Annotated in this window: 49 protein-coding genes; 14 read left to right on the forward strand and 35 right to left on the reverse strand. The window is 68.4% G+C overall.

The features are described 5' to 3' along the window. On the reverse strand, nt 1–733 hold a 733-nt coding region (locus TSB10GB4_RS21210), incomplete at its 3' end, for an IS110 family transposase (protein ID WP_186394071.1). Nucleotides 734–817: 84 nt separating this feature from the next. Here TSB10GB4_RS21210 and TSB10GB4_RS21215 point away from each other — a divergent pair. Then, nucleotides 818–1,558, forward strand: a complete 741-nt coding sequence (locus TSB10GB4_RS21215) for a hypothetical protein (protein WP_186397358.1) — start codon at nt 818–820, stop codon at nt 1,556–1,558. 29 nt (nt 1,559–1,587) lie between these two features. Here the strand turns inward: TSB10GB4_RS21215 and TSB10GB4_RS21220 are convergent, their stop codons facing one another. The 18 genes from TSB10GB4_RS21220 to TSB10GB4_RS21305 all read right to left on the reverse strand — a co-directional run bounded on the left by TSB10GB4_RS21220 (nt 1,588) and on the right by TSB10GB4_RS21305 (nt 20,252). Next, nucleotides 1,588–2,826, reverse strand: coding sequence for an MFS transporter (locus tag TSB10GB4_RS21220; protein WP_186397359.1), 1,239 nt, complete (start codon nt 2,824–2,826; stop codon nt 1,588–1,590). A gap of 129 nt (nt 2,827–2,955) precedes the next feature. Then, nucleotides 2,956–4,044, reverse strand: coding sequence for a metal-dependent hydrolase (locus tag TSB10GB4_RS21225; RefSeq protein WP_186397360.1), 1,089 nt, complete (start codon nt 4,042–4,044; stop codon nt 2,956–2,958). A 160-nt stretch (nt 4,045–4,204) separates the two neighbouring features. Further along, nucleotides 4,205–5,377, reverse strand: a complete 1,173-nt coding sequence (locus TSB10GB4_RS21230; protein WP_186397361.1) for a Gfo/Idh/MocA family protein — start codon at nt 5,375–5,377, stop codon at nt 4,205–4,207. Nucleotides 5,378–5,417: 40 nt separating this feature from the next. Next, nucleotides 5,418–6,473: a sugar phosphate isomerase/epimerase gene (locus tag TSB10GB4_RS21235; RefSeq protein ID WP_186397362.1), complete on the reverse strand. Its 1,056-nt coding sequence runs from the start codon at nt 6,471–6,473 to the stop codon at nt 5,418–5,420. Between the two features lie 92 nt (nt 6,474–6,565). Continuing rightward, a complete protein-coding gene (gene dhaK / locus TSB10GB4_RS21240) occupies nt 6,566–7,555 on the reverse strand; it encodes a dihydroxyacetone kinase subunit DhaK (protein WP_186397363.1) in 990 nt (329 codons plus the stop codon). 18 nt (nt 7,556–7,573) lie between these two features. Next, nucleotides 7,574–8,020, reverse strand: coding sequence for a hypothetical protein (locus TSB10GB4_RS21245; RefSeq protein ID WP_186388348.1), 447 nt, complete (start codon nt 8,018–8,020; stop codon nt 7,574–7,576). Continuing rightward, nucleotides 8,013–9,632 carry a phosphoenolpyruvate--protein phosphotransferase gene (locus tag TSB10GB4_RS21250; protein ID WP_186397364.1) on the reverse strand — a complete coding sequence of 540 codons (1,620 nt, stop codon included), beginning with the start codon at nt 9,630–9,632 and terminating at the stop codon, nt 8,013–8,015. Before TSB10GB4_RS21250 ends, TSB10GB4_RS21245 begins: the two co-directional genes overlap by 8 nt. Before the next feature lie 5 nt (nt 9,633–9,637). Then, the gene (locus TSB10GB4_RS21255; RefSeq protein ID WP_186388350.1) at nt 9,638–9,940 is read right to left on the reverse strand and encodes an HPr family phosphocarrier protein; all 303 of its coding nucleotides are present in this window, start codon (nt 9,938–9,940) and stop codon (nt 9,638–9,640) included. A 10-nt stretch (nt 9,941–9,950) separates the two neighbouring features. Then, entirely contained in the window at nt 9,951–10,340 is a 390-nt protein-coding gene (dhaM, locus tag TSB10GB4_RS21260) for a dihydroxyacetone kinase phosphoryl donor subunit DhaM (RefSeq protein WP_186397365.1), read from the reverse strand. Further along, complete coding sequence (gene dhaL, locus TSB10GB4_RS21265; protein WP_186397366.1) at nt 10,337–10,945, reverse strand: dihydroxyacetone kinase subunit DhaL; 609 nt, start codon at nt 10,943–10,945, stop codon at nt 10,337–10,339. The genes dhaM and dhaL overlap by 4 nt, the downstream gene beginning before the upstream one ends. After that, nucleotides 10,946–11,959 carry an ABC transporter ATP-binding protein gene (locus TSB10GB4_RS21270; protein ID WP_186397367.1) on the reverse strand — a complete coding sequence of 338 codons (1,014 nt, stop codon included), beginning with the start codon at nt 11,957–11,959 and terminating at the stop codon, nt 10,946–10,948. 1 nt (nt 11,960) lies between these two features. After that, nucleotides 11,961–13,076, reverse strand: coding sequence for an ABC transporter ATP-binding protein (locus tag TSB10GB4_RS21275; RefSeq protein ID WP_186397368.1), 1,116 nt, complete (start codon nt 13,074–13,076; stop codon nt 11,961–11,963). Nucleotides 13,077–13,082: 6 nt separating this feature from the next. Further along, nucleotides 13,083–13,382, reverse strand: coding sequence for a hypothetical protein (locus TSB10GB4_RS21280; protein ID WP_186397400.1), 300 nt, complete (start codon nt 13,380–13,382; stop codon nt 13,083–13,085). Continuing rightward, complete coding sequence (locus tag TSB10GB4_RS21285; protein WP_186397369.1) at nt 13,379–14,329, reverse strand: carbohydrate ABC transporter permease; 951 nt, start codon at nt 14,327–14,329, stop codon at nt 13,379–13,381. The genes TSB10GB4_RS21280 and TSB10GB4_RS21285 overlap by 4 nt, the downstream gene beginning before the upstream one ends. Beyond that, nucleotides 14,326–15,288, reverse strand: coding sequence for a carbohydrate ABC transporter permease (locus TSB10GB4_RS21290; protein ID WP_186397370.1), 963 nt, complete (start codon nt 15,286–15,288; stop codon nt 14,326–14,328). Before TSB10GB4_RS21290 ends, TSB10GB4_RS21285 begins: the two co-directional genes overlap by 4 nt. A gap of 172 nt (nt 15,289–15,460) precedes the next feature. Beyond that, nucleotides 15,461–16,741, reverse strand: coding sequence for an extracellular solute-binding protein (locus TSB10GB4_RS21295; protein ID WP_186388494.1), 1,281 nt, complete (start codon nt 16,739–16,741; stop codon nt 15,461–15,463). Between the two features lie 454 nt (nt 16,742–17,195). Continuing rightward, nucleotides 17,196–19,295: a 3-hydroxyacyl-CoA dehydrogenase NAD-binding domain-containing protein gene (locus TSB10GB4_RS21300; RefSeq protein WP_244570994.1), complete on the reverse strand. Its 2,100-nt coding sequence runs from the start codon at nt 19,293–19,295 to the stop codon at nt 17,196–17,198. Nucleotides 19,296–19,424: 129 nt separating this feature from the next. After that, nucleotides 19,425–20,252 (reverse strand): 2-keto-4-pentenoate hydratase, encoded by an 828-nt coding sequence (locus tag TSB10GB4_RS21305; protein ID WP_186397372.1) that lies wholly within the window; start codon nt 20,250–20,252, stop codon nt 19,425–19,427. 168 nt (nt 20,253–20,420) lie between these two features. On the opposite strand from TSB10GB4_RS21305, the gene TSB10GB4_RS24075 reads away from it, so the two are divergent. Continuing rightward, nucleotides 20,421–21,179: an FKBP-type peptidyl-prolyl cis-trans isomerase gene (locus TSB10GB4_RS24075; RefSeq protein WP_186397373.1), complete on the forward strand. Its 759-nt coding sequence runs from the start codon at nt 20,421–20,423 to the stop codon at nt 21,177–21,179. 46 nt (nt 21,180–21,225) lie between these two features. Here the strand turns inward: TSB10GB4_RS24075 and TSB10GB4_RS21315 are convergent, their stop codons facing one another. Then, nucleotides 21,226–21,855, reverse strand: a complete 630-nt coding sequence (locus tag TSB10GB4_RS21315) for a CDP-alcohol phosphatidyltransferase family protein (protein ID WP_186397374.1) — start codon at nt 21,853–21,855, stop codon at nt 21,226–21,228. 28 nt (nt 21,856–21,883) lie between these two features. Then, nucleotides 21,884–23,479 carry an FGGY-family carbohydrate kinase gene (locus tag TSB10GB4_RS21320; RefSeq protein WP_186397375.1) on the reverse strand — a complete coding sequence of 532 codons (1,596 nt, stop codon included), beginning with the start codon at nt 23,477–23,479 and terminating at the stop codon, nt 21,884–21,886. A 154-nt stretch (nt 23,480–23,633) separates the two neighbouring features. Between TSB10GB4_RS21320 and TSB10GB4_RS21325 the strand changes: the two genes are divergently transcribed. Then, nucleotides 23,634–24,641 carry a stealth conserved region 3 domain-containing protein gene (locus tag TSB10GB4_RS21325; protein ID WP_186397376.1) on the forward strand — a complete coding sequence of 336 codons (1,008 nt, stop codon included), beginning with the start codon at nt 23,634–23,636 and terminating at the stop codon, nt 24,639–24,641. A gap of 2 nt (nt 24,642–24,643) precedes the next feature. Here TSB10GB4_RS21325 and TSB10GB4_RS21330 read toward each other — a convergent pair whose 3' ends face one another. Together TSB10GB4_RS21330 and TSB10GB4_RS21335 are read right to left on the reverse strand one after the other, a co-directional pair. Continuing rightward, nucleotides 24,644–25,762, reverse strand: coding sequence for a glycosyltransferase family 4 protein (locus TSB10GB4_RS21330; protein WP_186397377.1), 1,119 nt, complete (start codon nt 25,760–25,762; stop codon nt 24,644–24,646). After that, on the reverse strand, nt 25,759–26,517 hold the full coding sequence (locus TSB10GB4_RS21335) for a CDP-alcohol phosphatidyltransferase family protein (protein ID WP_186397378.1): 759 nt from the start codon (nt 26,515–26,517) through the stop codon (nt 25,759–25,761). The genes TSB10GB4_RS21330 and TSB10GB4_RS21335 overlap by 4 nt, the downstream gene beginning before the upstream one ends. A gap of 112 nt (nt 26,518–26,629) precedes the next feature. Between TSB10GB4_RS21335 and TSB10GB4_RS21340 the strand changes: the two genes are divergently transcribed. Further along, on the forward strand, nt 26,630–27,385 hold the full coding sequence (locus TSB10GB4_RS21340) for an NTP transferase domain-containing protein (protein WP_186397379.1): 756 nt from the start codon (nt 26,630–26,632) through the stop codon (nt 27,383–27,385). Between the two features lie 82 nt (nt 27,386–27,467). Here TSB10GB4_RS21340 and TSB10GB4_RS21345 read toward each other — a convergent pair whose 3' ends face one another. Both TSB10GB4_RS21345 and TSB10GB4_RS21350 read right to left on the reverse strand, forming a co-directional pair. Beyond that, a complete protein-coding gene (locus TSB10GB4_RS21345) occupies nt 27,468–28,691 on the reverse strand; it encodes an LptF/LptG family permease (protein WP_208984916.1) in 1,224 nt (407 codons plus the stop codon). 3 nt (nt 28,692–28,694) lie between these two features. Then, complete coding sequence (locus TSB10GB4_RS21350) at nt 28,695–29,942, reverse strand: LptF/LptG family permease (protein WP_186397381.1); 1,248 nt, start codon at nt 29,940–29,942, stop codon at nt 28,695–28,697. Nucleotides 29,943–30,226: 284 nt separating this feature from the next. Here TSB10GB4_RS21350 and TSB10GB4_RS21355 point away from each other — a divergent pair, with 284 nt between their 5' ends. Continuing rightward, nucleotides 30,227–30,706 (forward strand): phosphatidylglycerophosphatase A, encoded by a 480-nt coding sequence (locus TSB10GB4_RS21355; RefSeq protein WP_186397382.1) that lies wholly within the window; start codon nt 30,227–30,229, stop codon nt 30,704–30,706. Between the two features lie 7 nt (nt 30,707–30,713). On the opposite strand, the gene TSB10GB4_RS21360 is transcribed toward TSB10GB4_RS21355, so the two are convergent. The 8 genes from TSB10GB4_RS21360 to aepX all read right to left on the reverse strand — a co-directional run bounded on the left by TSB10GB4_RS21360 (nt 30,714) and on the right by aepX (nt 40,169). Further along, entirely contained in the window at nt 30,714–31,487 is a 774-nt protein-coding gene (locus tag TSB10GB4_RS21360) for a phosphatidate cytidylyltransferase (protein ID WP_186397383.1), read from the reverse strand. 25 nt (nt 31,488–31,512) lie between these two features. Then, entirely contained in the window at nt 31,513–32,352 is an 840-nt protein-coding gene (locus TSB10GB4_RS21365; RefSeq protein ID WP_186397384.1) for an SDR family oxidoreductase, read from the reverse strand. Nucleotides 32,353–32,354: 2 nt separating this feature from the next. Next, complete coding sequence (locus TSB10GB4_RS21370; protein WP_186397385.1) at nt 32,355–33,467, reverse strand: inositol-3-phosphate synthase; 1,113 nt, start codon at nt 33,465–33,467, stop codon at nt 32,355–32,357. 109 nt (nt 33,468–33,576) lie between these two features. Further along, complete coding sequence (locus TSB10GB4_RS21375) at nt 33,577–34,281, reverse strand: DUF4833 domain-containing protein (RefSeq protein ID WP_186397386.1); 705 nt, start codon at nt 34,279–34,281, stop codon at nt 33,577–33,579. Between the two features lie 108 nt (nt 34,282–34,389). Next, entirely contained in the window at nt 34,390–35,637 is a 1,248-nt protein-coding gene (locus tag TSB10GB4_RS21380; RefSeq protein ID WP_186397387.1) for an aminotransferase class I/II-fold pyridoxal phosphate-dependent enzyme, read from the reverse strand. A 633-nt stretch (nt 35,638–36,270) separates the two neighbouring features. Next, nucleotides 36,271–37,389: a 2-aminoethylphosphonate--pyruvate transaminase gene (locus TSB10GB4_RS21385; RefSeq protein WP_186397388.1), complete on the reverse strand. Its 1,119-nt coding sequence runs from the start codon at nt 37,387–37,389 to the stop codon at nt 36,271–36,273. Then, nucleotides 37,386–38,525, reverse strand: a complete 1,140-nt coding sequence (gene aepY, locus TSB10GB4_RS21390; RefSeq protein WP_186397389.1) for a phosphonopyruvate decarboxylase — start codon at nt 38,523–38,525, stop codon at nt 37,386–37,388. Before aepY ends, TSB10GB4_RS21385 begins: the two co-directional genes overlap by 4 nt. Nucleotides 38,526–38,549: 24 nt before the next feature. Then, nucleotides 38,550–40,169, reverse strand: coding sequence for a phosphoenolpyruvate mutase (gene aepX, locus TSB10GB4_RS21395; protein WP_208984917.1), 1,620 nt, complete (start codon nt 40,167–40,169; stop codon nt 38,550–38,552). A gap of 281 nt (nt 40,170–40,450) precedes the next feature. Here aepX and TSB10GB4_RS21400 point away from each other — a divergent pair, with 281 nt between their 5' ends. From TSB10GB4_RS21400 to urtE, 6 genes are all read left to right on the forward strand, one after another. After that, nucleotides 40,451–41,686 carry a CaiB/BaiF CoA-transferase family protein gene (locus tag TSB10GB4_RS21400; RefSeq protein ID WP_186397390.1) on the forward strand — a complete coding sequence of 412 codons (1,236 nt, stop codon included), beginning with the start codon at nt 40,451–40,453 and terminating at the stop codon, nt 41,684–41,686. 237 nt (nt 41,687–41,923) lie between these two features. Then, nucleotides 41,924–43,222 carry an urea ABC transporter substrate-binding protein gene (gene urtA / locus TSB10GB4_RS21405; RefSeq protein WP_186397391.1) on the forward strand — a complete coding sequence of 433 codons (1,299 nt, stop codon included), beginning with the start codon at nt 41,924–41,926 and terminating at the stop codon, nt 43,220–43,222. A gap of 384 nt (nt 43,223–43,606) precedes the next feature. Then, entirely contained in the window at nt 43,607–45,271 is a 1,665-nt protein-coding gene (gene urtB / locus TSB10GB4_RS21410) for an urea ABC transporter permease subunit UrtB (RefSeq protein ID WP_244570995.1), read from the forward strand. Nucleotides 45,272–45,308: 37 nt separating this feature from the next. Next, entirely contained in the window at nt 45,309–46,493 is a 1,185-nt protein-coding gene (gene urtC / locus TSB10GB4_RS21415; protein ID WP_186397392.1) for an urea ABC transporter permease subunit UrtC, read from the forward strand. Between the two features lie 4 nt (nt 46,494–46,497). Further along, the gene (gene urtD / locus TSB10GB4_RS21420) at nt 46,498–47,244 is read left to right on the forward strand and encodes an urea ABC transporter ATP-binding protein UrtD (protein WP_186388380.1); all 747 of its coding nucleotides are present in this window, start codon (nt 46,498–46,500) and stop codon (nt 47,242–47,244) included. Between the two features lie 224 nt (nt 47,245–47,468). Then, on the forward strand, nt 47,469–48,164 hold the full coding sequence (gene urtE, locus TSB10GB4_RS21425) for an urea ABC transporter ATP-binding subunit UrtE (protein ID WP_186397393.1): 696 nt from the start codon (nt 47,469–47,471) through the stop codon (nt 48,162–48,164). Nucleotides 48,165–48,191: 27 nt separating this feature from the next. Here the strand turns inward: urtE and TSB10GB4_RS21430 are convergent, their stop codons facing one another. Further along, nucleotides 48,192–48,962 (reverse strand): SDR family oxidoreductase, encoded by a 771-nt coding sequence (locus tag TSB10GB4_RS21430; RefSeq protein ID WP_186397394.1) that lies wholly within the window; start codon nt 48,960–48,962, stop codon nt 48,192–48,194. A gap of 82 nt (nt 48,963–49,044) precedes the next feature. Then, the gene (locus TSB10GB4_RS21435) at nt 49,045–49,443 is read right to left on the reverse strand and encodes a DUF2177 family protein (protein ID WP_186397395.1); all 399 of its coding nucleotides are present in this window, start codon (nt 49,441–49,443) and stop codon (nt 49,045–49,047) included. Nucleotides 49,444–49,780: 337 nt separating this feature from the next. On the opposite strand from TSB10GB4_RS21435, the gene bfr reads away from it, so the two are divergent. From bfr to TSB10GB4_RS21450, 3 genes are all read left to right on the forward strand, one after another. Continuing rightward, entirely contained in the window at nt 49,781–50,266 is a 486-nt protein-coding gene (bfr, locus tag TSB10GB4_RS21440) for a bacterioferritin (RefSeq protein ID WP_186388384.1), read from the forward strand. Between the two features lie 153 nt (nt 50,267–50,419). Further along, nucleotides 50,420–51,574, forward strand: coding sequence for a lipase family protein (locus TSB10GB4_RS21445; protein ID WP_186397396.1), 1,155 nt, complete (start codon nt 50,420–50,422; stop codon nt 51,572–51,574). Nucleotides 51,575–51,677: 103 nt separating this feature from the next. Further along, nucleotides 51,678–52,562, forward strand: coding sequence for a 2-keto-4-pentenoate hydratase (locus tag TSB10GB4_RS21450; protein ID WP_186397397.1), 885 nt, complete (start codon nt 51,678–51,680; stop codon nt 52,560–52,562). The last annotated feature ends 649 nt before the right edge of the window (nt 52,563–53,211 follow it).

Genomic DNA, 53,211 nt, shown 5'->3' on the forward strand with positions numbered 1-53,211 from the left:
CCGCAAACCCGCGGGCCGAGGCGAACACGCGCGGATCCGGCGTCTTGATCGTCAACAAGGCCGCGCCCACCGGTCCCACCGAAGGGATCGCCTTAAGCCGCCGGGCGAGGTCGTCGTCGCGCACGAACGCTTCGAGCTCCGCCTCGACCTTTGCAAGCGCCGGCGCCAGCGCGGCATATTGCTCGCCCTGCAGCGCGAACAGCTTGCGGGCGAGCGGCGGCAGGGCGGGGTCGCTCGCCACCTGCTCCAGCAGCGTCTCGATGCGGCACAGCCCCTTGGGCGCGATCAGCCCGAACTCGGCCGCATAGCCGCGGATCGCGTTGGCAACCTGGGTGCGCGCCCGGATCAGGCTGGCGCGCACGCCCATCAGCATCAGCCGGGCCTGTTGCTCGGGGCTCTTCTCCGGCACGAAGCGCATGCCAGGACGCCCGCCCGCCTCGCACAGTCCGGCCGCGTCGGCCGCGTCGTTCTTGTTGCGCCCGACATAGGGCTTGGCGCGGTGCGGCGCGATCAGCCGGGGCTCGTGGCCCCAGCTTCGCAGCCGGCGCGCCAGGTGGTGGGCGCCGGTGCAGGCCTCGATCACCACCCGCGCCGGCGGCAAGGCCGTGAAGAACGCTTCAAGCTGGCCGCGCCGCAGTTGCCTGCGCAGCACCGTCGTGCCGGCCGCGTCAACCCCGTGAAGCTGGAAGAGATGCTTGGACGTGTCCATGCCGATGCGCGTAATCTCGTTCATTGGGCGGCTCCTTCGATGTGTTGGGACCATCATCTTGGCGCAAAACGACGCCGGATGGGGGCCGTCCACCCCAACGGAACCGCCATGCGCCAGATTGCTCTTTGCCTCGGACTTGGCCTGCTTGCCATCCTTACCCTCGCCCCGGCACATGCCGACTATGTCGTCATCGCCGCCAGCGATGCGCCGGACGCCTATAGTGCCGGCACCGAGATAGCCGACGACCAGCAGATCGACCTTCCCCAGGGTGCCCGCCTGACCCTGATCGAGCGCAGCGGCCGCATCGTGACGATCGACGGCGCCTTTTCCGGTTCGGTTCCAGGATCGGCGCAAGTGGGCCCGTCCGAAACATCCTCCACGAACTGGGACATCCTGAAGCGACTTGTCGGCTCGGCGGAAGCGAGCTCGACGGTGCTTGGAGCCGCACGCGCCGGCGCTGGCGACATCCCGCCGCCCCCTGACGTCTGGGATCTCGGCGCCGACAGTTCCGGTCCCCGATGCGTCCGCACGGGCGAACTCACGCTGTGGCGGAAACAGGCGGACGAAACCCTGCAGGTTTCCGCAAGAAGCGCGGCCGGCCGCCATGAGGGCCTTGCCTGGACGGCAGGGGACCATCGGCTTGCCCTGCCCGCAGACATGGCAGTGGAGGATGGCCGGATGGTCGTGTCGGTCGGCGGCGAGCTTCGGGATTTCGAGCTGTCGGTCATGCCGGACACGCTTGCCGGTGCCCCGGCCGGCCAGCTCCTGTCATGGCTGTCCGAACGGGACTGCCGCCGTCAGGCGCTCGCTTTGATCGCGCGCCTGCACGGGGGCGGTACGGCCGACTGAGCCGCGCCAGTGCGTCAGGCAGCGATGCCTCAGGCCGCGGCCGGCAACCGGCGCGGCCGACCGCTCTTCAACAGGATCAGCACGATCACCGCGATGTTGAGCATGTTCCAGGCAATGCCGTTGAGGAACGCCGCCTGATAGGACGCCGTCAGGTCGTAGATCCATCCCGACATCCAGCCGCCCAGCGCCATGCCGACGATGGTCGCCGTGATGACCGCGCCGACGCGGCGCCCGGCCTCGCGGGCGGGCAGGTACTCGCGCACGACGATGGCGTAGCTGGAGACGATGCCGCCCTGCGACAGGCCGAAGATCAGCGACACCATATAGAGCGAGGCCAGCCCGTCATAGGGGATGTAGAGGAACAGCGCGAGGCATTGCAGCACCGCGCCGATCAGCAATGTCCGCAGGCCGCCGATCTTGTCGGCAAGCACGCCGGAGACCAGCCGGCTGGCAATGCCGCCGGCCAGCATCAGGGACAGCATCTCCGCCCCGCGCGCGACGCCATAGCCAAGATCGACGCAATAGGCGACGATATGCACCTGCGGCATCGACATGGCGACGCAGCAGCCGAGCCCCGCAATGATCAGCAGGAACTGCAGGGCACCCGGCGACAGCGGCGTCGTGCGCACCGGCGGCGGCGGTTCGACATGCCTGGCTCCCGTGGCCATATGCGGCGCCGGGCGTCGCAACAGGAAGGCCATCGGCACCAGCACGGCCAGGCAGACGCACCCCGCAAGAATATAGGCGCCGCGCCAGCCGTATTCGGACATCGCCGCCTGCAGCACCAGCGGCCAGATCGCGCCGGCGAAGTAGTTGCCCGAAGCGGTCGCCGAGACGGCAAGCCCCCGGCGCTTGGCGAACCAGTGGGAAACGTCGGCGAGCAGCGGGCCGAAGGTCGCGGCCGATCCGAAGCCGATCATCGCCCCCTGCAGGAGCGCGAAGATCCAGATCGAGCTGGCTTGCGAGGCCAGCAGGAAACCCGAGCCGAGCAGAACGGAGGCGAGCGCCAGCGGCACCATCACCCCGAAGCGGTCGACGAAGCGGCCGATAAAGAGATTGCCGAGCGCGAAGCCGATCATGGTCGCGGTGTAGGGCAGCGAGGCGTCCGCCCGATCGACGCCGAACTCGCGCTCGACCGCCGGCAGCACCACCACCACCGACCACATGCCGGCTCCGCCGATGGTGGCGAGGAACATGGAAAGCCCGAGCCGCGCCCAGGCATAGCCACTGTCGACACCGCCCGTGTCGCGCGTCGCGATTCCCTGCATGGCGTGCATGTCCTCCCGGCTGCCGGCATGTCTCCCGCATGCAGGCTTTTTCAACCGGTTACTCCCCCGCGCCGGCCGTTTCAACGGCAATCGGCACCGCCCGGCACCTGACGTAGCGGCGCGCAGCCGTTAGCAGGACGGAGCCTGACCCGATGTTGCAGCCGTGTCCGCCGGAAGCGCCGCCTCCGCGGCCTGCGCCTCCGCCGGGCGCAGGACCGGCCGGCCCCACAGCCGCGCCAGCAGCCAGTCGCCGTCGCCCTCGCTGGACCGCCGGTGCGCCATGTCCCGCTCTGGCGGGATCGGCGCAAAGCCGTCCCCGTTCCGCTCGGCAATCGCGAAACGGAACACATAGGCCGGGGTCAGGCCCATTCGCAGGTCCGAGACGACCAGCCGCTCCTCCTGCTCCTCGATCCGCAGATAGCCGCGGCTGAACCAGTCGAGCTTGGTATAGGCGGGGTTGTCCGCAAGGCAGTTCGCCAGGATGCCGCCCCGGTCGTGCGAGTAGATCGTCGGCGGGCCGTCGGCATCGAACAGCGACAGATAGAGGTTGTGATAGCGCGCCTCCTCCATGCCGATCACCTTCCACACCACCGTGTTGAAGGGAGCGGCGATAGCGAAGATCCGATCCGGCACGATGCCCGCTTCGGCGAAGAGGCGGGCGGCACGGGCTTCCATATGCGCCTGCAGGCCAACCGTCAGCGCCAGATAGCCCGTACTGACGGCAAGGGCCACTGTATTTGCCCGCGCCAGACCGGCGGACCATTCGCGCCGGGCCAGCGCCCAGATCACGACGGCAAGCAGCGGCAGCGTGTAGAGCGGATCGATGATGAAAACCGAGCCGACGCCGACGGGATCGGGATAGATCGGCCAGAACAGCCGCGTCCCATAGACCGTCATCGCGTCAATCAACGCATGGGTGGAAAAACAAAGGTAAACCGTCAGCCAGACGAGCAGCCGCCGCTCGCGCAAGGAGCGGAACAGCCGGATCAGCACCTCGCCGAAAACCGGCGCCGCCAGCGCCTGGATGAACAGCGAATGCGTCGCCCCGCGATGCAGGACGAAGCTGTCGACGGGATCGGCAAAGGGCAGCAGGACATCGAGATCCGGTAATGTACCGAGCACACCGCCGACAAGCGCCGCCCGGCGCGGGCCGAGGGTCTTGCCGAGGCAGGCGGTCGAGACGGCGGCACCGAGCACGAACTGGGTCAGAGAATCCATGGGCGGGTCTTGTCCAGGGCAGGCACGACACGGGCGCGGCGGAGCAAGTTCCACCGCGCCCGTGTCGTGGCATCGGGGCAGAGTTGCGTTGCGCCCTCACATAGGGCCCGCGCGCGCCGCCCGCCAGTGCGAAGGAGCGCCTTGTGCGAGCCGCCTCTCCCTACAGCGACGTCCACCGGCCGTTGGCGCGCGAGGAGCGCACGCAGGCATCGATGAAGGCCATGCCGGCAAGCCCGTCCGAAATGCCAGGATAGAGCACCTCCGGCCCCGCCGGCTTGCCGGCCCGTGCCGCGCGGATCGCATGCGCGGCCTCCTGGTAGATCGTCGCGAACCCTTCCAGATAGCCTTCCGGATGGCCGGCCGGCACGCGGGTGACGCGCCCGGCTGCCGCCCCGGCACCGGCTCCGCCGCGGGTGATCAGCCGCTCGGGCTCGCCGAACGGCGTGAACCACAGGTGGTTGGGCTGCTCCTGCTCCCATTCCAGCCCTCCCTTCTCGCCATAGATGCGAAGGCGCAGGCCGTTCTCGTTGCCCGGCGCCACTTGGCTGGCCCACAACATGCCGCGTGCGCCGCCGCGGAAGCGCAGCATCACCTGGACATTGTCGTCGAGGCGCCGCCCCTCCACGAAGGTGGTGAGTTCGGCAGAGAGTTCCGCAAGCTCGAGACCGGAAACGAAGCAGGCGAGATTGTAGGCATGAGTGCCGATGTCGCCGACGCAGCCGCCGGCCCCCGAGCGATGCGGATCGGTGCGCCAGTCCGCCTGCTTCTGGCCGCTGGCCTCCAGCCGCTCCGTCAGCCAGTCCTGCGGATATTCCGCCTGCACCAACCGGATCGTGCCGAGGTCCCCGGCCGCGATCATCTCGCGCGCCTGCCGGATCATCGGATAGCCGGTGTAGTTGTGGGTGAGCACGAAGAGCGCGCCGGACGTCTGCGCAAGTGCGGCGAGCTTCTTCGCATCGGCCATCGTCGAGGTCAGCGGCTTGTCGCAGATCACGTGGATGCCGCGCTTCAGGAACTCGCGCGCTGCCGGGTAGTGCATGTGGTTCGGCGTGACGATGGCCACCGCCTCGATGCCGTCCTTCAGCCGCGCCTCGCGCTTGGCCATCTCGGCGAACGACCCATAGCTGCGATCGGGTGCCAGGCCGAGCGCGGCAGCCGACGCCTTCGCCCGTTCCGGGTCGGACGACAAGGCACCCGCCACCAGCTCGAACTGTCCGTCGAGCCGCGCCGCCATGCGGTGAACGCCGCCGATAAAGGCGCCCTCGCCGCCGCCCACCATGCCGAGGCGGATCCGTCCTCCGCCCCGTGTTTCCTGTCCTGCCTCGATCGCCATCGCTGCCTTCCTCCCGTTGCTGGCGCTCTCGCGGCGCCGGTCAGTCGATCCCCAGCATCCGCCGGTTCGCCGCCTCGTCCGCTCCGCCGGCCGCGAAGTCGTCGAACGCCTTTTCCGTCACCCGGATGATGTGGCCGGCGATGAAGGGCGCGCCTTCCGCCGCGCCGTCCTCCGGATGCTTGAGGCAGCATTCCCATTCCAGAACGGCCCATGAATCGTAGTCATAGGCTGCGAGCTTGGAGAAGATGCCGGCGAAATCGACCTGCCCGTCGCCGAGTGAGCGGAAGCGCGCGGCCCGGTTCACCCAGGACTGGTAGCCGGAATAGACGCCCTGCCGGCCGTTCGGATTGAACTCGGCGTCCTTGACGTGGAACGCCTTGATCCGCTCGTGATAGATATCGATGAAGGCGAGATAGTCGAGCTGCTGCAGCACGAAATGCGAGGGGTCGTAGTTGATGCAGCAGCGCGGATGGTTGCCGACCGCCTCCAGGAACATCTCGAAAGTCGCCCCGTCGAAAATGTCCTCGCCCGGATGGATCTCGTAGCACAGATCGACGCCGGCCTCGTCATAGGCATCCAGGATCGGGCGCCAGCGGCGGGCCAGTTCGGCGAAGGCGGTCTCGACCAGCCCCGCCGGGCGCTGCGGCCAGGGATAGACATACGGCCAGGCGAGAGCACCGGGGAAGGACACGCTGGCCGTCAGCCCGAGCCGGCGCGAGGCCTTCGCCGCCTTGCGCATCTGGTCGGTCGCCCATTCCTGCCGCGCCTTCGGATTGCCGCGTACATGCGGCGCGGCGAAGCCGTCGAAGGCCGCGTCATAGGCGGGGTTGACCGCAACGAGCTGACCTTGCAGATGGGTGGAAAGCTCGGTGATTTCGACGCCGGCCTCCCGGCAGATGCCGGCGACCTCGTCGCAATAGTCCTGACTGTCGGCCGCCTTGTCGAGATCGAACAGCCTCCCGTCCCAGGTGGGGATCTGCACCCCCTTGTAGCCGAGCGAGGCGGCCCAGCCGGCAATCTCGCTCAAGGAGTTGAACGGTGCCGTGTCACCGGCGAACTGCGCCAGGAAAATCCCCGGACCTTTCATCGTCTTCATTGCCTGTCTCCTCCCGTTTGGCAGCGTCTATCCGTTACCCGATCCTCATGATGCCCGCCCCTCGCCAGGCCCGCCAGCCTACATGCTCCAGCTTACATGCCCCAGCGCAGGGCGGCGGTGTGCACGGGCGCGTCCCATAGCGCCTTGATCTCGTCGTCCAGCACGGTGACCGTCAGCGAGCAGCCGGCCATGTCCAGCGAGGTCACATAGTTGCCGACCAGCGCACGGGAGATGGAGAGCCCGGCCGCCTCCACCTGGCGCGCCGCCGCCTCGTACATGACATAGAGCTCCATCGCCGGTGTCGCGCCGAAACCGTTGACGAAGAGCAGCACCTCGCCGCTGGCCGCCTCGCCGAGATCCTTGAGAATCGCCCCGATCATCTCGGCGGCAATGTCCTCCGCACTGGCCAGCTTGACGCGGCGGCGGCCCGGCTCGCCATGGATGCCGACGCCCATCTCCATCTCGTCGTCGCCGATCTCGAACATCGGCTTGCCGGCCGCCGGCACCGTGCAGCTCGTCAAGGCCACGCCCATCGAGCGGGTGCGGGCGTTGACCTTATCGCCCAGCGCTTTCAGGGCTGCGAGATCACGCCCCTCTTCGGCTGCCGCGCCGACGATCTTCTCCACCACCAGCGTGCCGGCGACGCCGCGCCGCCCCGTGGTGTAGAGCGAGTCCTCGACGGCGACGTCGTCGTTGGTCAGAACGGTGGCGACCTCGCCGGAGGCCATCTCGGCCGCCATCTCGAAGTTCATCACATCGCCCTCATAGTTCTTGACGATGAAGAGCGTGCCCGCGCCGGTATCGACCGCCTCGACCGCCGCCAGCATCTGGTCCGGCGTCGGCGAGGTGAACACCTGCCCCGGGCAGGCGGCATCGAGCATGCCGTGGCCGACCAGCCCGCCATGCAGCGGCTCGTGACCGGACCCGCCGCCGGAGACCAGCGCCACCTTGCCGGGCTTCAGCTCCTTGCGGCGGACGAATTTCAGGTCCTCGCCGGCAACGAGAATGTCGCCATGCGCCCGGCAGAACCCGTTGAGGCTGTCGGCGAGCACGGTGTCGACGGAATTGATCAGCTTCTTCATTGCTTCCTCCCGAAAGGACTATGGGGCCGCGGTCTCGTCACCGTCCTCCTCCAGGAGGGCGGCGAGGTCACGGATGACGTTGTCGAGCAGGACATCGAGCCGCCGGTTGCGTTCCGGGTCGCCGAGATCCGGCAGAAGCAGCGTGCGCGCCCGCAGCTTCGGGCCTCGGTCGACCAGCGACTGGCGCCGGGGATGCGCGGCCGCATAAGCCTCCAGGAAAGCCTCGCGTTCCCGCGGCGAGAAATGGCAGATCTCCAGGATCGGCTCGATATGAGCCGCCGGGATCGGCGTCGAATAGGCGGGGTTGGTGATCTGCGAGACGAAGCTCCGGTTCTTGCCCAGCGCCGCGGCGATCCGCTGGCGGGTGCCCGACGGGCGCTTGTCCAGCACCTTCTGCAGCACCGCCTTGTAGACGGCGACGAGCGGTGCGCTGTCGGGCGCCGATGTCTCGGGCGGTCTAGCCATCGTCACCCAGCCGCATCCCGGCGATCGCCGCCTTCACCCTGGCAAGCGCGGCCGGCGCGACGGACACCCGCCGCAGCCCACAAGCAAGCAGCTTCGGCAGAACGGCAAGGTCGCTGCCGGCATCGCCGCACAGGCTGACCGGCAGGCGGGCTGCCACTCCCCCGCGCAAGGTGGAGGCGACGAGCGCCAGCACTGCCGGATCGTCGGCCCGCCCGAGTTCGGCAACGTCCGGCGAATCCCTGCCGGCCGCCAGCACGTATTGCGTCAGGTCGTTGGAGCCGATGGAAAAGAACGCCGCCTCGCCGAACCGCTCGGGCGTCACGGCAACCGCCGGCACCTCGACCATGATGCCGAGCGGCGGGCGCACGGCCTCCCGTCCCTCGGCGCGAAGCTCGGCGATGCAGTCGTCCAGCAGCCGCGCCGCCTCCGTGATCTCTCCCGGCACGCTGACCATCGGCAGCATCACCTGGAGATTGCCGTGGCAGCCGGCGCGCGCCAATGCCCGCAACTGGACGCGGAACACATCCGGCCGGCGCAGCGACAGGCGGATCCCCCGGCAGCCGAGAAAGGGGTTGCTCTCCTCGACGGTGAGGCCCGGAACCGGCTTGTCGCCGCCCGCATCCAGCGTGCGGATCGTCACGCTGCGCCCATCCGCCCACGCCAGCACCTTGCGATAGGCGCGATACTGGCTTTCCTCGTCCGGCAGGCCGCCGGGACCATGGAAGAGGAACTCCGTGCGCATCAGGCCGATGCCGTCGCAATGGGAGGGATCGAGCGCGTCGACCTCCTCCGGGACGGCGACATTGATCATCACCGAGATCGACACGCCGCAGGCCGTCGCCGCCGGACGGCCGAGATAGGTTTTCGCCGCCTCCGCCTCGCGGGCAAGGACCTCCGCCCGTTCGTTGTGCTGCCGCCGCGCTGCCTCGTCCGGATTGAAGCGGACACGGCCGCTGTCCCCGTCGACCAGCGCCTCGGTGAGGCGGCTCATGTCGAAAGCCCCAAGCCCGGTCACCATCGGCACGCCGCGCGCGCGCGCCAGCATCGCCACATGGCTGGAGGGACTGCCTTCCGCCAGGGCGATGCCGCCACCGGCGGACCAGTCCGTCTCCAGGAACCGCGTCGGCGTGAGATCGGTACCCACAAGAACCGCGCCCGCCATAGAACCGGCCGCGCCCTCTTCGCCCGACAGTGCCCTGAGCAGCCGCTCCCGGATATCGGCGAGGTCGGCGGAGCGAGCGCGGAAATACTCGTCCTGCGAGGCGCGATACTCAGCGATAGCGGCATCGAGCGCGGCCGCGACGGCGGCATCGGCCGAGCTCCCGCCGGCAATCGCTTCGCGGGCGGGCGCGGTCAGTTCCTCGTCCTCCAGCATCGCCAGTTGGAACTCGAGCATCTCGGCCGCTTCCGCGTCGACCGTCTCCATCAGGCCGGCAATCTGCGCCGAGGCCGTTTCCAGCGCCTGTGACAGGCGCGCGGCTTCCGCGTCCGGATCGCCTGCGGGACGCGTCCCCGCCACGACCCTGTCGACCACCACGACCGGGCCCGCCGCAAGGCCGGGAGAGGCCGCCCTGCCGGCAAGCTCCTGTCCTGTTGCTGGCGTCCCTGTCATCTCCCTCACTCCGCCTCGCCCGCGGCTCCGGTCTCGAAGTCGTTGCGCACCAGCGCCACCAGCGCGTCAAGCGCAGCGCGGGCGTCGTCGCCGGCCGCCCGGAACTGCAGGACCGTACCCTTGGGGGCCCGTGCGGCCATCACCTTGACGATGCTCTTGGCATCGATCCAGGGGCCGTCCGGGCCGGGGCTCAGTTCGATGCGCGACTGGAAGGTCTTGGCGAGCTTGGTCAGCTTCACCGACGGCCGGGCATGCAGCCCGACTTCATGTTCCAGCAGGACCTCGGCGGTCAGCGCCACGTCACTCATGTCATCGTCCTCAAAGCGCCGACAGCTCTTCCGCGGTCCGGCGAACATCCTGCAGCGACGCGCCGCCCGAGGCCTCGGTCGCGGCGATCACCGCGCCCTCGACGATCGGCGCGTTGCACACCACCACCTTGCCGCCGCGCCCTTCCGGGAGCATCTCGACAGCCATTTCCGAATTTGTCTCGGCCCCGCCGAGGTCGACCAGAAGCGCGACACCGGCTTCCGACCAGGCCTTGTCGATGGCAGCAAGGATCGCCTCGACGCTGGTCCCCAGGCCCCCGTCGGGATCGCCGCCGCACCAGGCGAGCGGCACCTCGTCGCCGACCATCTGGCGCACCATGTCGGCGGTCCCTTCCGCCACAAGCGGCGAATGCGACACGATGACGATGCCGACATTGCTCATTTCACGTCTCCAAACTTCCCGGCGATTGTCTCGATGAGGATCTGGCTCGACCGCGCGCCCGGGTCGATGTGACCGATCGACCGCTCCCCCAGGAACGACGCACGCCCCTTGGTGGCCAGCATGTCCTTGGTCGCCGCGCAGGCTTCGCGCGCCACCTCGGCGACCTCGGCCGGAGGGCGGCCCGCAGCGAGAGCTTCCGATGCCGGCACCAGCACGTCGAGCATGGTCTTCTGTCCGGGGGTCGCCTTGCCGCGCGCCATCACCGCCTCGATGGCGGCTTTCAGCGCGGCCGCAACGCCCTCGCGTGTCGGCGGCGTGTCCAGCGACTTGCCGAGCGTCATGAACAGTGTCCCGTAGAGCGGACCGGAAGCCCCGCCGACCTTCATGACAAGCTGCATGCCCGCCGCCTTCAGCGCCTCGTCCCAGGGCTTTGCGGCAAGCGTGTCGAGCTCGTCGAGCACGGCCTGCATGCCGCGCTTCATGTTGTGGCCGTGGTCGCCGTCACCAATGGCGGCATCCAGCTCGGTCAGCTCGTCGGCATGGGCAATGACGGCCTGCGCCGTCGCCTCGAAGATGTCCCTCAGGCGGGGATCGGTGTCGCTCATCTATCTGATCCGGTTTCCGTCTTCATCGAAGTAGAGCGGCGAGACCGCCTCGACACGGATCGCCTCCTCGCCGGCAAGCCGGCTTGCGGGATCCGCCAGTGTGGTCAGCCGGAAGTCGCCGATCCTGATGTGGAGATGGTTCTGGTCGCCCAGATGCTCGACCCAGTCGAGCCGTGCGTTGGCGCTTGTCGCATCTGCGGCCGCGATCCGCAAATGCTCCGTGCGCGCGCCGAGGGTGAAGGCGGCATCCGGCGCATTCTCCGCCGGGATCACACCGACAGGCAGCACGTTGATCGCCGGTTGGCCCAGGCGGGCCGCGACATAGACATTGTCCGGATCCTCGTAGATCTGGCGCGGCGTGCCGATCTGCACCAGCCGCCCTTCCGACAGGATGCCGATCCGGTCCGCCATGGTCATCGCCTCGATCTGGTCATGGGTGACGTAGAGGATCGTCGCAGCCAGCTCGCGCTGGATGCGCTTCAGCTCCAGCCGCAGGTCCGCCCGCAGCTTGGCGTCGAGCGAGGACAGCGGCTCGTCCATCAGGAAGATCGACGGCTGGCGCACCAAGGCCCGGCCGATCGCCACGCGCTGCATCTCGCCACCCGAAAGCTGCGTCGAACGGTTGCCGAGCTTGTGGCCGATCCGCAGCATGTTCGCCACCGCCTCCACCGTGCGGCGGATCTCGTCCTCCGGCACGCGCCGGGCCGGCGAGCGCAGCGGGAAGGCGAGATTGTCGAAGACGCTGAGATGCGGATAGAGCGAATATTGCTGGAAGACGAAAGCAACGTCCCGCCCGGCCGGCGGCATACGGGTCATATCGGTGCCGTCGATATGGAGAGAGCCGCCATCCGGCGCCTCCAGCCCGGCGATCAGCCGCAGCGTCGTCGTCTTGCCGGCGCCCGTCGGCCCGAGCAGCACGACGAATTCGCCGGAGGCGATGGTCAGCGAGAGGTCATCGACGGCCAGCGTCCGGCCGAACTGCTTGGAGATCCCCGAAAGGGCAACGGTCGCCATGTCAGCCTCCCGTCCCGGTGCGGCGGGCGGCGCCCGCATCGTCGCGCGCACTCGCCAGAGCCCGGCCGCTCGCCCGGTCGAACAGCGACAGCCGCGCGGTGTCGAAAGTCAGCCCCACCGTTTCCCCGTCACGGACGACAAGGTCGGCGGCGATCCGCGCCTTCAGTTGCGCGGCACCCAGCATCACCGTGACGATCTGCGTCGTGCCGAGATACTCGCTGCCGACCACCTCGCCCCTCAGCAGCGAACCATCGTCGAAGCGGATGTGTTCCGGTCGCATGCCGAGGACGAGCGCCCCGTCGGCCACCTGTTCCCTCAGCTCCGGGATCGCCACCTCCGTCCCGCACAGCCGAACCTTGGCAGCGCCTGCGTCCTGTCCGCCTTCAACGTCCAGGAAATTCATCGGCGGCGAGCCGATGAAATCGGCGACGAACATCGTGGCGGGGCGATCGTAGATCTCCTGGGGGTGGCCGAACTGCTCGATGACGCCGTGGTTCATCACCGCGATCTTGTCGGCCATAGCCATCGCCTCCACCTGGTCGTGGGTGACATAGACCGTGGTGGCCCTGATCGAGTTGTGAAGCTCGCGCAGCTCCCGCACCATCAGGTCGCGGAACTCGCTGTCCAGCGTGCCGAGCGGCTCGTCCATCATGAAGGCCTTGGGCCGGCGCACGATGGCACGCCCGAGCGCCACCCGCTGGCGATCGCCGCCGGCGAGCCCCGAGACCGGCCGGTCGAGAATATGGTCGATGCGCAGCAGCCGCGCCGTCTCCTCCACCCGCGTCCGGATCTCCTGTCGCGGCATGCCCTGGCAGACCAGCGGAAACGCCATGTTCCGGCGCACGTTCATATGCGGATAGAGCGCGAAGAGCTGGAACACGAAGGCAATGTCGCGATGGGAAGCGCGGTTGAAGGTGACGTCCTCGCCGCCGAGAAAGATCCGTCCCGAGGTGGGCAGTTCCAGCCCGGCGATCATCCGCAGCGTCGTCGTCTTGCCACAGCCCGAGGGGCCAAGCATGACGAAGAACTCTCCGTCCTCCACGGTGAAGTCGGAGTTCTTCACCGCGGTGAAGGCGCCGAAGTTTTTCCTGAGGGCCTCGACCCTGATTTCCGCCATGGCTGACTATTCCGGAAAATGGCTGACGATGATGAACATCACGGTGCCGGTCAGGATCGTGACGAAGGAATAGGTGAAGAGCGCCAGCGCGAAGGGCTGCATCAGCATCACCACCCCGAGGCCGATCAGCACCGTCGCGAGTAACTCCCACGGCCCCCGGCGGAAGATCCGCGGACCCGACGGGCCGGCCGCCGCGGCTTCCTCCCTCTCGCGGCCCGGCGGGTGGGCGCGCTGGTGGGCGATGCGGGCCCGTGCCGCCTCCAGGCCGTCTCCGGCCGTCGTCTTCGTTGGCTGAGATCCGGTCATTTGCGCACCGCTCCGAAGGTGATGCCCCTGAGCAGATGCTTGCGCAGGAGGATGGTGAAGACGAGCACCGGCAGCAGGAACAGGGTGACGCCCGCGCCAATGGCCGGCCAGTCGAGCCCGCCCTCGCCGATGATCGTCGGGATGAAGGGCGGCGCCGTCTGCGCGGTGCCGGAGGTCAGCAGCAGCGCGAAGGCATATTCGTTCCAGGCGAAGATCAGGCAGAAGATCGCCGTGGCGGCGATGCCGGTCGCCATCTGCGGCAGCACCACCTTCACGAAGGCCTGCAGGCGCGTATAACCGTCGATCAGCGCCGCCTCCTCGTATTCGCGCGGGATCTCGTCGACGAAGCCTTTCAGCAGCCAGACGGAGAGCGACACGTTGACGGCGGTGTAGAGGATGATCATGCCGAGATGGGTGTCGGACAGGCCCAGCGTCCGGTACATCAGGAAGATCGGGATCGCGACCGCGATCGGCGGCATCATGCGCGTCGACAGGATGAAGAAAAGCAGATCATCGGCCAGCGGCACGCGGAACCGCGAGAAGGCATAGGCGGCAAGCGTCCCGAGGAAGACCGACAGGAAGGTCGAGCCGAAGCCGATGATCACCGAGTTGAGGAACCGTTCGCCGAACTTGGAGGGGCCGGCGATCACCATCTGCCGCGAGCGTACCAGTTCCTCGTACCAGGTCTGCGGCGGCGGCAGGCTCGCCATATAGTCCGGCGTCTGGCGGGTCCGCGTCGTGAACAGGTTCACATAGCCCTCCAGCGAGGGCTCGAAGACGACCTTCGGCGGATAGGAGATCGAATCCGGCGGCGTCTTGAAGCCGGTCAGGAAGATCCAGGCCAGCGGCACCATCGTCACCAGCGCGTAGACGATCACCAGCGTTCCGGCGACGGTGCGCGTCAGGCGGCTCGGCTCGACGACCGAATGGGCGGTTGAGATGCTCATCTGCTCTTCACCGTGTTGAGAGCCTTGACGTAGATGTTGGCCGCGCCGAACACCGTGACGAAGAGAATGATCGCGAAGGCCGAGGACAGTCCCGTCCGCCACTTCTCGAAGGCCTCGCGCTTGAGATTGATCGAGGCAAGTTCCGTGACCGAGCCGGGACCGCCCGAGGTCAGTTCGACGACAAGGTCGAACATCTTGAAGTTCTCGATCGACCGGAACAGCACCGCGAGCATCAGGAACGGCATCACCATCGGCAGGGTGATCGACCAGAAGGTCCGGAACGGCCCGGCCCGGTCCACCTCGGCCGCCTCGTAGATGTAGTCGGGGATCGAGCGCAGGCCGGCGAGGCAGATCAGCATCGTGTAGGGCGTCCACATCCAGGTATCGACGATGACGATGGCCCAGGGCGCCAGGTTGACGCTGCCGATCATCTGGAAGGACGAGGGATCGGCGCCGGTGAAGAAGCTGATCACGTAGTTGAACAGGCCGATCTGCGGCTGATACAGGAACGTCCAGAAATTGCCGACGACGGCCGGCGACAGCATCATCGGCAGCAGGATGACCGTCGTCCACACGCCATGGCCGCGGAAGTTCTTGTTGATGAGCCAGGCCAGCGCGAAGCCGATCAGCACCTGGAAGAACATCGTCCAGAACAGGAAATGCGCGGTGACCAGCATGTTGTGCCAGATATCCGGATCGGTCAGCACCCGCTCGTAGTTGCGCAGGCCCACCCACTCCACGGCGCGATTGATGCGGTTGGCGCGGAAGTCGGTGAAGGACAGGTAGACCGTCCAGATCAGCGGAAAGACGTTGATCGCCAGCAACAGCACGATGGTTGGTGCGATGAAGAGCCAGGCGATCGCCTTGTCCGACAGGCCGCGCACCCTGCGGGCGATGCCGTGCGGCGTGCTGCGGGCGAGCCGGTCGGCGGCACGCTGACTGATCTGCATTTGAGACATGATCGGGTTCCGCATGGTCGGCGCAGAGCGCCTGGGCTTGCAGGGGCGTTCCGGCATGGGGACGTGAACGGCGCGAGCGCCGGGCCAGGAGCCGGGGCCGGCCGCGGTCGGGCGGGGCCGTTCATCTGCCGGCCTTGCCGCCGCCAGGGCGGCGGCAAGGGGATGGGCAGGCCTAGAGCTTGCCTTCGTCCTCGAAGGTCTCGGTCCAGTCGGCGATCAGCTTGTCGAGCGCCTCCTGGGCCGTTCCCTGGTCGGCGACGATGTAGTCATGCAGGCGCTTCTGCATGGCCAGCAGCAGTTCGGCATAGGCCGGCTCCTGCCAGAAATCCTGCACGGCGCCCATCGCCTTCAGGAAGTCGGCCGCGAAGGGCTGGCTGTCCTTGAAGCCGGGATCGTTGAGCACCGAGTTGTGGGCCGAGTAGCCGCCGAGCGACCACCACTTGGCCTGCACCGCGGGCTGGGCGAACCACTTGATATACTTGAGCGCCTCGTCCTTCTTCTCCGAATAGGAGATCACCGAGATGCCCTGGCCGCCCAGCGTCGAGGCCTCGACATTCTGCTTCGGATTGACGAAGAAACCGATCTTGTCGCCGCCGACCTGCTCGTCCTTGTAGAGGCCGGGGAAGAAGGCGAACCAGTTCATCGCCATCGCCACCTGGCCGGACTTGAAGCTGTCGAGGCTCTCCTGCATGTAGCTGTCGGTGTAGCCGGGCGCCGTGCAGCACTTGTAGAGTTCCTTGTAGAACTCCAGCGCCTCAACCGCTTCGGGCGAATTCACCGCGCCTTCCATGTCATACTTGCCGGGGGTGTTCTCATACTTGAACCCCCAGGCGTAGAGCGCTCCGGTGGCCCCCATGGTGATGCCTTCGGAGCCGCGTTCGGTGAAGATGTTGACGCCGTAGCGCGTCTTGCCGTCGATCTCGCGACCCTGGAAGAACCTGGCGATCTCCATCAGCTCGCGCTGCGTCTCCGGCGGAGCGAGATCCCGCCCGTACTCCGCCTTGAACGCCTCCTGGATCTCCGGCTTGGAGAACCAGTCCTTGCGGTAGAACCACGCATTGGCGTCGCCCATCGCCGGCAGCGCCCAGTAGTTCGGTGTGCCCTTCGGCCAGGTCGAATAGGCATAGACAGTCGCCGGGGCGAAATCGTCCATGCTGATGCCTTCGGCGTCGAAGAAGTCGTTCAGCTTGACGTAGTGGCCGTTTTCCGCGCCGCCGCCGATCCACTGGCTGTCGCCGATCAGAAGATCGCACAGCTTGCCGCCCGAATTCAGCTCGTTGAGCATCCGGTCGGCGAAATTCGGCCAGGGCACGAATTCGAACTTCATGCCGATGCCGGTCTCGGCCGTGAAGTCCTTCGACAACTCGACCAGCGCATTGGCCGGGTCCCAGGCGGCCCAGCACAGGGTGATGTCTTGCGCCTGTGCCGATGTCGTGGCGAACCCGCCAAGCATCGTCCCGCACAGGACGGCAGCCCATGTCTTCCGATATCCGTTCACGTGATCCTCCCAAACTTCGCGCGGCGTTCTTGTCGGAACCGCCCCTCCAGACGGCCGCCGGCCGCGCCCCGCCTTGCGCGAGGACGCCATCCGTTGCCCGGATGTTTACCGCGATGTTTAGTAAGATCAGCATAGCTAAACAAATCAAGCGATTTCGTTGCTGCGCAGCCGCATCTCAACCTTGCAACGCAGCATGCTTCACCCGTCAAAAGGGCGTCAAAGATCCCTTTGTTTCGCAAGGATCGAACTTATCGAAACGATCTGTCTTCGTTTCGCGAAATAATGAGAGCTATGACAATAAACATTTTAATCGCATCCGGGGCCGCAGCCCGAAAAAAAGCCGGGCCTTTCCAGGGCCCGGCTTCGGCGATCTCGCGAGATTTCTGGCGGTGCAGCAAACCAGCCGCGATCAGTCCCGTCCGTTCAGGGAGGCAAAGGTCTTTCCGTCTTCCGCAAGGCGAACCAGCAGCGGCGCCGGCTCCCAGAAGAACGCGTCTTCCTCGCTGAGGCGACGCAACTCGGCGAGCACGGTGTCGAGGCCGAGCCTGTCGGCATAGTGCATCGGCCCGCCGCGCCAGCGCGGGAAGCCGTAGCCGGCCAGCATCGTCACGTCGACATCGAGCGGACGCAGCGCGATACCCTCGTCGACGATCTTCGCCGCCTCGTTGATCATCGCCGCCATGTAGCGCGAGACGATCTCCGCGTCGCTGAAGCTGCGCGGCACGATGCCCTTGGCCTCGCGCTCGGCCGCGATGATCGCCTCGACCTCCGGGTCGGGGCTGCCGCGCCGGGCGCCCGGTTCATACAGATAGTATCCCCGGCCGCTCTTCTGGCCGAACCAGCCGCGTTCGCAGATGCGGTCGGCGATCCCCACCGTCCGCTCGCGCGGATCGCGCGTCGCCGCCCGCCGCTTGCGCCCGGCCCAGGCGATGTCGAGGCCGGCAAGATCGCTGACGGCGAAGGGGCCCATCGGGAAGCCGAAGGCGACCAGCGCCGCGTCGATCTGGTAGGGGCTCGCCCCGTCCTCCACCATGTAGTCGGCGGCCTTGCGATAGGTGTTGAGCAGCCGGTTGCCGATGAAGCCGTCGCAGACGCCGGCGCGCACCGCCACCTTGCGCAGCGTCTTGGCCAGCGCGAAGCCAGTGGCGACAACATCCGCCGCCGTCTTGTCCGCCACCACCACCTCGAGCAGGCGCATGACATGGGCGGGCGAGAAAAAGTGGAAGCCGATCACGTCCTGCGGCCGCGCGGTCGCCGCCGCGATCTCGTTGACATCGAGATAGGAGGTGTTGGTGGCGAGGATCGCGCCCGCCTTGGCGATCCCGTCGAGCCGCGCGAACACGTCCTTCTTGACGTCCATGTCCTCGAACACCGCTTCGATCACCAGATCGGTCTCGGCGAGCGCGGCATAATCCGTCGCGGTGGAGAAGTCGCGCAACAGGATCTGGTCGCGCCGCGCCTCGCTCAGCTTGCCGCGCCGCACGCCGTCGTCGAGCAGCTTTGCGACGAAGCCGCGGGCGCGCTCCGCGCTCGCCTCGTCGCGTTCCACCAGCGTCACCGGGAGGCCGGCATTCAGCGCCGCGACCGCAATGCCGGAGCCCATCGTGCCGCCGCCGATGACACCGATCGAGGCGACCTCGCGCGGACTTGCCGTCTCCGCTTCCGGGATCTTGGCGACCGCCCGTTCGGCGAAGAAGGCATGGATCAAGCCGGCCCGCTGGTCGGAGGCCATCAGCTCCTTGAAGAGCGCGCGCTCGCGCGCCATTCCCTCAGTGAACGGCAGGTCGTAGGCCGCCTCGATGGCGTCGATCGCCACCATCGGCGAGATCTGCCCGCGCGCCGACGTCATCGTCTTCGCCCGCCAGTCGGCGAACAGCGCCTCGTCCTTCGCGCCCGGATCGATCTCGCCCGAGCGCCGGCCGGTGACCGCGCCTTCGACAAGGCGGCGGGCAAAGGCAAGGCCGGCCGCCAACGGGTCGTCGCCGTCGACGACGGCATCGATGATGCCGAGCTTTACCGCCTCGACCGCTGCCACATGGCGACCGCTGGTGATGAGGTCGAGTGCGGCGGCCGCGCCCGCAAGGCGCGGCAGGCGCTGCGTCCCGCCCGCGCCGGGCAGGATGCCGAGCGTGACTTCCGGCAGGCCGACCTTGGCCGAGGAAACCGCCACACGGGCATGGCAACCGAGCGCGACTTCGAGCCCGCCGCCGAGCGCGGTGCCGTGCAACGCCGCCACCACCGGCTTCCCGCAGGCCTCGATGGCCGCGATCACGTCCGGCAGGAAAGGCTCGGCCATCGGCTTGCCGAATTCGCGGATGTCCGCGCCGGCGATGAAGGTGCGCCCCGTGCCGTAGATCACGCCTGCGCGCGCCTGATCGTCACCCGCCAGCCGCGCGACGGCCGCCGCAAGGCCCGCGCGCACTGCCTGCGACAGGGCATTGACCGGCGGATTGTCGACCGCGATCACGGCAATGCCGTCCTGAACGGAATAGCGTACGGGATCGGTCACGGGGCAACTCCTTGGCATGTGGCGAGGGTCCGGAGCCCCTTCCCGAGGCCGGATTTGGGCCGCAGTTTAGGGAGCGGCCCAACTGTTTCAATCCTAAAATATCTCCGCGCGGATGGATCGATGCGCGCCTTACCGGGTGAACGAGATCGCCATGTCGGCGAGCGGCAGTCCGGCGACACGCGTCTCCCAGCTCTCGCCGGGCGCGACCGGAAAGGCGCGCGTCAGCGTCCCCGTCGTTACCACGTCGCCGGACGAGACCGTGCTCGCCAGCGCCGTATCGGGCAGCCCGTCGGCCATGGCCTTCAGCGCGCTCAGCGGTCCGCCGAGCACGTTTTCCGCGCGCCCGCTGTCGATGCACTCACCGTCGCGGTAGAGATCCAGCGTGAACGAGGAGAGCCGGTCCAGCCATTCGGCGCGGTTCGCCGCCGTAACGGCCGCGAAGGGGCGGTGGCGCAGCAGCCCGTGCAGGGCGAAGGCGGCGACCGTATCCGCCGCCTGGAACCGCCAGTCCGGATAGACCGACTGGACGATCTCGAAGCCGAGCGCCACCCCGTCGATCCGCTCCAGCAACTGCGCTTCCGACAGCCCGGCCTCGAGCGGCGCGGCGATCCGGAACACGATTTCCGGCTCGATCCGCGGCTCCACCAGATGCCCGATGGATGTCTCGGCCGCCCCTTGCGCCGGCGCCTCGGCCAGCGTCGTGTCGTAGACCGGGCCCCAGATCGGCGCGTGAACGTCGTATTCGTCCCAGATCGTGCGGTTGGTGAAGCCGATCTTCCAGCCGCGCGGGATCTCCCCGCGGGCGATGCGGGCGGCGCGGATCTCGGCCGAAACCCGATAGGCGCGCGCAAGGCCGAAGCTCTTGTCCCCGTCGGTGATCGGCGCGCAGGAGCCCGCTTCAGCGGCGATCCTCAAAAGCGCTTGCGCATGGGTCCTGTCGCCATCCGAAATCTGCAAGGTCGCTCCTCCCGGTTATCCTCGTTTGTCGGGCGACACGATGGCGTCAGGCCGCTCCCGTGGCAAGTGGGCGCAGGGCGCAGGTCCCCGCCTTCCCCCGGACGGCACTGCGCGCTATTTTCCGGCCTGATCCCGCTTCACGCTTTACCCTCACGGAAAGGTTTCCTCATGTTGCGACTGCTTCGGGCATTTCTCATGCTGCTGCCGCTGACCGTCACGGCCCAGGCCGCCGAGCTCGAGATCCGCGATATCGTGGTGGGAACCGGCGAGGAGGCCGTGCCCGGCGCCACGGTGACCGTGCACTATACCGGCTGGCTGATGGACGGCACCAAGTTCGATTCCAGCCTCGACCGGGGAGAGCCCTTCTCCTTCCCGCTCGGGGCGAGCCGCGTTATCCGCGGCTGGGACCAGGGTGTCGAGGGCATGCGCGTCGGCGGCAAGCGCGAGCTCGTCATCCCGCCGGAGCTCGGCTATGGCGCCCGCGGCGCCGGCGGCGTCATCCCGCCCAATGCGACCCTGCGCTTCGAGGTCGAACTGCTCGGCGTCGCCAAGCCCAATTTCGGCACGCTGGACAATTCCCAGCTCAAGGACAGGCTGGCGGCCGGCGCCGTGCTGGTCGATATCCGCCGCCCCGAAGAGTGGAAGGAGACCGGCGTCATCGACGGCGCCCACCTGATCACCTTCTTCGACGACAAGGGCAACGTGAACCCCGGCTTCATGGATGAACTGGCCGCCATCGCCGGCAAGGACGACCGCATTGTCCTCGTCTGCCGGACCGGCAACAGAACGGAGGTCCTTGCCCGCTTTCTGACCGAGCGGGCCGGCTATTCCAAGGTCGACAGCGTCGGCCAGGGCATCGTTGGCTGGATCGGCGACAGCAACATCGTCACCGCGGCCAAGATGCCGGAAAAATGCTGGCTCTGCTGACCTGATACCAGGTCCGCGTCAGAATTGTCCCCGTCGGACGGCCTCCTCAGACGGGTCCGGACCGATCCGCCGCCCGCAGCAGGGCGACGGCCCGCCGCATCCGCTGCACCGACGTCAGGTGCGCCAGCAGCGCGTAGATCGCAAGGCCGACGGCAATTGTCGAGGCCGGCGCGATCCCGGCAAGCGACAGACCGCCGGCGATCAGCAGCATCGCACTCAGGAAGATGATCCGCTCCAGCCGCTCGAAGAAGTCCGGCCAGGCCTCATTGCGGATCGGGATCTCGATGGCCGTGCGCGCCTTGGCATAGCTGGTCAGCACCCCGCCGGAAAAGGCGAGCAAAGCCAGCGCCCAGAGGTCGTTGACCGCGGCAAGCGCCGCGAGAACAGCGAGTTCCTGGTAGCGGTCGACCATCGCATCGAAATAGCCGCCGGACTTGGTGCACATCGACCGGCGCCGCGCCACCGCCCCGTCCAGCGCATCGAAGGCGAAGGCAAAGGCCAGCATCAGGCCGAAGAGCGCCGGATTGCCGTGCCACAGGTAGAGCGCGGAGGTCGCGCAGACCAGCACCAGCCCCGTCGCCGTGACCTGGTTGGGGGTCAGCCCCATGCGCACCAGCGGGGTCGCCATGCTCTCCCAGAGCGGGTCGATATGGCGCTTGAACAAGCCGTCGATCATGGGCGCGGTTCCGTTTTTATCAGGATAATCAGCGATATAGGGAAATCAGCTTCGGCCGGTGCCGGTCGAGCAGCGCGGCCCGCCGGTCGGCCCGCGCCACGCCCTCGCCCTCAGGGTCATAGGTCAGCGCCTCGCCCTGGGTCAGGCTTGCGGCCGCCGCCTCGACGGACGGATACCAGCCGAGACCGGCCGCGGCGATGGCCCCTGCCCCGCGCACGCCGGCAAGCCGTGGCTGGCGGACCACCACCTGCAGCTTCAGGGCATCGGCCAGCATCTGCGCGAAATGCGGATTGACCGCCCCGCCGCCAACCAGCGGCAGCGGCAGGCCGGTTCGCACGCCCTTCTGCCGCGCCACCTTGCTGAGCGCCCAGCGCATGTTGAGGGCGACGCCTTCCAGCACCGCGCGCAGCAGCGCGTTGCGGTCGTGACCGACAGAAAGTCCAGTAAAAACACCGCGTAAGCGGTCGTCATCGACCGGGACCCGCTCGCCGGCGAGCCAGGGCACGAAGAGCGGATCGTTGTCGCGCAAGGAGCCGATGTGGGAATAGAGCGCCGCCAGCGAGGCGTCGTCGTCGCGCGCCTCGCCGCTCTCCCCGCAACCGAACAGCCGCGCGGCCCAGGCGAAGGCGGCGCCAGCGCTTTCCTGCGTCGCGATCAGCAGCGGCCGATAGCCGACGCTGGAGGATATCGTAGCGTAAGAGTGGAAGATATCGATCCGTCGGGAGGGGAAGAACCCGCTCAGCCAGGCGCTGGTGCCGGCATAGGCGTGCAATTCGCCGTCGCCCGTCGCCCCCGAGCCGATGGCGGTCGCCACCACGTCGCCGGCCCCGGCGATCACCGGCAGGCCGGCGGCAAGGCCGAGCTCTGTCCCGGCCTGCGGCAGCAGGCCGCCGACGGTACAAGTGCCGTCGACGATCTCCGGCAGCCGGTCGAGCGGAATGCCGAGCCGCCCGGCGAGATCGGGCGACCAGCCCTCGCGGCCGGGCCGCGTATCCATCATCCAGGTCAGGTTGGCGCTGTCGGCGGTGGTGACGAAATGTCCAGTGGCCCGGTGCAGAAGCCAGTCCTTGACGTCGAGAAACCGCGCCGTCGCATCCCACACGTCCGGCTCGTTCCGCTTCAGCCACAGCATCTTGGCCGGCGGGTCCATGCCGTTATGCGAGGGCGCGCCGTTGGCGATGCGCGTCCAGGCGTACAACTTGTCGAGCCGATAGCCAGCGAGCGAGGGAAATCCCCCGTTCATCGCCCGCGACAGGGAGCCTGCCCGCTTGTCCAGCCAGACGATGGCGGGGCGCAAGGGGCGCCCGGACTGCTCGACCGGGATGACGCCGCACATCTGCGCGCAGAACACGAGGGCCGAGGCGCGGGCGGCAAGATCCGGGATCTCCGCCGCAAGGTCGCCAATGCCGGCGGCGAGCGCCGACCACCAGTCCTCGGGCTGCTGCTCGGCCTGGTCGGGCGCGGGAAGGCTCAAGGGATAGGGCCGGGTCGCCGTCGCCAGCGGGGACAGGCCGCGATCGAGGGCGGCGATCTTCACGCCCGACGTGCCGAAATCGGCGGCAATGATCAGCCCGCGCCCGTCCGCCCCCGGGTGCCCCACATCTGTTGCGCTGTCGCCGATCACCTGACTGCCTCGAACCTCGCGCGCAGGAATTGCTCCTTCGTCGGCAACGGGTTTATAGAGTTCGCAAGCAAATGAGAACCGGGAAACGTGTCGCCCCTCCGCCAGCCGGCGGAGAAGCGGCACGGCACCGGGGACCGCCTGTCTCGAGGGCCGGATGATCGCAGAAATGCCCGCAAGGGAGACGGGGACAGGCTCGCAAGCCGGCGAGGCCGGAACGGTGGATATCGTCTACACCTGGGTGGACGATACGTTCCCCGGCTACCGGGATCTCCTCGCCCGGCATGCCGGGACGTCGCATGACACCAACCCCAACCGGACCCGCGACAATCTCGACCTGCTGCGCTACTCGCTGCGCTCGCTCGACGCGCATGTGCCGTTCGCCCGCAAGGTCTACCTGCTGAGCTGCCGGCCGCAGGTGCCGGCCTGGCTCGACGCCGGCCATCCGGACCTCGTCGTCGTCCACCACGACGAGATCATGGCGCCGGATATCCTCCCCACCTTCAACTCCTTCGCCATCGTCAGCCACCTTGCGAAACTGCCCGGCCTGTCGTCCCGTTTCCTCTATTTCGAGGACGACATGCTGGCCTTCTCCCCGCTCGGCCTCGACCATTTCCTCAACGGGGACGGCAGGATGAAGGCGTTCCTGACCCGCAAACCCTCGCCCGTCCTCTCCGAGCTCGACCCGGCACGCGCCAGCCCCTGGAACCTTGCGATGGCAACCGCCAACGACCTGCTTGTCCACCGGTTCGGCGGCGGCCGGCGCAACTATCTGGCGCATGGGCCGCAACTGATCGACAAGGCGCTGTTCGAGGAGATGTGCGAGGTTTTCGCCGGGGCGATCGACACGACCCGCCGCAGCCGCTTCCGCGCCGGCTCCAACGTGCCGCCGGAATACCTCTATCCCCATTTCGCGGCCGCCACCGGCCATGCCGTCACCGCGGAACCGGCCGACATCCGCCGGACGATGGGCTATGCCTCGCTGGAGAACTGGTTCGTCTGGACCTGGGCACAACTGCGCCGCCTGGAATGGGAAAAACCGCTGGCGGTGACGCTGAACGACAGTTTCGGCAGCACCCCGAACCCGCGCGTCGTCGCCCATATGCGCGCCGTGCTGGAGCGCTGGTTCCCCGTCCCCTCCCGCTTCGAGAAGCCGCGCGGCTGACGTCAGGAGCCGCGCAACGCCTCGGCGTAAAGCCTTGCAAAGACGGGACCCGTGCCGCGGATGTCGGCATATTGCGCGCGGGCATCGGCCCAGGCGGCCAGGCGCTCGCGGGCCGGCCTGTCCCCGGCAAGGGAGACGATGCGCCGCGCCAGCGCGCCCGCGTCCCCCGGCGGCACCAGCAGCTCCGCCCCCTCGCCGCTCAGCACCCCGGCATAACCGGGATTGGCGGCCGCCACCGGCAGCGCGCCGGCGGCCATCGCCTCGACCAGGACGAGGCCGAAGCTCTCGCCATAGGGGGCGGGCGCGGCGAAGATATCCGCCCCGGCGACAAGCGCGCGGGCCGTGGCATCGTCGGGCCGCTCGACCAGACGGATACGCCCGCCATGGGGAGCGGCGAGCGCCGCCTCGACCAGCGGCTTCAAGTCGCCGCCCCCCGCCACCGTCAGCCGCGCGTCCGGCAGCGCCGAGGCGATGCCGGGCCAGGCGGCAAGCAGCACGTCGAGCCCCTTGCGGGCCTCGAAGCGCCCGAGAAACACGATCTCAAGGTTTTGATTCTGCTTGCTCTTTCGCGCGTTCCGCCAGGGTTCCAGATCGATGCAGGGCGGCACCACCTCGACCCGCACGTCGCGCGCGGCCGCGCCCAGATGCGCCAGCGGCGTCGGCGAGGGCACGACGACGATCCGCGAGTGCGACAGGAAATGGCCGGCGGCTGCCCGCAGCAGCCGCGCCGTCACCCCGCCGGCCTCTGTCCCTGGCAGCGTCGCGTGGAAGGTGGTCACCGTCGGCAGCCGCAATCCCCGCCAAACCTGCCAGGCGACGAAGGGCGTCCAGGGCGTGTGCAGATGGACGAGATCGGCGCCCCAATCGCGCAGATCCTCCACCAGCCGGCGCCGCTCCGGCCCGAAGGCATAGCTCACCTCGAAGCGCGTGCCGAACATCGTGACCAGCCGGGACCGGCCGCAACACTCTGTTCCCGAAGCGCAAATTCCATCCGGCGTCGGCGGCGCGACGATACGGACCTCATGCCCCTCGCCGCGCAGCCAGCGGGACAGGTCGCGCACATGCGCCTGTACCCCGCCGGGGCGGGCCATCGCGTAGGGGAGGATCTGGACGATCCTCATGCGCCGCCGCTCTCCTCGCCCGTATCCCCGCTGTCGCGCGGCCAGCCGCGGAAGGTCGCCAGCGCCGCATCCCCGACATCGAGCAGCGAATAGGCCAGCAGGAAGACGACCAGCGCCGGCAGGGTGCCGGTGAAAAAGGCCAGCATCAGAAGAACCGGCAGGGCGCCGCTCAGCCCGGATATCCCCCGCTCGACAATGTCGAACAGACCGAGCCGCGCCGGGCCCGGCGCCGCCGGCCCGGTGGGCGCGGCGGGCCTTGCGTCGCGAATTACCCTCGCATAGAGGCGCAGCCAGGCCGCAACCGCCGCCAGCGCGGTCCAGAAGAAGCCGCCGACCGTGTCCCCGGCCGCAACCCGGTCGGCGAGCAGGCCTATGCTCGTATAGAAGAAGCCCCACTGGCCCATGTCGATGACGAAGTCGAGCGCCCCGCCCCTGGCCGAACTGCGGCCCGTCGCCCGCGCCAGGGCGCCGTCCGTGCAGTCGAGGGTCTGGAACAGCGCCGCCAGCAGCGCGACCGCAACGGCGGCCGCCGCAAGGGGGAGTGTCAGCGCCGTCAGCGGCATGGCCAGCACCACCGGCACGGCCGCCAGCGTCACCGCGGTCGGAGAAATGCCCGTCGGCGCAAGCAGGGCGACCAGCCAGAAGCCCGGCGCGCGATACAAGAGCGCCGCCGCCCAGTCGGTCGCCAGCTCCTTCGCGAACTTGTCCTGGCGGTACTGGCGCCAGAGAGAACGAAACGTCAGGTCCGGGCGCATGTCACTCCGTGGTTCCTGCTGTCTGCGGCGCCGACCCTGCCGCCATCCGGCACTTGCCGATGGCCCGGCGCTCCCCTAATAGTGGACCGCCTTACCATATTCCGGTCGATCCATGCTCAACATCAAAGCTGTTTTCCTTGCCGCCGGTCGCGGTGTGCGCATGGGCGAGCGTGGCCGCCTGACGCCCAAGGGCCTGATCTCGCTTGGAGAGCAGAGTTTCCTTGAAGACGCCGTCGACACATTGGCATTGCACGGGATTTCCGACGTGCGCGTGGTGACCGGCCATCTCGCCGACCACTACCGGACGCTGGCCGCCGAGCGCCGCCCGTCGCTCGACCTGCGCCACAACGACACCTTTTCCAGCAAGGGCTCGCTGCAGAGCCTGATGGTCGGCCTGGAGGGGCTGGACGGCCCCTGCCTGGTGCTGGAATCCGACCTGGTGTTCGAGCCGCGCGCCGTTGAGGCCGCCATCGGCCGGCCGCAGACCTCCGCCCTGCTGGTGTCGGGAAAGACCGGTGCCGGCGACGAGGTGCATGTGTGGGCCGACGAGCGGGACGGCCTGCGCTGCCTGCGCGACATGTCGAAGCTGATCGACCGCTGGCACGATACCCCCTATGGCGAGCTGGTCGGCATCACCTACCTGACCGCCGACGCGGTCGGGGAATTGCGGGAGCTCGGCCCGCATCTGATCGCCAACGATCCGATGGCCGACTACGAGAGCGGCGTCGTCGCGCTGGCGCGGCGCCAGCAGGTCGCCGTTCCCAAGGTGGCGGACCTTGCCTGGGCCGAGGTCGACAACGAGGCGATGCTCGCCCGCGCCGCCGAACTGGTCTATCCCCGCATCGCGGCGGCCCGCCGGAAGGGCTGATCCCCGCGAGAATTTTTGCGACGAATTTTGCAAAATTCCGTCTCAAAATCGTGAAATTTTGAGACGGGGCGCGCAACCCCGCTCAATGCGGACGCGACAGCATCCGCTGCGCGACGACCACCCCGGCAAGCGCCAGGGCGATCGACAGCCAACTGCTGACAAAGCCCGAGAGCACGCCGATTTCCCCCATCGCCCAGGACACCTTGGTCGCGACCAGCGCAAGATATCCCGCAAGCGCCAGCACGAGGATGCGCAGCGGCGCGACGACCCGCCCGGCCCCGGCGATCGGGGCAAGGCTGGCGCCGAGCAGCGCATAGGCGCCGGGAAGGAAGAACGCCGCCCAGCGCCGCCACAGGGCGGCGTCGACATCCGGCCCCTTCAACGGATTGCCGTCGCGCGCCAGCACCTCGAGCGGGGCCTGCGGCAGGTAGAAGGCGGCGATGTCGTAATAGGTCAGCGCCTCGGGCACGATATCGAGCCGCAGCTCCAGGCTCGGATACTGGCTGATCAGATAGAGCGAGGTCTGGGCAAAGGCCGGCGGCGTGCCGTCGCTGCGCGGGACCTCCTCCGCCGGCAGCCGCGCCCACAGGTCGACATCGGTGAAGCGCCAGAAGCCCGGCCGCTCTCCCGGCTCGCCGTGGCGCGCGACGATCACGTCGCGCAGGTCGCCGGCGACGACGCCGCGATAGAGCTCGATATCGGCGAGCGCCGGCGTCGCGCTGCGGATCACCCGGGCCTTCAGCGCCGCGCCGTTGACGACGAACCAGCTCGGCTCGCCGAGCTCGCCGTCGGCGAAGCGCCGGCCGTAGCCGCCGAGCTGCAGCCCGGCCTGGGCGAAGACCGCCTCCGGCCGCCACCAGCGCTCCAGCGAGACTTGCAGCGCGCCGGTCAGAGCCGCGAACAGGCAGACCACCACCAGCGTCTGGCGCGGCGACCAGCCGGCCGCCGCGATCACCGTGGTCTCGCGGTTGAACAGGCGCATCAGCTCGGCCGCGAAGACGCCGATGAAACAGGCGACGGGAAAGAGGCGCGTGGCGATGTCGACGGCGCGGAAGCCGAGATAGGTCGCGACCACAGCCACGCGGGAGCGCCCGAGCTCGTCGGCCCGCGCCAGCACGCCGTCGAGCGTCTGCGCCAGATCGATGGCGAAGGCGACGATCAGGAACATCGTCATCACCAGCGCCGCCGCCTTCAGATGGGTGAAGAGGATCCGCCGGCCGATCAGGCCGAGCACCGGCGTGCGCCGCCGCGGCACGCGCGGGCCACCGGCAAGGAACGCAAGAGCGGTTCCGGGCGCGCGCATCATCGCTCAGGCCCGCGAGCTGACGGGGCGCAGCAGCGCCGCCGCGCGGGTGCGGATGCCGGCGAGCGCCAGCAGCAGCACCGCCGCCGCCGCAAGGCCGCCGACCGAGGCGAGCGCCAGCGGCGCCTCCGCCGCCAGCCGGCCGAGCACGCCGCGCAGGACGATGTCGAAGGCGAGCAGCGCGCCGCAGGCGAGCGGCAGCGACAGATAGCCGAAGACGCCGCGCCCGGCGAAGACGCAGGCGAGCAGCGCCAGCAGCGGCGCGACGAAGACGGCGATGGCGCGCGACAGCCGTTCGCCGGCGATCTTCAGCGCCTCACGCCCGGTCTCGCCCATGGCGCGGCCGGCCTGCAGCGCCTCGAACACCGTCCATTCGCCCGCCACGTCGCCGCGCAGGGCGTGGTTGAGGATGTTGTCGAGACGGACCGGCAGCGACACGTTCTCGACCTTGACCTGCGGCAGCGCCGGGATGTTGGCGACGTCCGGCCGGCCGACGGCAAAAAGGTTCGGCCCGCGCCCCTGGCGCAGCATGCCGGCGCCCTCGCGCGCCTCCACCCGCACGAAGTCATAGGCGATCACCCGGCCGAGCCCGAGACTGTAATTTCCCTCAGCGTCCGGCCCGTCGAGGTTCCAGTCCGCCGCCTGGGTCACCCGCCAGCGCCCCTCCTCGCCCGGCTGATGCACGAAGAGGCTCTCATGCGGCGGGCTGACCGAGCTGTCGGAAAGGGCCGCGAAGGTCTTGCCGCGGATGGTCTCGATCAAGGTGCCCTCGCTCGGCCCGGTGATGCGGGCGAACAGCAGATCGCTCTTGAGATGAAAGATCACGGTGCGGGTGGCATGGCGGGCCAGCGGATCGATGACGCCGGAGACGACAAGGCTCGCCGCGAAGGCCAGCGCGCCCAAGGCGAGCGCGACGCGCACCGGCAGGACCCAGGAGACGCCGGCCGCCGACAGGGCGACCAGCTCGCGCTCCTCGCGCGCCGCGACAAAGGCGAAATAGCCGCCGATGACGCAGGCCAGCGCCAGCGCGAAGTCGAAGATCTCCGGCGCGGTCAGGACGAGGACGGCGAGCGCGGAGAGCAGGTCGCCGCCATTGCCGAGCACCTCTTCCAGGATGCCGGTCAGCTTCTCGGCGAGGAACACCACCTCGATGATGGCGACGACGAGCAGCACCCGGCCGAGCACGCGCGCGAACAGCGACCGCGCGGCAATGGAGGCAAGCGGTCTCACCTTGACCCGCACCCCGTCCGGCATGTCGCCCCGTTCCGCATGTCGCCCTGCATCGCTCTCCGTCGTGTTTCATGCTAGTCACCCGAATCTGAAGTTCGTCACATTTGGCAGCAAGCTCTGTACGAACTTCAGATTCAAAAGGGTGACTGGTAAGTTTATGTTTCTAGTGTGGTTTTCGAATTTGAAATACGCTCCGACGGTTGCCGCAAAACGAGGCGTATTTCAAATTCACCACACTATAGCCCGGCCTGCCGCGCGGCATCCCGCCCGGTGGTTCCGATTCCGATCCTCATCATAGGCCGGCCGCAATGTCCCGTCTTGTCCATAAGCCGAGCCAGCGGCTCGGTTATGTCCTGGCCCTGTCCTTCGGCGCCGGCCTGTCGCCGGTCTGGCCGGGCACGGTGGGCGCCGCCGTCGGTCTCGTCCTGGCCGCCGGCCTTGCGGTCCTCTCCGTGTCGCTGCAGCTTGCCGGCCTTGCCCTGCTGCTCGTTGTCGGCATCTGGGCCTCGGGCGTCGTCGCCGAAGCGACCGGCACCGACGATCCGCAGATCGTGGTGATCGACGAGAGCTTCGGCGCCGCCGCCGTGGTGCTGGCGCTGCCGGCCGAGCCGCTGTGGTGGATCGCCGGCTTCGTCGCCTTCCGCGCCTTCGACATTCTCAAGCCGTTCCCGGTCAACTGGGTCCAGGACCATGTCAAGGGCGGCGCCGGGATCATGCTCGATGATGCCGCCGCCGCGCTCTACGCGATCCTCGTCCTTGCGCCCATCGCCTGGGTCCTCGCCGGCTGAAGCCGCGTTACGGCGCAAGCCGCAGCAGCAGAACCAGCGCGGGACCGGCGATCAGCCAGGCATCGACGATGTCGAGCAGCCCGCCCTGGCGCGGCAGCACCTGCGGATAGTCCTTGACGCCCGAAGCGCGCTTCAGCCGCGAGCCGGCAAGATCGCCCACCACCGCCGCAACCGCGATGACGGCGGCCGCCGCCAGCGACAGGGCAAGCGACCAGCCGAGCAGCAAGGGCCCGGCGAGCGCCGCCGTCAGCGCCAGCATCGCCGCGCCGACGGCAAGCCCCTCCACCGTCTTGCGCGGGCTGAGCCGCGGGAAGGCCGGCCGGCGGCCGAACAGCTTGCCGCCGAACAGGGCATAGCTGTCATAGGTCTCGACCAGCAGGAAGGCGAGCACCAGCACGCCGGCATTGGCCGGCTCGACGCCGACGGCAACGAACAGCGCCAGCGGCAGGCCGGGAAACAGCAGAACCTCGGCGGCAAGGCGCAGCGAACCGGCATTGCCGCCGGCGCGAAGATGCCGCTGCCAGGCAACGCTCACCGCCTCATAGGCAACGCGCGTCGCCAGGGCGGCCAGCGCCAGGGAGAGCACCAGGCCGCCGGCGACGAAGGGGCCGAGCCCGCCGCCGACGATCACCAGCTCCGTGCCATAGACCGGCCAGAGCGGGCGCGCCTGCGGCGCCGTCGCCGGTACCAGGCTGCCGAGCGCGAGCAGCACCCCGCCAACGGCAAGGCAGGCGAGAACGGCGAGCGCGGCAATGTCGAGCGGAACGAGGGTCGGCATCATGGACGAGGGCATCATCGCGCCGCGCTCAGTCCCGGTGGGAGCGGGCAAGGCGCGCCTGCCAGAGCCGCAAGGCCGGCGAGAGCAGGCTGTGGCCATGGGCGAGAAGACGCATCTGCAAGCCCGGGGCGACGGTGAAACGGCCCTTCTCGGCGGCGAGGATGATCTTTTCCGCCACCCGCTCGGCCGGCCAGAGGCCGCCGCCGGCGGTGATCGCCCGCGTCGCCGCCGGCTTGGTCTCGTTCTCCATGGCTAGCTGCGGCGTGTCGGTGTCGGGCGGATAGGCGAGCGTTACCGAAATGCCGTCGCCGGCGAGCTCCACCCGCAGCACCTCGGCAAGGCCGCGCATGGCGAATTTCGACGGCGCATAGGCGCCGTAGCCGTAGATGCCGAAGAAGGCGGCTCCGGAAGAGACGAAGACCATGCGCCCGCCGCCGGCATCGGCCATGGCCGGCGCAAGCGCATGGGCGACATGCAGCGCGCCGAGATAGTTGGTGCGCATCTGCATCAGGTGGTCGTCGAGCGGCTGCTGCAGGAACCGGCCGGGCCGGGCGACGCCGGCATTCATCACCGCCCAGCGCGGCACGCCAAGCTCGGCGGTGATGCCGGCAATGGCCTCGCGCGCCTGGTCCGCCTCGCCGACATCCGCAGCGCGCAGGGCGATGCGCGCCCGCGGCACCGCGGCGGCGATCTCCCGGCGAACAGTCTCCAGCCGCTCGGCCCCGCGCGAGACCAGGCCGAGATCGAAGCCCTTGCGCGCCAGCGACAGGGCCATGGCGCGGCCGATGCCGCTGCTGCCGCCGGTGATCAGGGCGACAGGACGCCCGGCGGCGCCGAGCAGCCCTGCGCCCGTCGCCGCGCCGGTCATGGTCAGGCCGCCTCGCCGTCGGCGAAGGCGAGCAGACGGTCGTAGCCTTCCGCGTCCTCGATCTGCAGCGGCGGATGCTTGAACAGGAAGGCGCTCGCCTCCTCGATCGGGCCGGCAAGGCCGCGGTCGCGGGCGATCCTGGCACAGCGGATGGCGATCAGCGCCATCGCCGCGGCATTGGGGGAATCCTCCACCTCCAGCCGCATCTCGACATGGGTGCGCACACCGCCGAACAGCCGGCCCTCGAGCCGCACATAGGCGACCTTGCGGTCGTTGAGCCAGGGCACATAGTCCGAGGGGCCGATGCGGATCTCGCTGTCGGAGAGCCGCGCGTTCATCGCCGTCTGCACCGCCTCGGTCTTGGACTCCCGCTTCATCGCCAGGCGGTCCATGTCCATCATGTTGAGGAAGTCGGTGTTGCCGCCGACATTGAGCTGATAGGTGCGGTCGACCTTGACGCCGCGCATGTCGGCGAGCCGCGCCAGCGCCCGGTGGGTGATCGTCGCGCCGAACTGCGCCTTGAAGTCGTCGCCGACGATCGGCACGCCGGCCTCGCGGAAGCGGGCGGCCCAGACCGGATCGGAGGCGATGAAGACCGGGATGCCGTTGACGAAGGCGCAGCCGGCTTCCAGCGCGCATTCGGCGTAGAACTGCGTCGCCTCGATCGAGCCGACGGGCAGGAAGTTCATGATCACCTCGGCCTTCGCCTCGCGCAGGGCCGCGACGATGCCGGCCTTGTCGAGCGCCGGTGCGCTGGAGACGACGAAGCTGCGGTCGGGCGCCTGGTTGCGCATGAAGGCGGAGACGCCGTCGATATCCGGCCCGCGCAGCACCGGCGCGGTCATGCCGGCAAGGTCCTTGTGGAAGATCTCGGTGCAGTTCGGCAGGGCAACGGCCGCCTCGCCGACGGTGCGCCCGACCTTGCGGGCGTCGACCTCGAAGGCGAGGACGATCTCGACATCCTCCGGCCGGTAGCCGCCAAGCACCGGGAAGGCGACGCCCACGGCCTCGTCGCCGAGCGCCCGGCAATAGGCCACGCCCTGGATCAGCGAGCTTGCGCAATTGCCGGCACCGACAATGGCGGTGCGAATCGATCTGGCGGAAGAAGCGCTCATACTGTCTGGTTACCCCCGAACCCTGCCCGTCCGGCCTTGCCGCCGGCTCGATGGCTGTCGCGCGCCATGGCGCAATCCCTGCCTACCGGGTGTCCCGGCGCGGCAAGCGTTACTCTATCTCGATGCGTTCCACCAGCGGCTTGCCGGTCTCCGCGTCATGCCCCATCACCAGCACCTCGCGCACGCTCGGCACCAGCCCGCTCTCGTCGACATCGACATAGGCATAGGCCATGCGCATGGTCCGTCCGCCCGCCGGCAGCAGCAGCTCCGCCCGCCCCGGCTCGACCAGGCGCAAGGTCGCCGGCCGCTCCGGATAGGACACGACATAGACGTGGAAGACATCGGGATCGCCGGTCGCACGGGTCCGCACGCCGAAGGCGAAACTGTCCTCGATCATCTTCAGCGGCAATTGCTCGCCGGTGGTGTTGAAGCGGCGCCAATAGGCCTGAACGGGCCTGCGCGGATCGAGCCGGCCGTCCTGCGTGAAGCGGGCGGCATAGACCACCGTGTTGGCGTTGCTCGACCGCTGCAGGTAGAAGACCTGCCCCGGATCGCCCGGCACCGGAAATTCCGGGCGGACCACCGGGAGGCTCGCCACCTCGGTGACCACGGAGCCGCGCGGCTTCTGGCCGGTACCCGGCGTGATGCGGGTTCCCTCCATGGCCGCGGCGGGGGGCGGCACGACAAGGGTTGCCAAAAGGAGGGTTGCCAGAAGGAGGGTTGCCAGAAGGAGGACCGGCAGGCGCGGCAGGCGCCCCGCCAGGACCGCCCGCGGTCGGCCGGGCTGGATGCCGGCCCTGTCATCCGCTGTCATGGTGATGCCAACTCCGTTCGGTGCGCGCCCCGTGCCCCGAATGCCCCGGTTGCCCCCGCCTGACGAAACGTCAGGCCGAAGCCTCGGGCTGAACCCTCAGGTCGACCTTCAGGCTCCGACGACCGCCTGCTGCTGCGCCAACAGACCGGCCCCCGCAGATCCGGTCCCGTGGGCCACTTCCGCCGCGATGGCGATGGCCTTGTCCATCTGCTCGCGCGTGTGCTCGGCCGACAGGAAGAAGCGGATGCGCGGCTGGTCCTTCGGCACGCCGATCTGGACGATCGGCGGCGCGTAGATGCCATGCTCCAGCAGCGTCTGCGAGGCGATCATCGTCTGCATCGGGCTGGAGAACAGGATCGGCACGACGCCGCGGCCGATGGCCGGCCCGGTGTTCAGCCCCATCGAGCGGGCGTGATCGCGGAAATATTCCGAGTTGTCGTGCAGCCGGGCAACGCGCTGCGGCTCGGCCTTGAGCTGGTTGAGCGCACCATGGGCGCTGCCCAGCGTCGCCGGCGACAGGCCGACGCTGTAGACGAAGCCCGGCAGGGTGAAGCGCAGCCAGTCGATCACCCCCTGCTCGGCGCAGATGAAACCGCCGGAGGAGACGAAGGACTTCGACAGCGTGCCGACCGTCAGCTCGATACGGCGCGGGTCGATGTCGAAATGCTCGCACAAGCCGCGCCCGGTCGCCCCGAGAACGCCGTAGGAATGCGCCTCGTCGACCATCAGCCAGGCATCGTGCGCTTCCTTCAGCGCCACCAGCCGCGGCAGGTCGGGAATGTCGCCATCCATCGAGTAGAGGCCTTCGACGACGATGAGCACGTTGCGATACTGGCCGCGCAGCTCTTCCAACTGCCGCTCCAGATCGTCGAGATCATTGTGGTTGAAGACCCGGTGATCGTAGCGCCCGTTCTTGGCGCCGACGAAGATCGAGTTGTGGGCCAGCTCGTCGATCAGCACCAGATCGCGCGGCCCCATCAGGAAATTGATCAGGGAGACGTTGACCAGATAGCCGCTGACCAGCGACATCACGTCGCCGACGCCGAGGAAATCCGCCAGCTCGCGCTCGAACACCCGGTGGCCGACCCGTTCGCCGCCGACAAGCCGCGAGGCGCCGACGCCGGTGCCGAGCCGATGCAGCTCGGTGCTCGCCGCCCCGATCACGTCCGGATGGGTGCTGAGGCCGAGATAATCGTAATGGGCGAAGCTGACGAAGGGAATGCCGTTGCGCTCGCAGATCTCGCGCTGCTGGTCGACGGGCAGAAAGTACGGATTGTGCTGCTCGATGATCGCCTTGCCAGCCAAACGGAAACGGCGTTCAGCGACGACGGAAAAGCTCGGCCGGTCAGGCTTCATTCTTGTTTACCCCCAAGCCCGACGCGGGTCAGCGACCGTTCGGGTTGAAAAATTCATCAACGAGCCACCGCCCGCAACACAGCGACGCACCCGCAAGAACGACAGGCAGGCAGTGGCAGGCCGGGCGTCCACATCTCCGGTCTGTCACATCGTCATCGGCTTTCCGACACTGGCGGTTCACAGGTGGGACCTGCCCGCTTTCGTCCCGCAAGCCCCTTGCAGGGAACGGCCCACCGCCAAAGCCCCCCGCTTGGACGGTTTTCGCTAAATAGCCGAAAGGTGGGAAACTGTCGAGTAAGCCGACAAAGTGACACACCCGGCCGGACCCCGTCCCGGCGCCCGCCGTGATGCCGTCCCGCGCCGTCGGCGACAGGGTGCCGGCCGCGGGCAGCGCCGCGGCGGCGCCGGGCGCCTTGGCCGCGCCTGCCTCGGCGATCGACCCGCGCTCCGCTGCGCAAACCGTCCAATTCGCGGAAATTCGCAAGAAACGCGGCGTCGCTCGCCGGCCGGAAGCCGGCGGCGGCCGGTGGCCGGGGCAGCAACACGGGCCCCGCGGGCGGACGCCGGCGCCGGCGCCGGCCGGCGCGACGCCCCTGCTCGGAGCCGTTCCGGGAGCGGTCCGGCCAGCCCGGATCAGCGGATCAATTTCTGTTTCAAATCTGTCACAACACCTTCCACGGCCGCGAGAAAGCGCTCGATGAGGGAAGAATCGATGGCACCGATGGTGCCGACCCGGAAGGTTCCGAGCGCCTTCATCTTGCCCGCGTAGATGGCAAAGCCGCGCGCTTCCAACGCATCGTAGAAGCTGGAAAAGTCGTACCAAGCCTCGCGCGGCTCCAGGAAGGAGACGATCACCGGCGCCTGCAAGGCCGGGTCCAGCGCCGGGACAAAGCCGAGCCGGGCCATGCCGGCGATCAGCGTGTCGCGGTTGGCGGTGTAGCGGGCAAGCCGGGCGGCCGGGCCGCCCTCCTCGGCGAGCTCCTGCAAGGCCTCGTGGAGGGCCGCGACCACATGGGTCGGCGGGGTGAAACGCCACTGGCCGTCGCCGGCCAGCGCCCGCGCCTGGTCTTCGAGGTCGAGCGCCAGCGAGACCGAGACGCCGCGGCGGGCGGCAAGCTCGTCCGACCGGCAGACCACGAAGGCAAGGCCGGGAACGCCCTGCAGGCACTTGTTGGAACTGGCCGCCAGCGCCGAAAGGCCCCAGGCCTGCATGTCGACGGCAAGCGCGCCGAAGCTGCTCATCGCATCGACCAGCAGCCGCCGGCCGGCGGCCCTCGCCACGGCGGCGATCTCTTGAAGCGGGTTGAGGAGGCCCGAGGTCGTCTCGCAATGGACGATGGCGACAGCGGCAATGCCGGGGTCCGCGGCGAGCCTTTCGGCCAGCACGGCGGGGTCATGCGCCTGCGTCTCCACCACCTCCACCACCTCGAACGGACGGCCGAGCCGGCGGCAGATCTCCGCCATGCGCCGGCCATAGGCGCCGTTGACCAGGAGCAGCAGCCGCTCGTCCGGCCTCAGCAGGCTGCCGAGCATCGCCTCGACCGCGAAGGTGCCGCTGCCCTGAACGGGCACGCAGACATGATCGCCCGGCCTGCCGCCGGAAAGATCGCGGATCTGTGCCAAGACCTCGCCGGCAAGCCGGGTGAAGGCGGGATCGCGCGAGCCCCAGTCGCGCAGCATCGCCGCCTTGACCCTCTCGCTGGTGGTCAGCGGGCCGGGGGTGAGCAGGACGGGGCCGGCAGACGCGCTCATGCGGCACCGGTGAGATGAGCGCGGAAGCGCCGGGCGACCTCGCGCGGGGCGATTGTCGGGCGGCCGAGCCCCGAAACCTCTTCGGCGGCGACCCTGACATGCAGGAAGCGCGGTCCCGGCACGGCGAGCGCCGCATCGAGCGCCGCTCCCGCCTCGCCAAGGCCGCTGGCGCGGGCGGCGAAGCGATAGCCGCAGGCGGCGGCGATGGCGGCAAAGTCGACATGGGCGGAGACGGTCGCCTGGCCGCCGGTCGACAGGTGCCGGCCGTTGTCGAGCAGCACATGGGTGAGACGCACTGGGGCCTCGGCCCCGATGGTCGCCATGTTGCCGAGCTTCATCAAGGCCGCGCCGTCGCCGTCGAGCACGGCGATCTCGCGCTCGCAGTTGAGCGCCGCGCCAAGGCCGATGGCGCTGGCCCCGCCCATCGAGCCGACGCAGTAAAGATGCCCGGCATGGTCCTGCAGGGTGAAGAGCTCACGGCCGGTATGGCCGGTGGTGGCGATGAGGCCGGCGCTTTCGGGCAGCTTCTCACGCAGCAAGGCCAGCACATCCATGCGGCGCGGCAGGCTCGCGCCGCCGAACTCGACCGGAGCAACGCGAGGCGCCGGCTCGGCCCGGACCTCGTCGAGCGGGCGCGGCGCGATCGCGCCCTTGGGCTGCACCAAGCCGACCGGCTGGCCGGTCGCGCGCATATGGGCGAGCGCGCGCGCCAGCACCGGCTCGATATCGGCGGCCGCAAGCGGGAACGGCTCGCCATGGACGCCGGCCAGCGCCAGCAGGCGCGGCGTGATCTGCCCCATCAGCTCGTGCTGCGGCTCGTCCTTGACCCCCGGCTCGCCGCGCCAGGTGGCGATCACCAGCGTCGGAATGGCGAAGGGGTGGTTGAGCGAGGTCAGCGGATTGACCGCGTTGCCGAGCCCGGAATTCTGGAACATCACCGCCGTCTCGCGGCCCGCGCACCAGGCGCCGGCGGCGATCGCCACCGCCTCGCCCTCGCTGGTCGCCCCGACATAGCGCGCCGTCCGGTCCGAGATCACCGCATTCATCAAGGGCGTCAGGAAGCTGCAGGGCACGCCGGTGAAGAAGTCGATGCCCTGGCGCTTGGCCGCGTCGAGAAAGTCGCCCGCCTCGATCATCGCCCGCCCCTCCGCGCGCGCCGGTCACACCGCATCGCGGGCCTGCGCCAGATCGAGGAGATCGTTGACGTTGCGCCAGAAGCCGCTGACATAGACGACGCCGATGCGCTCGCCGGCCGCCGCCATGCGCGTCAGCACCGCGCCGAGATCGGCGCTGTCGAGGCTCCCCTCGCCCGCCATCTCGTCCAGCGTGCGGCGCAGGCGTGCAGCGCCCGCGGCACTCGCCCGCATGAGGCCGACCCATTCGCCGTCGCCGCCCTCAGTCACGAAGCCGGTGAGCAGCGGCGCCTCGGCCTCCGGGTCGAGATCGTCGGAAAAGGGCAGGCTGCAGGCGACCGCGTCGCGGCCCGAGCGTCCGCCATTGCGCGGGTCGACGGCCAGCACGATGTCCTCCTCCCGGTCCTCCAGCATCGCCAGGAAGAACGGCCGGTAGAGGATATCGCCATAGGAGACGATGGTGTCGCCCTCGCCGAGCGCCAGCGACAGGGACTGCGCCTCGCCGCTGGTCTCGAAATCGGCATTGACCACCGGCACGATGCCCGGCGCCTCGACCGCCTCGGCCTTGTAGCCGACGACGACGCGGATATCGGCAACGCCGTGGCGCGTCAGCGCCGCCACCTGGCGGCCGAGCAGCGAGGTGCCGCGCACCGGCAGCATGCATTTCGGCCGCTCCAGCGTCAGGTCGCCGAGCTCCTCGCCGCGCGTTGCGGCGAGCACGATGGCGCGCTTCGGCGCGGAGGCGGAGAGATAGCGCTTTTCCGCCGCCTCCAGCTCGCTGGCGCCGGCGAGCGAAAACACGTCGCCGAGCGGCGCCACGTCGCTTTCCACCTCCAGCAGGGTCTGCTGGGCGCGCAGGGTCGCGCAGGTCTCGCGCATGGCGCGGATCGAGGCGCGCAGGTTGTGGTTGGCCCAGATGATCATCGAGGCGCCGGCCTCGCGCAGCTTCTCGGTCGGCGTGCGGTAATATTTCGTCGGGATCAGGATCACCGGCGCCCGGTCGCCGAACGCGCGGCAGAAGGCGAGGATCTCGTCGGCGGTGCTCTTCTTGGAATGGATGACGATGGCATCCGCCCCCGCATCCGCATAGGCATGGGCGCGCTTCAAGGCCTCGTCCAGTCCGCGCCCGGCGATCAAGGCCTCGACCCGGGCGACGATCTGGAAGTCCGGATGGCTCTGGGTGTCCTTGCCGGCCTTGATCTTGCCGCAGAACTCGTCGATGTCGGCGAGCGGCTGGTTCTCGCCCAGGAACGAGTTGGTCTTGGGGAAGATCTTGTCCTCGATGCACACGCCGGCGATGCCGCGCTCGCACAGCTTGCCGACGAAGCGGCGGAAATTGTTGAAATTGCCGTAGCCGGTGTCGCCGTCGACGAGGATCGGCAGGCTGGAGGCATCCGACATGTATTCCAGCATGTCGAGCACCTGGGTCCAGGACAGCTCGTTGTTGTCGCGCACGCCGAGCGCCGCCGACATGGAGAGGCCCGAGGCCCAGATGCCCTCGAAGCCCGCTTCCTCGACGATCTTGGCGGACAGGCCGCTATGGGCCTCCATCAGGAAGGCGAGATCCGGACGCTGCAACAGCTCGCGCAGCCGGGTGAACCGTGAGACCGGCGCCGAGGCGCGCTCGAATGCGACGTGCTTTTGCAAAACAACTCCTTTCGGCCGGCCTGCCGGCGCCCGTTCGTAAGGCGGCTCATTGGTAGCGAAGCGCCCGCCAAAAGAAAAGACGGGGCCGCAGCGCCGCGCGAGTTTGTTCACTTGCGTGAAGGCGCGCCTTGCCGCCTGACCGGTCCTGCCGCCCCGGAATGACGTTCTCACGCCAAGTCGTTGGACGCATGGCGATGCCGGGGCTATGACCGGGGACGCCTGCTTCGCCTGACGGTCAGGACGGCAGGACAGACGTTCCGCAAAGAAGGCGTTTCCCGATCATGACCGCCCCGCTGTCGCATCTGCGCGTGCTCGATCTCTCCCGCGTCCTGGCCGGCCCCTGGTCGACGCAGGCACTGGCCGACATGGGCGCCGACGTCATCAAGATCGAGCGGCCCGGCAGCGGCGACGACACGCGCGGCTGGGGTCCGCCCTTCGTCGCGGACGGGCCGGCGGCCGGCGAGAGCGCCTATTTCATGGCCGCCAACCGGGGCAAGAAGTCGGTCGCCGTCGACATCGCCAGCGACAAGGGCCGCCAGCTCATCGTCGAACTGGCGAAGAGCTGCGACATTCTGGTGGAGAACTACAAGGTCGGCGGCCTGAAGAAATACGGCCTCGACTACGACAGCCTGTCGAAGGTCAATCCGGGCCTGATCTACTGCTCGATCACCGGCTTCGGCCAGACCGGCCCTTACGCCCAGCGCGCCGGCTACGACTTCATGATCCAGGGCATGGGCGGGCTGATGTCGGTGACCGGCGAGCGCGATGCGCTGCCGGGCGGCGGGCCGCAGAAGGCGGGCGTCGCGCTCGCCGACATCCTGACCGGGCTGAACGCCACCATCGCCATTCTCGGCGCCCTCGCCCATCGCGAGCGCAGCGGCGAGGGCCAGCATCTCGACATCGCCCTGTTCGACGTGCAGGTCGCCTCGCTCGCCAACCAGGCGCTGAGCTATCTGGTCTCCGGCACCTCGCCGGTGCGCATGGGCAACGCCCACACCGCCATCGTGCCTTACGAGGTCTTCGCCAGTTCCGACGGCCACCTGATCCTCGCCGTCGGCAATGACGGCCAGTTCGCCCGCTTCTGCGAAGTCGCCGGCCGGCCGGAGCTCGCCGCCGACCCGCGCTTTGCCGTCAACCGCGACCGGGTGCTCAACCGGGAGATCCTGGCGCCGATGGTCGCCGAGATCATCGCGGCGCGCACCACCCGCGAGTGGATCGCCGACCTGGAGGCCGCCGCGGTTCCCTGCGGCCCGATCAACACCATCGCCGAAGTGTTCGAGGAACCGCAGGCCAAGGCGCGCGGGCTGCTGCACCCGGCCCTGCCGCATGGCAGCGGCGGCACCGTGCCGGGCGTCGCCAGCCCCTTGCGCTTCTCCAAGACGCCGGTCAACGACAGGATCGCCCCGCCGATGCTCGGCGAGCACACCCGCGAGGTGCTGGCCCGCGTCCTCGGCCTGGACGAGGCCGAGCTCGACGCGCTGGAGGCGGCCGGCGCCATCGCCTCGCGCAAGGGCTGAGGGGCCCTCACATTTTGAGCAAATTTTAGGCACATTCTCGCCGCGATGCAGATTTGTGCAAGTTCATTGTGCGATGCGGCATGCGCCGCCCCCTGCCAGCTTGACGCTACGTCCCCCGCAAGCCGAGGCGTTTCCGGCACTTTCGCGCCGGGAACGGCCGCCGCGCGCAACTGGCACGCATCTTGATCTTCCCTGTCGTGGCTCTCCTCCGGGGGAGAGGCGACAGAGGGGAAACAGATGACACGTTTCAGCAGGAATTTCTTCGCCGGACTGGCGCTCTCGGGCCTGATGGCCTCCACCGCCGTCACCGGCGCCTTCGCCCAGGAGGAGACCATCAAGGTCGGCATCCTCCACTCGCTCTCCGGCACCATGGCGATCTCCGAGACGACGCTCAAGGACGTCATGCTGATGCTCATCGAGGAGCAGAACAAGAAGGGCGGCCTGCTCGGCAAGAAGCTCGAGGCGGTGGTGGTCGACCCGGCCTCCGACTGGCCGCTGTTCGCCGAAAAGGCGCGCGAGCTGATCGAGGTGAACAAGGTCTCGGCGGTGTTCGGCTGCTGGACCTCGGTGTCGCGCAAGTCCGTGCTGCCGGTCTTCGAGGAGCTGAACTCGCTGCTGTTCTACCCCGTCCAGTATGAGGGCGAGGAGAGCCAGCGCAACGTCTTCTACACGGGCGCCGCCCCCAACCAGCAGGCGATTCCCGCCGTCGACTACCTGATGAACGAGGAAGGCGTCGAGCGCTGGGTGCTGGCCGGCACCGACTATGTCTACCCGCGCACCACCAACAAGATCCTCGAGGCCTATCTCAAGGCCAAGGGCGTCGCCGAGGAAGACATCCTGATCAACTACACGCCGTTCGGCCATTCCGACTGGCAGACGATCGTGTCCGACATCAAGGCCTTCGGCTCGGCCGGCAAGAAGACCGCCGTCGTCTCCACCATCAACGGCGATGCCAACGTGCCCTTCTACAAGGAACTGGGCAATGCCGGCATCAAGGCGGAGGACATCCCGGTCGTCGCCTTCTCGGTCGGCGAGGAGGAACTGGCCGGCCTCGACACCGGCCCGCTGGTCGGGCACCTGGCCGCCTGGAACTATTTCCAATCCGTCGACACGCCGATCAACGCCGAGTTCATCGAGACCTGGAAGGCCTATATCGGCGACGACAAGCGCGTCACCAACGATCCGATGGAGGCGCATTTCATCGGCTTCAACATGTGGGTGAAGGCGGTCGAGAAGGCCGGCACCACCGAGGCCGACGCGGTGATCGACGCGATCATCGGCGTTGCCGTGCCGAACCTGACCGGCGGCTATTCGGCGATGATGCCGAACCACCACATCACCAAGCCGGTGCTGATCGGCGAGATCCAGGAAGACGGCCAGTTCGAGACCGTGTGGGAGACCTCCGGCCTCGTCGTCGGCGACGCCTGGTCCGACTATCTCGACGGCTCCAAGGACCTGATCGCCGACTGGCGCAAGCCGATGAGCTGCGGAAACTTCAACACCGTCACGGGCAAGTGCGGCGGGTCGGGCAGCTAGAGCCCTTTCGGCCAATTCGGAGCCATTCTGACGGAGCGATTTTGTGACAAGGTCAGGCAAAGACACGCAGGCCGTATCTGGATACGGACAAGGGGCTTTGCGCTGGAATTGGCGCAAAATCGCCCGTCCCGCAGGGCTTCCGATTGGCGGGCACCCGACGCCGAACCGGTCTTGCCCGATGCGAAGGCATCGCGCGGCGACCGTTTCGACGCCGGATCGCCACCCCAATCGAGAAGCAGAATTGACTTCGAATTGGTCGGAAGGGCTCTAACGCCCACCTTCCGCATCCAGAGGGGGAGGGAGGCGGGCACAGATCCGCCTCCTCCTTACCCTCCGCCGCCGCCTATTCCCGAACAGTCCGGACGGTCCCCCGTGAAGCCACCCGTGAACGCATCCGTCAACGCACACGCCCAGCGCTCCCTCCCGGCCCTGTTGCTCGCCCTGCTGCTGGCGCTCCTGCCCCTGGCGCTGCATGTGCCGGCCGCGAGCGCACAGGACGCCCCCGCTCTGGAGAGCCTGCGCCCGCTCGTCGACGCGCTCGGCAAAGGCTCGTTCACCGACACGGAAAAGCAGGTCACGGCGCTGGCCGCCACCGGCGATCCGGGCGTGGTGCCGGCGCTGGAAGCGCTCAGTAACGGCGACCTCTATCTGCGCAAGGCCGACGGCGCCGTGGTGATCGGCAAGCGCGCCGGCTCCGGCCTTGCCCTCACCGATCCGCTGACCGGCGAAGCGCTGGAGCCTGTCGCCGCGAGCAGCCTCGACAAGATCCGCGTCAACAACCGCTTGCGCCGCACGATCCGCAACGCGGTCGGCGGGCTGACCCTGCGCGCCGCCGACACCCGCGTGCGCCGGCAGGCGGCCGAGGCGATCTTCAAGGCGCAGGATGCGGAGGCCATCGAGGCGCTGGACGATGCCATCGCCGCCGAAACGGACGCGGGCGTCGCCAAGCTGATGCGCGAGGCGCGCGCCGCCGCCGTGCTCGCCTCCGACCTGACGACGGAGGAGAAGATCGCCGCCATCGACACGCTGGCCGAACGCGGCGACCGCGACGCCCTGTCGATGATCACCGCCGTGCAGAACAGCGGGGCCACTGAACTGCAGGAGGCGGCGGGTGCCGCCCTTGCCCGGATCCAGAAGCTGCAGGCGGCCTGGGACACGGCCCGCAACGTCTGGTTCGGCCTGTCGCTCGGCTCGGTGCTGCTGCTCGCCGCCATCGGCCTTGCCATCACCTTCGGGGTGATGGGCGTCATCAACATGGCGCATGGCGAGATGGTGATGCTGGGCGCCTACACCACCTTCATGGTGCAGAACCTGTTCCGCCTGCACGCGCCGCACCTCTTCGACTATTCGCTGCTGGTGGCGCTGCCGGCCGCCTTCCTCGTCGCCGGCCTCGTCGGCGTCGCCATCGAGCGCGGCGTCATCCGCTTCCTGCACAACCGGCCGCTGGAAACGCTGCTCGCCACCTGGGGCGTCTCGCTGATCCTGCAGCAGACGGTGCGCTCGATCTTCGGCCCGACCAACCAGGAGGTCGGCAATCCGGCCTTCATGTCGGGGGCCTTCGAGATCGGCCAGTTGACGATCACCTACAACCGGCTGTGGATCCTGGTCTTCGCGCTGACGGTCTTCGCCGCGCTGCTGATCGCGATGAAATTCACCCGCTTCGGGCTGAACGTGCGCGCCGTCACCCAGAACCGGCGCATGGCCGCCTCCATGGGCATCCGCACGCCGCTGGTCGACGCGCTGACCTTCGGCCTCGGCTCGGGGATCGCCGGCATCGCCGGGGTGGCGCTGTCGCAGATCGACAATGTCTCGCCCAATCTCGGCCAGTCCTACATCATCGACAGTTTCATGGTCGTGGTGTTCGGCGGCGTCGGCAACCTGTGGGGCACGCTGGTCGCGGCGATGAGCCTCGGCGTTGCCAACAAGTTCCTGGAGCCCGTCGCCGGCGCCGTGCTGGCCAAGATCCTGGTCCTCGTCTTCATCATCCTGTTCATCCAGAAGCGCCCGCGCGGCCTGTTCGCGCTGAAGGGCCGGGCGGTGGAGGCATGAGCCCCCGTCCCGCCCACATCCCGCGGAGCCGCCCGTCATGATCGTCCGTTTCCTCGCCGGCGGCCTGACCGGCGGCCGCCTCGCCATGCTGGCGCTGCTTATCGGTGCCGCCGTGCTGGTGCCGGTGCTGAACCTTGCCCTGCCGCCAAGCCACCCGCTGCACGTGCCGACCTACGCCGTGACACTGATGGGCAAGTACCTGACCTATGCGCTGCTGGCGCTGGCGCTCGATCTCGTCTGGGGCTATTGCGGCATCCTCTCGCTCGGCCATGCCGCCTTCTTCGCCCTCGGCGGCTACGCCATGGGCATGTACCTGATGCGGCAGATCGGCACGCGCGGCGTCTATGGCGACCCGCTGCTGCCCGACTTCATGGTGTTCCTCAACTGGAAGGAACTGCCCTGGTACTGGAGCGGCTTCGACGCCTTCCCCTTTGCGATTGGAATGGCGCTGGCGGTGCCGGGGCTGCTCGCCTTCGTCTTCGGCTGGTTCGCCTTCCGCTCGCGGGTCACCGGCGTCTATCTCTCGATCATCACCCAGGCGATGACCTATGCGCTGCTGCTCGCCTTCTTCCGCAACGACATGGGTTTCGGCGGCAACAACGGCCTGACCGACTTCAAGGACATCCTCGGCTATCCGGTGCAGGCCGCCACCACCCGCGCAGGGCTGTTCGCCGCCTCGGCGCTGGCGCTCGCCGCCGGGCTTGTCCTCGCCATCGCCATCACCGGCTCCAAGCTCGGCAAGGTGCTGGTCGCGGTGCGCGACGCGGAAAGCCGCACCCGCTTCCTCGGCTACCGGGTGGAGCACTACAAGCTGTTCGTGTGGACCGTCTCGGCGATGATGGCCGGGCTTGCCGGCGCGCTCTACGTACCGCAGGTCGGCATCATCAATCCGGGCGAATTCGCCCCGGCCAACTCCATCGAGGCGGTGATCTGGGTGGCGGTCGGCGGCCGCGGCACGCTCATCGGCCCGATCATCGGCGCGGTGCTGGTCAACTTCGCCAAGAGCTGGTTCACCGCCGCCCTGCCCGAGATCTGGCTGTTCGCCCTCGGCGCGCTGTTCGTCGCGGTGACGCTGTTCCTGCCCAAGGGCATCCTCGGCCTCGCCGCAACGCTGCGCGCCCGCCTGCCGAAGCGCAAGGCCAAGACCCGGCCGGCGGACGTGCCGGCGGGTGCGCCCGCCGCGCCCGCCCCCGCTCTTGCAAGCAACCAGGCCGCGGAGTGAGACGATGACCGCCACGGGCTCCCTTCTCTATCTCGACGGCGTCAGCGTCTCCTTCGACGGCTTCAAGGCGCTGAACAACCTGTCCTTCCTCATCGCCCCCAACGAGATGCGGGCGATCATCGGCCCGAACGGCGCCGGCAAGACGACGATGATGGACGTGATCACCGGCAAGACCCGGCCGGACAGCGGCACGCTGCTGTTCGGCGAGAAGCTGGACCTCACCCGCCACGACGAGGCGGAGATCGCCGGCCTTGGCATCGGCCGCAAGTTCCAGAAGCCGACGGTCTTCGAAAGCCATACGGTGGAGGACAATATCGCGCTGGCGCTGAAGGCGCCGCGCGGGCCCTTCGCCACGCTGTTCCACCGGCGCGAGCCCGAAGAGACCGCGCGCATCGACGCCCTGCTGGAGCTGGTGCGGCTCGACAGCCGGCGCGAGGATCTTGCCGGCGATCTCAGCCACGGCCAGAAGCAATGGCTGGAGATCGGCATGCTGCTGGCACAGGACCCGCAACTGCTGCTGATCGACGAGCCCGCCGCCGGCATGACCGACGCGGAGACGGCGGCGACCGCCGACCTCCTGCGCGACATCGCCAAGAGCCATTCGGTCGTCGTCGTCGAGCACGACATGACCTTCGTGCGGGCGCTCGGCGTCAAGGTCACCGTGCTGCACGAAGGCTCGGTGCTGGCGGAAGGCTCGCTCGACCACGTCTCCTCCGACCAGAAGGTGATCGATGTCTATCTCGGCCGGTAAACTCAGGCTCGGACCCAGCGAAAAATCCAAAAAAGCAGCTTGAAAAGCACAACAATTGAAAAAACAGTCATTGAAACGTCAATGTTAATAAGTATAATGTAATATGAAATCATGTATCCATAACTTTCCTTCTAGTTTGATAGCGAACAATTCCCTATCTTACAATTATATTATACCATTAAAAACTTGAGATGTCAAGTAAGAATAAAGAAAAGGAGCGATTAATGCTGACCGTCGAGCACATCGACCTCCATTACGGCGCCGCACAGGCGCTGAAAGATGTCAGCCTGAGCGCGGAGGTCGGCAAGGTCACCTGCGTGATGGGCCGCAACGGCGTCGGCAAGACCTCGACCCTGCGGGCGATCGCCGGCCAGCAGCCGATCTCCGCCGGCAGCGTGCGCTGGGAGGGCGAGGACATCTCGCGCCTGACGCCCTATCAGCGGGCGCGCCGGGGCATCGCCCTGGTGCCGCAGGGACGCGACGTCTTTCCGCTGCTCAGCGTGCGCGAGAACCTGGAGACCGGTTTTGCCGTGCTGCCGCGCAAGGACCGCCGGGTGCCGGACACGGTGTTCGAGCTGTTTCCGGTGCTGAAGTCGATGCTGTCGCGGCGCGGCGGCGACCTGTCCGGCGGCCAGCAGCAGCAGCTCGCCATCGGCCGGGCCATCGTCATGCGGCCGCGCCTCCTGATCCTCGACGAGCCGACCGAGGGCATCCAGCCCTCGATCATCAAGGATATCGGCCGGGCGATCTCGTTCCTGCGCGACACCGGCGAGATGGCCATCGTGCTGGTGGAACAGTATTTCGAATTCGCCCGCGATCTTGCCGACCGCTTCGCGGTGATGGACCGCGGCGAGGTGGTGCTCGCCGGCACCCGGGACGAGCTGGAGGAGAGCGCGGTGCGCGCCCACCTCACCGTCTGACGCCTCACGGTCTGACGAAAGGGCCGCTCAGCCGCGGCCGATATAGGGCATGGTCGTCGCCATCACCGTCATGAACTGCACATTGGCATCGAGCGGCAGGCTCGCCATGTGCAGGACGGAGGTGGCGACATGCTCGGCCGCCATCACCGGCTCGGCCCGCACGCTGCCGTCCGGCTGGGCGACGCCCTGCTGCATGCGCACCGTCATGTCGGTCGCCGCATTGCCGATGTCGATCTGGCCGCAGGCGATGTTGAACGGGCGCCCGTCCAGCGAGATCGAGCGGGTGAGGCCGGTGATCGCATGTTTGGACGCCGTATAGGCGGCCGAGCCGGGGCGCGGCACATGCGCCGAGATCGAGCCGTTGTTGATGATCCGCCCGCCCTGCGGGTCCTGCGACCGCATCAGGTTGAAGGCGGCGCGCGCGACAAGGAAGGCGCCGTCGAGATTGACGGACATCAGCTTGCGCCATTCCTCGAAGGAAAGATCGCCGATCGGCTTGCCGAGCACGGTGGTGCCGGCATTGTTGAAGACGACGTCGAGCCGGCCGAAGGCGTCCTGCAGGGCGCCGAACAGGTCGTCCACCGCCACCGGATCGCTGACATCGCAGGGAACGCAAAGGGCCGCCGCCGGATCGACGCCGGACAGGGCCACCGTCTCCTCCAGCCTGTCGCCCCGGCGCCCGGTCAGCACCGTGCGATAGCCCGCCTTGAGAAAGGCGATGGCGCAGGCGCGCCCGACGCCCGCGCTGGCGCCCGTCACCAGCGCCACAGCTCCCGTTCCATCTCCCCGTCCGGCCATCTCGGTCCTCCGCTTGCAAGCCGTTCAAATCGTTGTGGCGAGAATGGCCGGGGAGCAGCGGAAAAGGCAAGCCGCAAGGGCTCTAGATGAAACTGCGGGCGATCAGGAAGCCGGCGGTCGCCGACACCCCGGTCACCAGCGTGCCCCAGACGATGTCGACCACCGTCACCACCACCGGCCAGTCGCGCAAGGTGGCAAGGTTGGTGACGTCATAGGTCGCATAGGCGAAGAAACCGAACAGGCAGCCGTAGAGCGCCGCGTCCTGCCAGTTGCCCGAGCGCAGCGCCGGCGCCACCGCGAAGATGACGATGCCGACCACATAGACGAGGTAGAAAAGGCCGGCGACGGCAAAATTCACCTGCTCGGCCATCAGCCCGGCAAGGCGCTCGCGATAGAAGGACCCCGCCACATGCGCCAGCCAGATATAATCCATCACCAAGAAGATCAGCGCCGTGGCGCCATAGGCGATCGCATGCGTCATGTCGGGGGCCTTCCTGTTGGTCCTGCCGCTATAAACGCAGGATCGCAGCCGGCGGTTCACCTTTCCGCCGCATTCGGCAGGCCCCTTGCGCAATTCTTGGCAAGGGCCCGGTTTCGCACTGTCCCGTTCTGTCTCCTGTGAAAATCCCTGTCCAGCCGGCCGCAGCCCCTTCCCATTGAATTGGAATTATTCTAAACTACCTCCAATTGATCGCCTTCCCTCCCCGGAGCGACCTCCGCGAGACCTCCGCGACGGCGCCCCCCGGAAACCCGTTTGGACGATCCCTACCCGTTTGGACGACCCTCGGGACAATGACCGAAAGACAGGAGTACATGGAATGAAAGGCAGCGCGAAAGTTATCGAACGGCTCAACGAGGCGCTGTTCCTCGAGCTCGGCGCGGTGAATCAGTACTGGCTGCACTACCGCATGCTCGACGACTGGGGCCTGACCAAGCTGGCCAAGAAGGAGCGGGCCGAATCGATCGAGGAAATGCAGCACGCCGACAAGATCATCGCGCGCATCCTGTTCCTCGAGGGCCATCCGAACCTGCAGAAGGTGGCGCCGCTGCGCATCGGCCAGGACGTCAAGGAAGTGCTGGAAGCCGACCTCGCCGGCGAGCACGAGGCCCGCAGCTCCTACTCCAAGTCGCGCGACATCTGTCACGACGAGGGCGACTACGTCTCCATGAAGCTGTTCGAGGAGCTGCTGGCCGACGAGGAAGGCCATATCGACTTCCTCGAGACCCAGCTCGACCTCCTGGAGAAGATCGGCGTCGAGCGCTACTCGCTGCTCAACTCCGGTTCGGCCGACGAAGCCGAATAAGCTCCTGCTTCGCTCCACAGCACAGCCGCCGCGCCCAGGCGCGGCGGCTTTTTGCGCGCGGGGGCGGGCACGCCTGCGTGTAAATTCGAAAATTAACCAACCTTGAATTGCAAAACCGGTCTATCCTGCCGCTCTGACGCACAGGAGGACGGCATGGCATTCAGCGCCGGTTTCGATTTCACCGAAGCGCGGGCCGCGCTCGCGCTGTCCCAGTCGATCTATGGCGCGCCCGCCATTCCGGTGCCGACGCCCGATCCGGTCGCGCTCGGCTGGTCCAGGGTCGACGCGCTGTCGCCGTCCGGGCCGACCCTGCTCGACAATCTCTGGCAGGTCTGGCGGAGCGAGGCCGCCCCGAACCGCTATGCGCTCGTCGTGCGCGGCACGGTCGACACGGACGCCAGCATCCTCGCCGACCTGCTGTTTCCGCTGGTCGATGCAAGGCTCGACCTGAAGATCGACATAGGCGGCACGACGCTCGACATTCCCTTTCATCTCGCCCGCGACGAGACGGGCAGCGCCGTCATCGCCGGCACCCATCTCGGCTTCACGCTCAGCCTCTTGTTGATGCTGCTGACCACCGACCGGCCGCTGCTGGCGACCCTTGCCCGCCTGTCGCTGCTGCCGGGAACGGAACTGCTGGTCACCGGACACAGCCAGGGCGCCTCCATCGCGACGCTCGCCACCTCGTTCCTGCGCCATGCCAGCGGCCCCTTCGCGCCGTTCCGCACGCTCTCCACCAAGACCTATGTGCTGGCGCCGGCCAAGCCCGGCAACGACCACTATGCCGCCGACTATGCCGCCATCGCCGGCATGGCAGGCTTCGGCTGGACCCTTGCCAGCACGCAAGGCTGGGTGCCGCAAGTGCCCTTCACGCTGCAGGGACCGGGCGATCTCAACACGCCCAACCCCTTGCGCGCCTATGCCGGCGAGACGATGCCGGACAGCGATCCGCGGGTCGCGGCGACGGCGCTGACCGCGGCGACGGCGGCCGAGGCCGCGCAGGTCCAGGCGCTCGCCTATGGGCGGGCGACCGTCGACCGGCTGAAGACGGAGCTCGCCTCCATCCGCCTTGCCGCCGACGCGCTGCCGGGCGGCGGCGCGACGCCCGTTCCCGGAACCGCCCTCTCGCCCGCCCTCGACACGCTGCTGTCGCGGCTGCAGCTCTCGCTGAACTACGCCCCGGCGGGAGCCCTGGTGCCGCTGTTCGCCCGGCCCGGCGACAACCCTGAGGACCCGAAGGACTTCTTCTGGCAGCACCATCTCGGCAATTACTGGATCTACCTGCAGGAGCAGTATGGCGGCCTGTGAACAGCCCCGCCCCCTCCCCGGCGCCGGCTGGCGCTTGCAAGGCGGGCCGTGCCCCGGCACTCTTGCGCCCGGCGTGACACGCCTTTCGGGAGGAGTTTCATAAATGCAGTCCAATCGCTCGGCACGTGCCTTTGGTGCCGCCTCGCTTCTCGCCTCGCTGCTTGTGCTCTCCGGCGCGGCCCAGGCCGCCTGCCCGGACGATGCCGCCATCGACGCCTTCCTGGCGGCGCGCGCCAGCGCTGCCCCGACGCCGCCGCCGGTTGCCGCCGGCGGATCGATGGCGGACGCCCTGTGCGCGCAAGACAAGATCGTCGCAAGGCTGGAAACGGATCTCGGCCCGGTCGTCGGCTACAAGGCCGGCCTCACCTCGCCGAGGTCGCAGGAAGCCTTCGGCGTCACCGAACCGGTGCTCGGCACGCTGCTGGAGGGCATGATCCTCACCGGCGAGGTCACCGCCCGGCCGGCGGAGGCAGTGCGCCCGCTGTTCGAGGCGGATCTCATCGTCGAGATCGCCGATGCCGCCGTCAACGAGGCGACGACGCCGGAGGAGGTGCTCGCCCATATCGCCGGCATCCGGCCGTTCCTGGAGCTGCCCGCGCTCGTCGTCGGGGCGGACGACAAGCTCGACGGCCCGGCCATCACCTCGATCAATGTCGGCGCCTGGAAGGGCGTGATGGGCGATCTGATCGAGATCCCGCAAGGGGAAGAGGGCGTTGCCATGCTCGCCGACTTCACCGCGAAACTGACGATTGACGCCACCGGCGAGACCCTGTCGGAGGCGCCCGGCAAGGCCGTTCTCGGCCATCCGCTCAACGCGGTCACCTGGATCGCCGGCGCGCTGAAGGCGCAAGGCAAGGCCTTGAAGCCCGGCGACCTCGTCTCGGTCGGCTCGATCGGCCCGCTGCATCCGATGAAGCCGGGCCTGAGCGTCACGCTCACCTATGAGGGCCTGCCCGGCACGCCGAAGCTCGGCGCCCGGTTCGAATAGAAGCAGCGCCGGAGGGGGCGGCCCCGCCCTTCGTCACGCCAGCCCCTTCTTGCGTCCTCCAGCGCGCCACCCTCTCCGTCGTCATCCCGCACGCAGCGAAGCGGAGATACGGGATCGGAGAGCCGGGGCGCGTGTGGCAGCGCTCACGCACGGAAGGCTACGTTTGTGGCTCGCCGGTCCCGGATCTTCGGCCTTCGGCCTCGTCCGGGAAGACGCGGAGGAGAGGAGGGAGCGCAAGAGCTACGCTGCCACCGTCCTCCGTATCACGCCGACCGAGGGTGCCAATGGTTCCCGGCTCTGCGCTGCGCGCGGCCGGGATGACCTTCCAAGGGGGAGGCACGACCTCGCATCCTCTCGGCAGTCACCCCGGTCGCACGCAAGCACGCGCCGGTCACCCCACCCACGGATGTCACCCCACCCACGGATGTCACCCCACCCACGGATGTCACCCCGGCCGCAGGCGAAGCCGGAGAGCCGTATGTGGACGGCCCCCTGAGGGCAAGCGATTAGTCGAGGAGTGCCCGGATCGACAGCGGTTCGTATGTCCGGCCTGTTTCGGCGGCATGGTGAACCGCCATGGCCCAAGATGGGTTGCGCGTGGGGCGGTGCCTAACGGGATCACGGCCTCGACGGCCGGTCGGCTCTCACG

It is taken from the genome of Stappia sp. TSB10GB4 (assembly GCF_900185745.1).
Lineage (GTDB): Bacteria > Pseudomonadota > Alphaproteobacteria > Rhizobiales > Stappiaceae > Stappia.

Bases quoted from the DNA above. Each gene is read 5' to 3' on its own strand.
- TSB10GB4_RS21215 (WP_186397358.1), top strand. From the start codon at position 818: ATGCGCCAGATTGCTCTTTGCCTCGGACTTGGCCTGCTTGCCATCCTT.
- TSB10GB4_RS21220 (WP_186397359.1), bottom strand. From the start codon at position 2,826: ATGCAGGGAATCGCGACGCGCGACACGGGCGGTGTCGACAGTGGCTAT.
- TSB10GB4_RS21225 (WP_186397360.1), bottom strand. From the start codon at position 4,044: ATGGATTCTCTGACCCAGTTCGTGCTCGGTGCCGCCGTCTCGACCGCC.
- TSB10GB4_RS21230 (WP_186397361.1), bottom strand. From the start codon at position 5,377: ATGGCGATCGAGGCAGGACAGGAAACACGGGGCGGAGGACGGATCCGC.
- TSB10GB4_RS21235 (WP_186397362.1), bottom strand. From the start codon at position 6,473: ATGAAGACGATGAAAGGTCCGGGGATTTTCCTGGCGCAGTTCGCCGGT.
- dhaK (WP_186397363.1), bottom strand. From the start codon at position 7,555: ATGAAGAAGCTGATCAATTCCGTCGACACCGTGCTCGCCGACAGCCTC.
- TSB10GB4_RS21245 (WP_186388348.1), bottom strand. From the start codon at position 8,020: ATGGCTAGACCGCCCGAGACATCGGCGCCCGACAGCGCACCGCTCGTC.
- TSB10GB4_RS21250 (WP_186397364.1), bottom strand. From the start codon at position 9,632: ATGACAGGGACGCCAGCAACAGGACAGGAGCTTGCCGGCAGGGCGGCC.
- TSB10GB4_RS21255 (WP_186388350.1), bottom strand. From the start codon at position 9,940: ATGAGTGACGTGGCGCTGACCGCCGAGGTCCTGCTGGAACATGAAGTC.
- dhaM (WP_186397365.1), bottom strand. From the start codon at position 10,340: ATGAGCAATGTCGGCATCGTCATCGTGTCGCATTCGCCGCTTGTGGCG.
- dhaL (WP_186397366.1), bottom strand. From the start codon at position 10,945: ATGAGCGACACCGATCCCCGCCTGAGGGACATCTTCGAGGCGACGGCG.
- TSB10GB4_RS21270 (WP_186397367.1), bottom strand. From the start codon at position 11,959: ATGGCGACCGTTGCCCTTTCGGGGATCTCCAAGCAGTTCGGCCGGACG.
- TSB10GB4_RS21275 (WP_186397368.1), bottom strand. From the start codon at position 13,076: ATGGCGGAAATCAGGGTCGAGGCCCTCAGGAAAAACTTCGGCGCCTTC.
- TSB10GB4_RS21280 (WP_186397400.1), bottom strand. From the start codon at position 13,382: ATGACCGGATCTCAGCCAACGAAGACGACGGCCGGAGACGGCCTGGAG.
- TSB10GB4_RS21285 (WP_186397369.1), bottom strand. From the start codon at position 14,329: ATGAGCATCTCAACCGCCCATTCGGTCGTCGAGCCGAGCCGCCTGACG.
- TSB10GB4_RS21290 (WP_186397370.1), bottom strand. From the start codon at position 15,288: ATGTCTCAAATGCAGATCAGTCAGCGTGCCGCCGACCGGCTCGCCCGC.
- TSB10GB4_RS21295 (WP_186388494.1), bottom strand. From the start codon at position 16,741: ATGCTTGGCGGGTTCGCCACGACATCGGCACAGGCGCAAGACATCACC.
- TSB10GB4_RS24075 (WP_186397373.1), top strand. From the start codon at position 20,421: ATGTTGCGACTGCTTCGGGCATTTCTCATGCTGCTGCCGCTGACCGTC.
- TSB10GB4_RS21315 (WP_186397374.1), bottom strand. From the start codon at position 21,855: ATGATCGACGGCTTGTTCAAGCGCCATATCGACCCGCTCTGGGAGAGC.
- TSB10GB4_RS21325 (WP_186397376.1), top strand. From the start codon at position 23,634: ATGATCGCAGAAATGCCCGCAAGGGAGACGGGGACAGGCTCGCAAGCC.
- TSB10GB4_RS21330 (WP_186397377.1), bottom strand. From the start codon at position 25,762: ATGAGGATCGTCCAGATCCTCCCCTACGCGATGGCCCGCCCCGGCGGG.
- TSB10GB4_RS21335 (WP_186397378.1), bottom strand. From the start codon at position 26,517: ATGCGCCCGGACCTGACGTTTCGTTCTCTCTGGCGCCAGTACCGCCAG.
- TSB10GB4_RS21340 (WP_186397379.1), top strand. From the start codon at position 26,630: ATGCTCAACATCAAAGCTGTTTTCCTTGCCGCCGGTCGCGGTGTGCGC.
- TSB10GB4_RS21345 (WP_208984916.1), bottom strand. From the start codon at position 28,691: ATGATGCGCGCGCCCGGAACCGCTCTTGCGTTCCTTGCCGGTGGCCCG.
- TSB10GB4_RS21350 (WP_186397381.1), bottom strand. From the start codon at position 29,942: ATGCCGGACGGGGTGCGGGTCAAGGTGAGACCGCTTGCCTCCATTGCC.
- TSB10GB4_RS21355 (WP_186397382.1), top strand. From the start codon at position 30,227: ATGTCCCGTCTTGTCCATAAGCCGAGCCAGCGGCTCGGTTATGTCCTG.
- TSB10GB4_RS21360 (WP_186397383.1), bottom strand. From the start codon at position 31,487: ATGATGCCGACCCTCGTTCCGCTCGACATTGCCGCGCTCGCCGTTCTC.
- TSB10GB4_RS21365 (WP_186397384.1), bottom strand. From the start codon at position 32,352: ATGACCGGCGCGGCGACGGGCGCAGGGCTGCTCGGCGCCGCCGGGCGT.
- TSB10GB4_RS21370 (WP_186397385.1), bottom strand. From the start codon at position 33,467: ATGAGCGCTTCTTCCGCCAGATCGATTCGCACCGCCATTGTCGGTGCC.
- TSB10GB4_RS21375 (WP_186397386.1), bottom strand. From the start codon at position 34,281: ATGACAGCGGATGACAGGGCCGGCATCCAGCCCGGCCGACCGCGGGCG.
- TSB10GB4_RS21380 (WP_186397387.1), bottom strand. From the start codon at position 35,637: ATGAAGCCTGACCGGCCGAGCTTTTCCGTCGTCGCTGAACGCCGTTTC.
- TSB10GB4_RS21385 (WP_186397388.1), bottom strand. From the start codon at position 37,389: ATGAGCGCGTCTGCCGGCCCCGTCCTGCTCACCCCCGGCCCGCTGACC.
- aepY (WP_186397389.1), bottom strand. From the start codon at position 38,525: ATGATCGAGGCGGGCGACTTTCTCGACGCGGCCAAGCGCCAGGGCATC.
- TSB10GB4_RS21400 (WP_186397390.1), top strand. From the start codon at position 40,451: ATGACCGCCCCGCTGTCGCATCTGCGCGTGCTCGATCTCTCCCGCGTC.
- urtA (WP_186397391.1), top strand. From the start codon at position 41,924: ATGACACGTTTCAGCAGGAATTTCTTCGCCGGACTGGCGCTCTCGGGC.
- urtC (WP_186397392.1), top strand. From the start codon at position 45,309: ATGATCGTCCGTTTCCTCGCCGGCGGCCTGACCGGCGGCCGCCTCGCC.
- urtD (WP_186388380.1), top strand. From the start codon at position 46,498: ATGACCGCCACGGGCTCCCTTCTCTATCTCGACGGCGTCAGCGTCTCC.
- urtE (WP_186397393.1), top strand. From the start codon at position 47,469: ATGCTGACCGTCGAGCACATCGACCTCCATTACGGCGCCGCACAGGCG.
- TSB10GB4_RS21430 (WP_186397394.1), bottom strand. From the start codon at position 48,962: ATGGCCGGACGGGGAGATGGAACGGGAGCTGTGGCGCTGGTGACGGGC.
- TSB10GB4_RS21435 (WP_186397395.1), bottom strand. From the start codon at position 49,443: ATGACGCATGCGATCGCCTATGGCGCCACGGCGCTGATCTTCTTGGTG.
- bfr (WP_186388384.1), top strand. From the start codon at position 49,781: ATGAAAGGCAGCGCGAAAGTTATCGAACGGCTCAACGAGGCGCTGTTC.
- TSB10GB4_RS21445 (WP_186397396.1), top strand. From the start codon at position 50,420: ATGGCATTCAGCGCCGGTTTCGATTTCACCGAAGCGCGGGCCGCGCTC.
- TSB10GB4_RS21450 (WP_186397397.1), top strand. From the start codon at position 51,678: ATGCAGTCCAATCGCTCGGCACGTGCCTTTGGTGCCGCCTCGCTTCTC.